Annotated in this window: 33 protein-coding genes; 26 read left to right on the plus strand and 7 right to left on the minus strand. The window is 75.7% G+C overall.

Annotated features, from left to right (window positions below):
• Positions 1 to 119: 119 nt before the first annotated feature.
• Positions 120 to 791 carry a response regulator gene (locus AB6N23_RS04190; protein ID WP_412864843.1) on the minus strand — a complete coding sequence of 224 codons (672 nt, stop codon included), beginning with the start codon at positions 789 to 791 and terminating at the stop codon, positions 120 to 122.
• A gap of 75 nt (positions 792 to 866) precedes the next feature.
• On the opposite strand from AB6N23_RS04190, the gene AB6N23_RS04195 reads away from it, so the two are divergent.
• Positions 867 to 2,075, plus strand: coding sequence for a sensor histidine kinase (locus AB6N23_RS04195; RefSeq protein ID WP_412864844.1), 1,209 nt, complete (start codon positions 867 to 869; stop codon positions 2,073 to 2,075).
• 103 nt (positions 2,076 to 2,178) lie between these two features.
• Here AB6N23_RS04195 and AB6N23_RS04200 read toward each other — a convergent pair whose 3' ends face one another.
• Together AB6N23_RS04200 and AB6N23_RS04205 are read right to left on the minus strand one after the other, a co-directional pair.
• Positions 2,179 to 3,066, minus strand: coding sequence for an SGNH/GDSL hydrolase family protein (locus AB6N23_RS04200; protein WP_412864845.1), 888 nt, complete (start codon positions 3,064 to 3,066; stop codon positions 2,179 to 2,181).
• A gap of 171 nt (positions 3,067 to 3,237) precedes the next feature.
• Complete coding sequence (locus AB6N23_RS04205) at positions 3,238 to 3,915, minus strand: uracil-DNA glycosylase (RefSeq protein ID WP_412864846.1); 678 nt, start codon at positions 3,913 to 3,915, stop codon at positions 3,238 to 3,240.
• A gap of 159 nt (positions 3,916 to 4,074) precedes the next feature.
• Between AB6N23_RS04205 and AB6N23_RS04210 the strand changes: the two genes are divergently transcribed.
• The 4 genes from AB6N23_RS04210 to groL all read left to right on the plus strand — a co-directional run bounded on the left by AB6N23_RS04210 (position 4,075) and on the right by groL (position 7,418).
• Positions 4,075 to 4,389: a DUF3263 domain-containing protein gene (locus tag AB6N23_RS04210; protein ID WP_412864847.1), complete on the plus strand. Its 315-nt coding sequence runs from the start codon at positions 4,075 to 4,077 to the stop codon at positions 4,387 to 4,389.
• Positions 4,390 to 4,506: 117 nt separating this feature from the next.
• The gene (locus AB6N23_RS04215) at positions 4,507 to 5,115 is read left to right on the plus strand and encodes a LytR C-terminal domain-containing protein (RefSeq protein WP_412864848.1); all 609 of its coding nucleotides are present in this window, start codon (positions 4,507 to 4,509) and stop codon (positions 5,113 to 5,115) included.
• A 181-nt stretch (positions 5,116 to 5,296) separates the two neighbouring features.
• On the plus strand, positions 5,297 to 5,500 hold the full coding sequence (locus AB6N23_RS04220) for a cold-shock protein (protein WP_309135464.1): 204 nt from the start codon (positions 5,297 to 5,299) through the stop codon (positions 5,498 to 5,500).
• 292 nt (positions 5,501 to 5,792) lie between these two features.
• Entirely contained in the window at positions 5,793 to 7,418 is a 1,626-nt protein-coding gene (groL, locus tag AB6N23_RS04225; protein WP_378208531.1) for a chaperonin GroEL, read from the plus strand.
• Positions 7,419 to 7,557: 139 nt separating this feature from the next.
• On the opposite strand, the gene AB6N23_RS04230 is transcribed toward groL, so the two are convergent.
• Positions 7,558 to 8,385 carry a hypothetical protein gene (locus AB6N23_RS04230; protein WP_412864849.1) on the minus strand — a complete coding sequence of 276 codons (828 nt, stop codon included), beginning with the start codon at positions 8,383 to 8,385 and terminating at the stop codon, positions 7,558 to 7,560.
• A gap of 142 nt (positions 8,386 to 8,527) precedes the next feature.
• Positions 8,528 to 9,763, minus strand: coding sequence for a pyridoxal phosphate-dependent aminotransferase (locus AB6N23_RS04235; RefSeq protein ID WP_378200192.1), 1,236 nt, complete (start codon positions 9,761 to 9,763; stop codon positions 8,528 to 8,530).
• 263 nt (positions 9,764 to 10,026) lie between these two features.
• On the opposite strand from AB6N23_RS04235, the gene urtA reads away from it, so the two are divergent.
• The 19 genes from urtA (at position 10,027) to AB6N23_RS04330 (ending at position 35,740) form a co-directional block, all read left to right on the plus strand.
• Complete coding sequence (urtA, locus tag AB6N23_RS04240; RefSeq protein WP_412864850.1) at positions 10,027 to 11,310, plus strand: urea ABC transporter substrate-binding protein; 1,284 nt, start codon at positions 10,027 to 10,029, stop codon at positions 11,308 to 11,310.
• 106 nt (positions 11,311 to 11,416) lie between these two features.
• Positions 11,417 to 12,301, plus strand: a complete 885-nt coding sequence (gene urtB / locus AB6N23_RS04245) for an urea ABC transporter permease subunit UrtB (protein ID WP_412864851.1) — start codon at positions 11,417 to 11,419, stop codon at positions 12,299 to 12,301.
• Complete coding sequence (gene urtC, locus AB6N23_RS04250; protein WP_412864852.1) at positions 12,298 to 13,509, plus strand: urea ABC transporter permease subunit UrtC; 1,212 nt, start codon at positions 12,298 to 12,300, stop codon at positions 13,507 to 13,509. Before urtB ends, urtC begins: the two co-directional genes overlap by 4 nt.
• Positions 13,506 to 14,387: an urea ABC transporter ATP-binding protein UrtD gene (gene urtD / locus AB6N23_RS04255; RefSeq protein ID WP_412864853.1), complete on the plus strand. Its 882-nt coding sequence runs from the start codon at positions 13,506 to 13,508 to the stop codon at positions 14,385 to 14,387. Before urtC ends, urtD begins: the two co-directional genes overlap by 4 nt.
• Positions 14,387 to 15,079, plus strand: coding sequence for an urea ABC transporter ATP-binding subunit UrtE (urtE, locus tag AB6N23_RS04260; protein ID WP_412864871.1), 693 nt, complete (start codon positions 14,387 to 14,389; stop codon positions 15,077 to 15,079). The genes urtD and urtE overlap by 1 nt, the downstream gene beginning before the upstream one ends.
• Positions 15,080 to 15,146: 67 nt before the next feature.
• A complete protein-coding gene (locus AB6N23_RS04265) occupies positions 15,147 to 15,824 on the plus strand; it encodes a GntR family transcriptional regulator (RefSeq protein ID WP_412864854.1) in 678 nt (225 codons plus the stop codon).
• Between the two features lie 405 nt (positions 15,825 to 16,229).
• The gene (gene uca, locus AB6N23_RS04270) at positions 16,230 to 19,868 is read left to right on the plus strand and encodes an urea carboxylase (protein ID WP_412864855.1); all 3,639 of its coding nucleotides are present in this window, start codon (positions 16,230 to 16,232) and stop codon (positions 19,866 to 19,868) included.
• Positions 19,865 to 21,007 carry a PH domain-containing protein gene (locus AB6N23_RS04275; RefSeq protein ID WP_412864856.1) on the plus strand — a complete coding sequence of 381 codons (1,143 nt, stop codon included), beginning with the start codon at positions 19,865 to 19,867 and terminating at the stop codon, positions 21,005 to 21,007. The genes uca and AB6N23_RS04275 overlap by 4 nt, the downstream gene beginning before the upstream one ends.
• Positions 21,004 to 22,041: a Rossmann-like and DUF2520 domain-containing protein gene (locus tag AB6N23_RS04280; RefSeq protein WP_412864857.1), complete on the plus strand. Its 1,038-nt coding sequence runs from the start codon at positions 21,004 to 21,006 to the stop codon at positions 22,039 to 22,041. The genes AB6N23_RS04275 and AB6N23_RS04280 overlap by 4 nt, the downstream gene beginning before the upstream one ends.
• Positions 22,038 to 22,970 carry a pantoate--beta-alanine ligase gene (panC, locus tag AB6N23_RS04285; RefSeq protein ID WP_412864858.1) on the plus strand — a complete coding sequence of 311 codons (933 nt, stop codon included), beginning with the start codon at positions 22,038 to 22,040 and terminating at the stop codon, positions 22,968 to 22,970. Before AB6N23_RS04280 ends, panC begins: the two co-directional genes overlap by 4 nt.
• Positions 22,967 to 23,485, plus strand: coding sequence for an aspartate 1-decarboxylase (panD, locus tag AB6N23_RS04290; RefSeq protein WP_412864859.1), 519 nt, complete (start codon positions 22,967 to 22,969; stop codon positions 23,483 to 23,485). Before panC ends, panD begins: the two co-directional genes overlap by 4 nt.
• On the plus strand, positions 23,482 to 25,224 hold the full coding sequence (locus AB6N23_RS04295; protein ID WP_412864860.1) for an L-aspartate oxidase: 1,743 nt from the start codon (positions 23,482 to 23,484) through the stop codon (positions 25,222 to 25,224). The genes panD and AB6N23_RS04295 overlap by 4 nt, the downstream gene beginning before the upstream one ends.
• A gap of 35 nt (positions 25,225 to 25,259) precedes the next feature.
• Entirely contained in the window at positions 25,260 to 26,519 is a 1,260-nt protein-coding gene (locus AB6N23_RS04300; protein ID WP_412864861.1) for a sensor histidine kinase, read from the plus strand.
• The gene (locus AB6N23_RS04305) at positions 26,516 to 27,220 is read left to right on the plus strand and encodes a response regulator (RefSeq protein WP_412864862.1); all 705 of its coding nucleotides are present in this window, start codon (positions 26,516 to 26,518) and stop codon (positions 27,218 to 27,220) included. Before AB6N23_RS04300 ends, AB6N23_RS04305 begins: the two co-directional genes overlap by 4 nt.
• A 165-nt stretch (positions 27,221 to 27,385) precedes the next feature.
• The gene (locus AB6N23_RS04310) at positions 27,386 to 32,245 is read left to right on the plus strand and encodes an endo-1,4-beta-xylanase (RefSeq protein WP_412864863.1); all 4,860 of its coding nucleotides are present in this window, start codon (positions 27,386 to 27,388) and stop codon (positions 32,243 to 32,245) included.
• A 301-nt stretch (positions 32,246 to 32,546) separates the two neighbouring features.
• Entirely contained in the window at positions 32,547 to 33,467 is a 921-nt protein-coding gene (gene nadC, locus AB6N23_RS04315; RefSeq protein ID WP_412864864.1) for a carboxylating nicotinate-nucleotide diphosphorylase, read from the plus strand.
• Between the two features lie 114 nt (positions 33,468 to 33,581).
• Positions 33,582 to 35,102, plus strand: coding sequence for a lysine--tRNA ligase (lysS, locus tag AB6N23_RS04320; RefSeq protein ID WP_412864865.1), 1,521 nt, complete (start codon positions 33,582 to 33,584; stop codon positions 35,100 to 35,102).
• Positions 35,103 to 35,127: 25 nt separating this feature from the next.
• A complete protein-coding gene (locus AB6N23_RS04325; protein WP_412864866.1) occupies positions 35,128 to 35,298 on the plus strand; it encodes a hypothetical protein in 171 nt (56 codons plus the stop codon).
• An 88-nt stretch (positions 35,299 to 35,386) separates the two neighbouring features.
• Positions 35,387 to 35,740, plus strand: coding sequence for a histone-like nucleoid-structuring protein Lsr2 (locus tag AB6N23_RS04330; RefSeq protein ID WP_378209093.1), 354 nt, complete (start codon positions 35,387 to 35,389; stop codon positions 35,738 to 35,740).
• A gap of 92 nt (positions 35,741 to 35,832) precedes the next feature.
• Here AB6N23_RS04330 and AB6N23_RS04335 read toward each other — a convergent pair whose 3' ends face one another.
• Together AB6N23_RS04335 and xylA are read right to left on the minus strand one after the other, a co-directional pair.
• Complete coding sequence (locus tag AB6N23_RS04335; protein WP_412864867.1) at positions 35,833 to 37,263, minus strand: xylulokinase; 1,431 nt, start codon at positions 37,261 to 37,263, stop codon at positions 35,833 to 35,835.
• Positions 37,264 to 37,441: 178 nt separating this feature from the next.
• Positions 37,442 to 38,632, minus strand: a complete 1,191-nt coding sequence (gene xylA, locus AB6N23_RS04340; protein ID WP_412864868.1) for a xylose isomerase — start codon at positions 38,630 to 38,632, stop codon at positions 37,442 to 37,444.
• 101 nt (positions 38,633 to 38,733) lie between these two features.
• On the opposite strand from xylA, the gene AB6N23_RS04345 reads away from it, so the two are divergent.
• Together AB6N23_RS04345 and AB6N23_RS04350 are read left to right on the plus strand one after the other, a co-directional pair.
• Positions 38,734 to 39,990: an ROK family protein gene (locus AB6N23_RS04345; protein ID WP_412864869.1), complete on the plus strand. Its 1,257-nt coding sequence runs from the start codon at positions 38,734 to 38,736 to the stop codon at positions 39,988 to 39,990.
• A gap of 177 nt (positions 39,991 to 40,167) precedes the next feature.
• A complete protein-coding gene (locus AB6N23_RS04350; RefSeq protein WP_412864870.1) occupies positions 40,168 to 41,277 on the plus strand; it encodes a lactonase family protein in 1,110 nt (369 codons plus the stop codon).
• The last annotated feature ends 343 nt before the right edge of the window (positions 41,278 to 41,620 follow it).

The raw sequence follows: 41,620 nt of genomic DNA on the forward strand, positions 1-41,620 counted from the left end.
CGCCCGGACGGTGCCGCGCTGGTCGGTGCACGCGTCGCGGCGCACCCGCGTCGCGGCCGGCCTGCACCCCGACGGCCGGCCCGTGACCCCCGACGACCCGCTCTGACGCGGGGCCGGCGTCAGAGCGCCGGACCCGTCTCCTCCAGCAGCCGCAGGGCCGCGCTGACCCGCGGGTTGCGGGCCGGGTCGGCGTCGATGCCGAGCGTGCCGTAGACGGCGTACACGTGGTTCTGCACCGACTTCTCGGTGATGCCGAGGCGCTCCGCGATACCCGCGTTCGACAGCCCCTGCGCGAGCAGCCGCAGCACCTCGAACTGCCGGTGCGTCAGCTGCGCGACGGCCGAGCCGTGGCGCGGCGTCATCCGCTCGAGCAGCGCCGGGTCCAGCACCGTGCGCCCGGCGGCCGCCGCGCGCACCGCGTCCAGCAGCGTCGCCTCGTCCGTCATGCTCGTCTTCGACAGGTAGCCCCAGCCGTGCGCGACGTCCCGCGGCAGGTCCAGCAGCAGGTCCATCGCGTCGTGCGCGGACAGCAGCAGCACCCCGAGGTCGGGCTGCGCGCGGCGCAGCTGCACGCCCAGCGCGATCCCGTTCCCGTCCGGGAGGTCGATGTCGAGCACGACGACGTCGGCGACGCGGGGGCGCAGGGCCTGCCGTGCCTCGGACACGGAGGCGCACGTGGCGACGACCAGGAGAGCCGGGTCCTCCGCGACCGTGCGCTGCAGCATCGAGCGGAAGAGCGGCTGGTCCTCGACGATCGCGACCCGCAGCGGGCCGTCGGCAGGAGTGCTCATCACGGGCCAGTATCGTCGCCCGGGACGTCGGGCGCGCGGGACGCACGCGTCGACGCGGCGGCAGTGGGGACGGGCATGGCGGGCACGGACGGGGTGACGCCCCTCTCGACGCGCCGTGCCGACGACGCCGCCGACCGCCGCGTGCTGGTGCGGGCGTCCGGGCTGGTGGCGCTCGGCTACGGCGTCGGCGCGTCGTTCCAGACGACCTACATCTACGCCAGCGTCGTGCCCGGCTGGACCGACGTCGCCCTGTGGCAGCGGTTGCTGGCCAACGCCCTCGCGGTCGCCGTGCTCGTCGTCGCGCTCGGGGCGCTGCGCGTGCACCGGGCGCCGACGGGGTGGGGCGTCGCGCTGCGCACGCTCGTCGCGGCGGTCGTCATGGCGGTCGCGCGGACGACCGCGCAGGTGGCCGTCGGGGTGTACGGGCCGGACGAGGGCGCGTCGCTGCGCGCCGAGCTCGTGGCCGCCGCCGTCACGGGCGCCGTGTCCGCGGGCATCGGCGTGTGGGTCATGCTCGACCGGCGGTCCGCCCGACGCCGGGCCCGGGAGGCCGAGCGCGCCGCCGTCGGCGTCGAGCTGGCCGTGCGCGCGCTCGAGGCCGAGGAGATCCGCGTGCGCCGCCAGGTCGCCGAGGGCCTGCACGGCACGCTGCAGCAGCGCCTGGTGCTGGTCGACGCGCGCCTCGCCGACGTCGAGGGCCGGTGGCGCGGCAGCGACCCGTGCCTCGTCGACGAGCTGGTCTGGGTCCGCGGCCAGCTCGCCGAGATCCGGGACGACGACGTCCGCCAGATGAGCCGCCTGCTCTACCCCGACCGCCTCGAGCTCGGCCTGGTGCCCGCCGTCCGGGCGCTGCTCGGCCGGCTGCCCGCGACGATCGCGACGAGCCTGCGCGCGAGCGACGCCGTCCGCACGCTCGACGACCCGACCCGCAGCGACGTCACCGTCGCCGAGCGGCTCCTCGCCCTGCGCGTCGTGGAGGAGGCCGTCACCAACGCGCTGAAGAACGGTCCCGCCTCGCGCGTGGACGTGCGCCTCGACCTCGACGGGGGAGTCCTCGTCATCGTCGTCTCCAACGACGGCGCGCCCTACGCGCCGCGGGCCGTGGACCCCGCGTCGGGGACGTCCCGGCTCGCCGACCGGCTCGCGATCGTCGGCGGCCGGCTGCGCGTCGGGCCCGGCCCCGAGGTGGGTGCGCGGGTCGAGGCGCGGCTGCCGCTGCAGGCCGCGGGCGCGGTGCCGGGTGCGGAGGACGGGGCGCCCGGCGGTGCGCGCGACCCGGGCTGAGTCCCCGCCGGGACGTCCTCGGCTCCGGCCTCGGCGACCGTGGGTGGCGTGCCGGCCGCGGGTGCGGGCGGCGCGGGCGCGGGCGGCTGCAGGCCGGCCGGGCTCAGTCGAGCGGCGCCGGCACCGGGCGCTTCGGCATGCGCGTGTCGCCCGACGAGCGGCCGCGCAGCCGGCGCGTCGCCCACGGGTACGCGTGCTCGCGGAACCAGCGGGCGTCCGCGCGGGCCTTCTCGAGGCGCGGCACGGCCGGCAGCGGCGCGAGCGGGTCGTCCCAGTCCGCCCGCTCCGGCGCCAGCCCGAGCCCGACGAGCGCCGCCTGCGCCACGCGCGTGTGCCCCTCGGTCGTCATGTGGATGCGGTCCGCCGCCCACATGCGCCAGTCGAGCAGGCTGCGCATGCCCCACGTGTCGAGCACGTACGCGCCCTGCCGGCGCGCGATCGACCACACGTGCGCGTTGTAGACGCCCACGCGGGCCCGGGTGGCCTTCACCAGCGGGCTCTCCCGCGAGTCGAAGCCGGTGCCGAGCAGCACGTCGGCGCCCGTGGCCCGCACCCGGGCCACGGCCTCCTCGAGGTCGGCGGCGAGCCGGTCGACGTCCACGGACGGGCGCAGGATGTCGTTGCCGCCGCCGATGACGCTGACGAGGTCGGGCCGCAGTGCGAGGGCCGCGGGGACCTGGTCGTGCAGGATCGGCCGCATGAGCCGGCCGCGGACGGCGAGGTTGGCGTACTCGAGCGGCGGCAGCCCGGCGGCGGTGCGGCGGCGCGACAGGTGCGACGCGAGCTGGTCGGCCCAGCCGCGCTGCGGGGCGTCCTGGCCGTCGGGCGCGTCCCACAGGCCCTCGGTGAACGAGTCCCCGACGGCGACGTACCGTCCCCACCGCGGCGGCGCGGCGTCGGCGGCGCCGGTGCCGGGGGCCTCGGCGGTCGGGGTGTCGGTGCCCGGGGCGTCGGGCGTCGGGGTCGGCTCGGGGCGGTCGTCGGCACGCACGTCCCCACTATGCCCCGTCCGGGGGACCCGACCGCCACGGACGGCCGCTGCGCACGCGAGGCCGGCGTGGCGGTGCGGCTCGCCTGAAGGGGTGCGGACACCTGGCGTCCGCAACGCTTCACGACCACCGAGCGGGCGCCTCACGACCACTGAGCCGGCGCCGCTCCTCGGTCAGGGGAGCGACCAGTCGACCGGCGGGGCGCCCTGCTCGGCCAGGAGCGCGTTCACGCGAGAGAACGGCCGGGAGCCGAAGAAGCCGCGGCTCGCGGACAGCGGGCTCGGGTGCGGGCTCGCGACGACCGGGACGTCGCCGAGCGCGGGACCGAGCTGCTGCGCGTCGCGCCCCCACAGCACCGCGACGAGGGGACCGCCGCGCTCGACCAGCGCCGCGATGGCGCGGTCGGTGAGCTGCTCCCAGCCCTTGCCGCGGTGCGACGCGGGCGCGCCCGGGCGCACCGTCAGCACCCTGTTGAGCAGCATCACGCCCTGGTCGGCCCACGGCGTGAGGTCGCCCGACGACGGCGTCGGGACGCCCACGTCGGCGGCGAGCTCGGTGAAGATGTTGGCGAGCGAGCGCGGGACCGGGCGCACGTCGGGCTGCACCGAGAACGACAGTCCCATCGGGTGCCCGGGCGTCGGGTACGGGTCCTGGCCGACGACGAGCACGCGCACGTCGGCGAGCGGGCGGCGGAACGCGTGCAGGACGGCGTCGGCGGCGGGCAGGTACTCGCGGCCGGCGGCGACCTCGGCGCGCAGGAAGTCGCCCGCGGCGCGCAGCGCGGGCTCCGCCGGGGCGAGGGCGCGCGCCCAGTCGGGCGCGACGAGCTGGTCCAGGGGTGCGGGCGTCACGGCGCCGCACGCTACCGTCGCCGACGCGCGCCCCCGGGCCGGGACGGGGAATGACACCCGTGTTGTTCGCACGTAGCATGGCAGCGCCGTCCGCGAGGGCGGTGCACGACGCCCGGGCCCGCCCCGGCGCGTGCGGAGGACCGACGGACCGGAGGCACCATGGACGCCACGGCGAGCAGCGCGACCGCCACGCTCGAGGAGCCCCGCCCCGCCGACGCCGCGTCGTCGCTGTCGGAGCGGGACCAGGCGGTCCTCGCGTTCGAGCGGCAGTGGTGGAAGTACGCGGGCGCCAAGGAGCAGGCGATCCGCGAGCTGTTCGACATGTCGGCGACGCGGTACTACCAGGTGCTCAACGCGCTGATCGACGACCCCGCGGCCCTCGCGCACGACCCCATGCTCGTCAAGCGCCTGCGCCGCATGCGCTCCTCGCGCCAGCGGGCCCGCACGGCCCGCCGCCTCGGCGCCGACGCCTGAGCCCGCGCGCGCCGACGCCCGCTACGTCCCGTACCGCCGCGTCCGCCGGGCAGGACGGCGCACGGACGGGTGCCGGCGTCCCCGACGCGCCGGGGTGCACCCGTTAGCCTTTCCGCCGTGAGCAAGGCCGACTACCCCTACCCGGACGACGAGTTCGACGCCGTCACGCCCGACGGGCCCCGCGGCGTGCACCGCGCGCCCCGCTCCGCCTGGAGCCGGTGGTGGCCCTTCCTCGTCGTGCTGCTGGTGGTGCCGGTGCTCGCGTACGGCGCCGTGGCGTACCTGTCCCGCACGGGTGACCTGCCCGTCGTCGGGGGCGGCGGGAACCCGCCCGCCGCGGAGGAGCCGGCCGCGCCCGAGGACCCCGCCGGCGAGGAGCCGGCGACCGAGGGCGAGGCCCCCGCGGCGGAGACCACCCCGCCGCCCGAGGCCCCGCCCGCCGCACCCGTGCTCACCACGCCGGTCGAGGTGCTCAACGGCGCCCGGGTGTCCGGCCTCGCCGGCCGCGTCGCCGACGACCTGCGCGCCGCGGGCTTCACCGACGTCACGCCCGACAACGCGACCGAGGACCTGCCGGACGTCTCGACCGTCTTCGTCGCCTCGGAGGACCTGCGGGTGACGGCGGACCTCGTCGGGACGACGACGGGCGTCACGACCGTCGAGGTCGACCCGGACCGTGCGCCCACGGGCATCGTCGTCCTGCTCGTCACCGACCCGGAGGCCTGACGCCCGTCCGGCCGCCCCTCCGGCGGTCCGCGGCGCCGTCGTGGACGCCCGTCCCGACGGCCCCGCGCGGCACGCGTACGTACGGACGAACCCCCTGGTCACCGCTGTTCGGGCGCCACTAGGCTCCACGCACCGGGGCGACGGCGGAGCGTCCCGGGCCCCGGACGGCGAGGAGCACGGCATGGCGCAGGGCACGGTCAAGTGGTTCAACGCGGAGAAGGGGTACGGGTTCATCACGCCCGACGGCGGCGGCCAGGACCTCTTCGTCCACTACAGCGCGATCCAGAGCTCGGGCTACCGCTCCCTCGAGGAGGGCCAGGCGGTGGACTTCGAGGTCGGCCAGGGCAGCAAGGGCCCGCAGGCCGAGCAGGTGCGCCCGCTCTGACGCGGCCGCGGGCCGGGCGCCCGCACCCGAGCACCGCGGGCGTCGCCCGCTCCGACCGGCCCGGTCGCGGAGGTCCGCGCGACCGGGCCGTCGTCGTCCACGGACGGGCCTGCGCTGCTTGCACTCGCAGGGGTCGAGTGCTAACCATTGACTTAGCACTCTCCGGTGGGGAGTGACAGCAGCACCGGCCTAGGTGAGGGTCGTCGCGACGCGGGACGTGACCGCGCGCGCGGCCCGTCCGTCGCGGGCACCGACCGGCCGACCCACGAACCGGAAGAAGGATCACAGCCCCATGGCCAAGATCATCGCCTTCAACGAGGAGGCCCGGCGGAGCATGGAGCGCGGGCTCAACGTCCTCGCCGACACCGTCAAGGTCACCCTCGGCCCGAAGGGCCGCAACGTCGTGCTCGACAAGAAGTGGGGCGCGCCGACGATCACCAACGACGGCGTCTCCATCGCCAAGGAGATCGACCTCGAGGACCCGTACGAGCGCATCGGTGCGGAGCTCGTCAAGGAGGTCGCCAAGAAGACGGACGACGTCGCGGGTGACGGCACCACGACGGCGACCGTCCTGGCCCAGGCGCTGGTCCGCGAGGGCCTGCGCAACGTCGCCGCCGGCGCCAACCCGATCGCCCTGAAGAAGGGCATCGAGAAGGCGGTCGCCGCGGTCACGGAGCAGCTGCTCAACCAGGCCAAGGAGATCGAGACCAAGGAGGAGATCGCCGCCACGGCCGCCATCTCCGCCGCGGACACCCAGATCGGCGAGCTCATCGCCGAGGCCCTCGACAAGGTGGGCAAGGAGGGTGTCATCACCGTCGAGGAGTCGTCGGGTCTCGGCCTCGAGCTCGAGCTCACCGAGGGCATGCGCTTCGACAAGGGCTACCTGTCGGCGTACTTCGTGACGGACCCGGAGCGCCAGGAGGCGGTCCTCGAGGACGCGTACGTCCTGCTCGTCGAGTCGAAGATCTCGAACGTCAAGGACCTGCTGCCGCTGCTGGAGAAGGTCATCCAGGCCGGCAAGCCGCTGTTCGTCGTCTCCGAGGACGTCGAGGGCGAGGCCCTGGCCACGCTCGTCGTCAACAAGATCCGCGGCACGTTCAAGTCGGTCGCCGTCAAGGCCCCCGGCTTCGGCGACCGCCGCAAGGCGATGCTGCAGGACATGGCGGTCCTCACGGGCGGCCAGGTCGTCTCCGAGACCGTCGGCCTCAAGCTCGACACGGTGGGCCTCGAGGTCCTCGGCACGGCGCGCAAGATCGTCGTGACGAAGGACGAGACCACGATCGTCGAGGGTGGCGGCGACGCCGGCCAGATCCAGGGCCGCGTCAACCAGATCCGCGCCGAGATCGAGAACTCGGACTCGGACTACGACCGCGAGAAGCTCCAGGAGCGCCTCGCCAAGCTCGCCGGCGGCGTGGCCGTCATCAAGGCGGGTGCGGCGACCGAGGTCGAGCTCAAGGAGCGCAAGCACCGCATCGAGGACGCCGTGCGCAACGCGAAGGCGGCCGTCGAGGAGGGCATCGTCGCCGGTGGTGGCGTGGCGCTCATCCAGGCCGGCAAGCTCGCGTTCGAGAAGCTCGAGCTCGAGGGCGACGAGGCGACCGGTGCCCAGATCGTGAAGGTCGCGATCGAGGCCCCGCTCAAGCAGATCGCCGTGAACGCGGGCCTCGAGGGCGGCGTCGTGGCGGAGAAGGTCCGCAACCTCCCGTCCGGCCAGGGCCTCAACGCCGCGACCGGCGAGTACGAGGACCTGCTCGCCGCGGGCGTCAACGACCCGGTGAAGGTCACGCGCTCGGCGCTGCAGAACGCCGCGTCGATCGCCGGCCTGTTCCTCACCACCGAGGCCGTCGTGGCCGACAAGCCGGAGAAGGCCCCCGCGGCCCCGGCCGGTGGCGGCGAGGACTTCGGCGGCGGCTTCTGAGCCGCAGCCGGTCCAGCACCAGCTGAACGGACCGAGGGCCGGTCACCCCGTACGGGGTGGCCGGCCCTCGGCGTTCGCGGCCCTCGGCGTTCGCGGCGTGCGGCCGGGGCGCGGGAGGTGCGTGCGGGGACGGTGCGGGTCAGCGCGGCGCCGGCGGGTCCCACGGGGACGTCGGCGGTGCGTCGGTGCCCGGGGGGTGCGGGGCCTGCGGGGCCGCGCCGTCGGCGGCCGGCGGCTCGTCGGGCGTGGGGTCGTAGCCGGGCGTGCCGAAGCCGCCCGTGCCGTAGCCCGGCGTGCCGAAGCCCCCGGTGCCGTAGCCGGGCGTGCCGAAGGCCGGGCCGGGCGTGCCGGGTGCCGGCGGTGCGCCGTACGGCGACGGGGCGGTGCCGGACGCACCGGGTGCGGAGGAGGCCGGGGGTGCCGCCGCGACGCCGGGCGCCCCGGTCGCGACGTCGGGGGCCGGTGCGCCGGTCGCGGCGGTCGTCGCCGGGTCGGCCGGTGCGGCGTACGGGTCCGTGCTGCTGTCCGCGGTGCCCGTGCCGTACCCGGTGCCCGTGCCGTACCCGGGGGCGGCGCCGTGGCCCGGCGCGACGTACCCGCCGTAGCCCGGTGCGACGTACCCGCCGTAGCCGGGTGCGGCGTACCCGCCGTACCCCGCGGCGCCGTACGGGTCGCCGCCGGGCGCGATGCCGAGCCGGGCCTCCGCCTCGCGCAGGCGGCGCTCGATGGGCCACTCCATGAACGCGAACATGATGAGGAAGACGATGTTGGCGAGCGGCACGAGGATGAGCAGGCCGTGCCACGGCGTCCAGCCGGCCTTCTTGGCGACCCGCATGTACAGGTAGATGCCGAAGACGATCATCGCCACGTAGAAGAGCCCGAGGACGACGAGGGCGACCGCGCCCGCGCCCGTCAGGTCGTCGGAGCTCGAGGACTCGTACGAGTAGTCGTACGTGAGGGGCAGCATGGAGCCTCCACGGTGGGACTGGTGACGCGCCAGGCTAGTGGCGCGACCGCCGCTGCCGGGGCGCTCGCCGCTCGTGCGGACGGGCGCCGCGCCCGTCGTCCCCCGACCGGAGCAACGCGGGCCGGCCCCGGTCCGGGCGGTGTCAGCGCCGCGGCACCTGCCGGTACGACGCGAGGAAGTTGCCCATGCGCTCGACGGCCTCGCCGAGCACCCGCGCCTCCGGCAGCGTGACGATCCGCAGGTGGTCGGGCGTGGGCCAGTTGAAGCCGGTGCCCTGCACGAGCAGGATGTGCTCGCTCACCAGCAGGTCGTACACGAGCTGTGCGTCGTCGTGGATCTCGTGCACCTCGGGGTCGAGGCGCGGGAAGAGGTAGAGCGCGCCGTCGGGCTTGACGCAGTCGACGCCGGGGATGGACGTGAGGCCCTCCCACGCGACCTGCCGCTGCTCGTGCAGGCGGCCGCCGGGCGCGACCAGCCCCTCGATGGACTGCACGCCGCCGAGCGCGGCCTGGATGGCGTGCTGCGCGGGCACGTTGGGGCACAGCCGGGTCGACGCGAGCAGCGTCATCCCCTCGAGGAAGCCCTTGGCGTGCCCCTGCGGCCCGGTGACGACGACCCAGCCGGAGCGGTAGCCGGCGACCCGGTACGTCTTCGACAGCCCGTTGAACGTGAGGCACAGCAGGTCGGGCGCGACGGACGCGAGCGGGATGTGCTTCGCGCCGTCGAACAGGATGCGGTCGTAGATCTCGTCGGCGAGCAGCAGGAGGCTGTGCTCGCGCGCGACGTCGGCGATCTGCTCGAGCACCTCGCGGCTGTACACCGCGCCGGTGGGGTTGTTCGGGTTGATGACGACGATCGCCTTGGTGCGCGGCGTGATGCGCGCGCGGATGTCCTCGACGTCGGGCTGCCACCCGGTCGACTCGTCGCACCGGTAGTGCACCGGCTTCCCGTCGGACAGGCTCGTCATCGCCGTCCACAGCGGGTAGTCGGGGGAGGGGATGAGCACCTCGTCGCCCTCGTCGAGCAGGGCCTGGAGCGTCATCGTGATGAGCTCGGAGACGCCGTTGCCGAGGTAGACGTCGTCGACGTCGAACGTCGGGAAGCCGGCGACGGTCTCGTAGCGCGTGACGATGGCGCGGCGCGCGGAGAGGATGCCGCGCGACTCGGTGTACCCGTGCGCGTGGGGGACGGCGGCGATGACGTCGGCGACGATCTGGTGCGGCGCGTCGAAGCCGAACGCCGCCGGGTTGCCGGTGTTGAGCTTGAGGACCCGCCGGCCCTCGGCCTCCAGGCGTGCTGCCTCGTCGAGCGCCTTGCCGCGGATCTCGTAGAGGACGTCCTTGAGCTTCGACGACTGGTCGAGGGGGCGCAGCGGCATGCCGGGAGCGTAACCGGGGCGCGCCGCCGGGGCCGCGACCTTTCCGGCGACGGCCGCCACGTCGCGCGCGCGCACCCGCGCCGGATCCGGGCGAAACGCAGTGTTTACGCCGCGCGTCGGACGCGCGAAACACGGCGTCCCTAGCGTTCCCGGCCATGGGCACCGGGATGTATACGCCGCGGGACACAGCGCGGTGCGACACGGCGTCCGACCGCCCCGACCTCGCCCCGACCGCCCGCTCGTCCCGACGAAAGGCACCTGCGTTGACCAGACACCCCCTCCCCGCCCGGGCGTCCCGCGGCCGCGCGCTCGCGCTGTCGGCCGGCGTCCTCGCCACCGCGCTCGCCCTGTCCGCGTGCGGCGCCCGCGCCGGCGCGTCCGACGACGCGGGAGCCACCCCCTCGGGCGGCGCGTCCTGCGTGGACACCTCCGGCGACACCGTGAAGATCGGCTTCCTCAACTCGCTGTCCGGCACGATGGCGATCTCGGAGCAGACGGTGCGCGACTCGCTCGACCTCGCCGCGGAGGAGATCAACGCGGCCGGCGGCGTGCTCGGCAAGCGGCTCGAGGTCGTCGCCGAGGACGGCGCGTCCGAGCCGACCGTCTTCGCGGAGAAGGCCGAGAAGCTCATCTCGTCCGACTGCGTCGCGGCGGTGTTCGGCGGCTGGACGTCGTCGTCGCGCAAGGCGATGCTGCCGGTCTTCGAGTCCCGCGACTCCCTGCTGTTCTACCCGGTGCAGTACGAGGGCCTCGAGGCGTCGCCGAACGTCTTCTACACGGGTGCGACGACGAACCAGCAGATCATCCCGGGCATGGACTACCTGAAGGAGCAGGGGAAGACGAAGGTCTTCCTCGTCGGCTCCGACTACGTCTTCCCGCGCACGGCGAACAAGATCATCAACGCGTACGCCGAGGCGAACGGCATCGAGATCGTCGGCGAGGAGTACGCCCCGCTCGGGCACACGGACTTCTCGACGATCGTCAACAAGCTGAAGGCGTCGGGCGCCGACGCGGTGTTCAACACCCTGAACGGCGACTCGAACGTCGCGTTCTTCAAGGAGTACAAGAACGTCGGCCTCGCCGCGGACACCGTCCCGGTGGTCTCCGTCTCGATCGCGGAGGAGGAGGTCGGCGGCATCGGCGTCGACAACGTCGTCGGGCAGCTGACGGCGTGGAACTACTACCAGACCGTCGAGTCGGCGGCGAACACCGACTTCGTCGCGGCCTTCAAGGAGGCGTACGGGGACGACCGGCCGACGTCCGACCCGATGGAGGCGGCGTACACGTCGCTGTACCTGTGGAAGGGCATGGTCGAGAAGGCCGGGTCGTTCGACGTGGCCGCGATCCAGGAGGCCGCGGACGGCGTCACCTTCGACGCGCCCGAGGGCACCGTCACCGTGAACGGCGACAACCACCACATCGCCAAGACGGCGTACATCGGCGAGATCCAGGAGGACGGCCTCATCTACCCGGTGTGGCAGTCCGACGGCCCGATCGAGCCGGACCCGTTCCTCGAGGGCTACGACTGGGCCGAGGGCCTGTCCTGACCTGACGCGCGCACCCGCGCACCCCGATCGCGGCGACCCGGCCGGTCCGACCCCTCGGCCGGCCGGGTCGTCGCCCCCGGTGCACCACCCCACAGGAAGGCGGCCCATGGACGCCCTGCTACCCCAGCTGTTCGCGGGGCTGAGCCTCGGCTCGGTCCTGCTGCTCGCGGCGCTCGGCCTCGCCCTGACCTTCGGGCAGATGGGCGTCATCAACATGGCGCACGGCGAGCTCATGATGGCCGGCGCGTACACCGCGTTCGTCGTGCAGCAGGTGCTGCCCGACGCGGGCGTCTCGCTGCTCGTCTCGCTGCCGCTCGGCTTCCTCGTCGGCGGCCTGCTCGGCCTGCTGCTCGAGGTCACGCTCCTCTCCCGCATGTACCGGCGGCCGCTCGACACGCTGCTCGTCACGTTCGGCGTCGCGCTGGTGCTCCAGCAGCTCGCGCGGGACGTGTTCGGCGCGCCGAACGTCGACGTGCGCGCGCCGGCGTGGCTCTCCGGGGCGGTGCCGGTGCTCGGCATGGACCTGCCCCGGACGCGCCTGTTCATCCTCGCGCTCGCGGTCGTGGCCGTCGTGGCGCTGTCGCTCGTGCTCAAGGTGACGCCGCTGGGCAGGCGCATCCGCGCGACCGTGCAGAACCGCGACCTCGCGGAGACCTCCGGCGTCTCGACGCGCGCGACGGACCGGCTCACGTTCTTCGTCGGGTCGGGCATCGCGGGGATCGCGGGCGTCGCGCTGACGCTGCTCGGGTCGATCGGCCCCACGCTCGGCACGAGCTACGTCGTCGACGCGTTCCTCGTGGTCGTCGCCGGCGGGATCGGGCAGCTCAAGGGCGCCGTCATCGCGGCCGTCGGCCTGGGCCTGCTGCAGGCGGCGTTCGAGTTCTCCACGACCGCGAGCCTCGCGAAGGTGCTCGTGTTCGTGGTGGTCGTCGCGTTCCTGCAGCTGCGGCCGCAGGGCATCGTCTCGGTCCGCACGCGGAGCCTCGCGTGAGCGCGGGGGCGGACGTGGCGGCGCGCCCGGTGTGGTGGCGGCGCGCGGGCGTGCGCACGTGGGGCGGGATCGCGCTCGCGGCCGTCCTGCTGCTGGGCGTCGCGCCGGCCGTGCTGTCGGACTTCCGGCTCAACCTGCTCGCGAAGTTCCTGTGCCTCGCGATGGTCGCGGTCGGCATCGGGCTGGCGTGGGGGCGCGGCGGGATGCTCGTGCTCGGGCAGGGCGTGTTCTTCGGGCTCGGCGGCTACCTCATGGCGATGCACATGAAGCTGTCCGACGCCGGCCCGGGCGGCGTCCCGGACTTCATGCTGCTGTACGGCGACGGCGTGGTGCCCGGGTGGTGGGAGCCGCTGCGCTCGCCGGTCGTCACGGTGCTCGCGATCCTGGTGCTGCCGGCGGCGCTCGCGACCGTGCTGGGCCTCGCGGTGTTCCGCCGCCGGGTGCGGGGTGCGTACTTCGCGATCCTGTCGCAGGCGCTCGCCGCGGCGTTCGCGATCCTGCTGGTCGGCCAGCAGAAGGTCACGGGCGGCACCAACGGCCTCAACGGGTTCCGGTCGTTCTTCGGCTACGACCTCGCCGACCCGGTGAACAAGCGGATGCTCTACTACATCGCCGCCGGCGTGCTCATCGCGATGGTCGCCGCCGTGGGGCTGCTCATGCGCTCGCGGTACGGGGAGCTCCTCGTCGCGGTGCGCGACCAGGAGAACCGCGTGCGGTTCCTCGGCTACGACCCGGCGGTCGTCAAGGTCGTCGCGTACGCCGTGGCGGCCGCGTTCGCCGCGGTCGGCGGGGCGCTGTTCGCGCCGGTCGTCGGCATCATCTCGCCCGCAGACGTGGGCGTCGTGCCGTCCATCGGGCTGCTCGTGGGCGTCGCGATCGGCGGGCGGGCGACGCTGCTCGGGCCCGTGCTCGGGTCGATCGCGGTGTCGTGGGCGGAGACGTCGCTGTCCGAGCAGTTCCCGTCGTTCTGGACCTACTTCCAGGGGGCGCTGTTCATCGGCGTCGTCGCGTTCCTGCCGAACGGGCTCGCCTCGCTGGGCGGGGCGGTCCGGCGGCGTCGGGGCGGTGCTGCGGTGCCGGCGGACGGGCCCGGGTCCGACGTCCGTCCCGACGACGGCACCGCGGGCGGCGTGCCCGCCGACCCGCCCGCCGACCCGCCCGCCGCAAGCGCCGCGGACACCGTCGACACCGCCGGGAGGCACGCATGAGCGACCCGACCCCCGCCCCCGCGGCGGACGCGCCGCGCCTGGACACCGAGGCGCTCGAGCAGGTGCTCGCCGCGCCCCCCGCCCGGTTCCGGCACGACTACCTCGAGGTGCGCGGCCTGCGCGTCGAGTTCGACGGCTTCGTCGCCGTCGACGGCGTCGACCTCACCGTCACGCAGGGCGACCTGCGCTTCCTCATCGGGCCGAACGGCGCCGGCAAGACCACGGTCGTCGACGCGGTGACGGGCCTGGTGGCCGGCAGCGGGTCGGTGCGGTTCGGCGGCGTCGAGCTGCTCGGCCGGCCGTCGCACCGGATCGCGCGCGCCGGCGTCGGCCGCACGTTCCAGACCGCGAGCGTGTTCGACGAGCTCACGGTGCTGCAGAACCTCGACATCGCGGCCGGTGCCGGCCGCGGCCCGCTGACGCTGCTGCGCCGCCGGCGCGGCGTGCCGGCGGAGATCGAGGCCGCGCTCGAGACGGTCGGGCTCGCGCACGTGCGCGACCTGCCGGCGGGCGTCCTCGCGCACGGGCAGAAGCAGTGGCTCGAGATCGGGATGCTGCTGGTCCAGGACGCGCGGCTGCTGCTGCTCGACGAGCCCGTCGCCGGCATGAGCCAGGCCGAGCGCGAGGAGACCGGCCTGCTGCTGCAGCGCATCGGCGAGCAGCGGACCGTCGTCGTCGTCGAGCACGACATGGAGTTCCTGCGCGCGTTCGCGTCGTCCGTCACCGTGCTGCACCAGGGGAAGGTGCTCGCGGAGGGCACGGTCGCGCAGGTGCAGGCCGACCCGCGGGTCGTCGAGGTGTACCTGGGCACGGGCACGCACGGGCGCGGGTCGTGCACCGCGGCCGGCGCGCCCGTCACGAGCACGGAGGTGGAGTGATGCTGCAGCTGTGCGGGGTGCACGTCGGGTACGGGCGCACGACGGTCGTGCACGGCGTCGACGTCGAGGTGCCGGACGGGCAGGTCGTCGCCGTCCTCGGCCACAACGGCGCGGGCAAGACGACGCTGCTGCGCGCCGCGGTCGGCCTGCTGCCCGTCCGGTCCGGGGCCGTGCTGGTCGACGGCGACGACGTGACGCGCGCGCGGCCGCACCAGCGGGTGCGGCGCGGGCTCGCGTACGTGCCGCAGGGGCAGCAGTCGTTCGGGCAGCTGACGGCGCGCGAGAACCTGCAGCTCGTCGCGGACGTCGCCGGGTCCGCCGGCGGGCGGCGCGTCGACGAGGCGCTCGACCTGTTCCCCGCGCTGCGGGAGGTGCTCGGGCGGCGCGCGGGGTTGCTGTCCGGCGGGCAGCGGCAGCAGCTCGCGATCGCGCGGGCGCTCGTCACCGGGCCGCGCGTCATGGTGCTCGACGAGCCGACGGAAGGGATCCAGCCGTCGGTCGTCGCGGAGATCGAGGACGCGGTCGTGCAGCTCGCGGCGGACGGCCTCGGGGTGCTCCTCGTGGAGCAGCACGTCGGGTTCGCGCTCGCCGCGGCGTCGCGCTACCACGTGCTCGAGTCGGGGCGCGTGACCGCGACGGGCGCCGGCGGCGCCGAGCAGCAGGACGTCGTGCGCGCGGCGATGGCGCTGTGAGGGACGCGTGAGCGGTGCGGTGCTGCCCGCCGCGGGGGATGTCGGCGCAGGTCTACGCTCCGTGGGTATGGGCACGGGCGGGTCGTTGCGGGAGGCCGTGTACCACCGGCTGCGGGACGAGATCCTCAACGGGCGGGTGTCGCCGCGCGAGCGGCTGACCGAGCCGAAGCTGTCCAAGGCGTTCGAGGTGTCCCGTACCCCGGTGCGCGAGGCGCTGTCGCGGCTGCTGTCCGACGGGCTCGTCGAGCGCACCGACTTCGGGTACGCCGTCGTCGTGCCGTCGCTCGAGACGCTGCGCAACCTCTACGAGCTGCGCATCACGCTCGAGCTGCGCGGCATCGCCCGCGCCATCGAGAACCGGCAGGTCACCCACGACGCGGAGATGCTCCGCGCCGAGCTGGCCCGGTGGGAGGAGATGCGGGACGTCGTCCCGGACCCCGACCCGAGCTTCGTCGTCGTCGACGAGGGGTTCCACCAGGTGCTCTCGCGCGCGTCCGGCAATGCGCAGCTCACCGACGCCCTCGTCACCGTCAACCAGAAGATCCGCGCCGTGCGCATGCACGACTTCGTCGAGGAGGACCGCATCACGGCCACGATCGACGAGCACACGGAGATCCTGCGGCTCGTGCTGGCCGACCGGCTGCCCGAGGCCCTCACGGCGCTGCACAAGCACGTGGGCGAGTCGCTCGAGGTCGTCATGGACCGGGCGTCGGCGGCGATGGCGCGGATGGCGCTCGCGGGCTGACCGGACCCGCCTCCTCGGGCCGGCCACCCCTTCACCCCGCCCCGCCCGCCCACCCACCACCCACCACCTGGTCGCCGAACGGCATACCAGTGGCGTTCTCGGCACCGAGAGCGCCACTGGTACTCCGTTCGGCGCCTGGAGTGTGCGCTGGCGCCGGCTCGCGGTCGCCGCCCGCCGGCCGCCGCTCGCTGTCGCCGAACGGCATACCGGTGCGGTTCTCGGCGCTGGGAGCGGCACCGGTATGCCGGTCGGCGGGTGGGGGCGGCAGGAGGAGGTGCGGCGTAACGCGACGTTTACGGCGGCGCGCGAAAGGGGAAACAGGGCGCTCCTACGGTCCCGGATACCGGGGTGTATACAGCCCCGGTCGTCCTCCGGCCCCGTGCCGGACCGACCCGAGGGGCCGCCGTGTTCGACACCCTGCTCGTGGCCAACCGCGGCGAGATCGCCGTCCGGATCCTGCGCACCGCGTCCGCGCTGGGGCTGCGGACCGTGGCGGTGTACTCCGACGCGGACGCCGCCGCCCCGCACGTCCGGCTCGCCGACACCGCCGTCCGCCTGGGCCCCGCGCCGGCCGCGGAGTCGTACCTGCGGGCCGACGCCGTGTTGGAGGCGGCGCTCGCCACGGGCGCCGGCGCGATCCACCCGGGCTACGGGTTCCTGTCGGAGAACGCGGCGTTCGCGACGGCCGTCGAGGAGGCCGGGCTCGCGTTCGTCGGCCCGACGCCCGCCCACCTGGAGGTCTTCGGCGACAAGCACCGTGCCCGCGAGGCGGCCCGGGCGGCGGGCGTCCCGCTCATCGCGGGCAGCGGCCTGCTCGACGACGTCGACGCGGCCCTCGCGGCGGCCGAGGCGGTCGGCTACCCGGTCATGCTCAAGGCCGTCGGCGGCGGTGGCGGCATCGGCATGCAGGCGTGCGACGGTCCGGACGAGCTGCGCGAGGCGTACGCGCGCGTGCAGCGGCTGGCGGCGGCGAGCTTCGGGTCCGGCGGCGTGTTCCTCGAGCGGTTCGTGCGGCGCGCCCGGCACCTGGAGGTGCAGGTGTTCGGCGACGGCGACGGGCGGGTCGTCAGCCTCGGCGACCGGGACTGCTCGCTGCAGCGGCGCAACCAGAAGGTCGTCGAGGAGGCGCCGGCGCCGGGCCTTCCGGACGCGGTCCGGGCCGAGCTCGCCGCGTCGGCCCGCGCCCTCACTGCCTCGGTCGCGTACCGCTCCGCCGGCACCGTGGAGTACGTCTACGACGTCGACCGCGAGGAGGTGTCGTTCCTCGAGGTGAACACGCGCCTGCAGGTCGAGCACCCCGTCACGGAGGCGATCACGGGCGTCGACCTCGTCGGCTGGATGCTGCGTCTCGCACGCGGCGACGCCGACCTGCGCACCGAGCTCGCCGCCCTCCCCGACGACGGACCCGCCCGGCGGGGCCACGCGGTCGAGGCCCGCGTCTACGCCGAGGACCCGCGCCGCGGCTACCGGCCGAGCGCCGGCCTGCTCACCGAGGTCGTCTACCCGGCCAGCGTCCGCGTCGACGCCTGGGCCGAGACCGGCCAGGAGGTCACGAGCCACTACGACCCGATGCTCGCCAAGGTCGTCGTGCACGGGGCCGACCGCGACGCCGCCCTCGCCGCCGCCGCCGACGCGCTCGCGGGCACCGCGGTCGCCGGCGTCGTCACCAACCTGCCGCTGCTGCGCGCCGCCGTCGCGGACGCCGCGTTCGCCGCCGCTACGCACACGACCGGCACGCTCGCGCACGTCACCGACGACGAGCCGTGGGTCGAGGTGCTGCGGCCCGGCGTCATGACGACCGTGCAGGACTGGCCCGGCCGGCTCGGCCACTGGGACGTCGGCATCAGCCCGTCCGGCCCCATGGACGACCTGTCGTTCCGGCTCGGCAACGTCGCCCTCGGCAACCCCGAGGGCGCGCCCGGCCTCGAGTGCACGCTGCAGGGCCCGCGGCTGCGGTTCAGCCACGCGGCGGTCGTGTGCGTGACGGGGGCCGAGGCGCCCGTCACGGTCGACGGCGTGCCCGTGCCGCAGTGGGAGCCCGTCGACGTGCCGGCCGGCGCGGTCCTCGACGTCGGCGCGCCCGCGGGCACCGGCCTGCGGACGTACGTGCTGGTCCGCGGGGGTCTCGACGTGCCGACGTACCTCGGGTCGGCGTCGACGTTCTCGCTGGGCGGCTTCGGCGGGTACACCGGGCGCGCGCTGGTCACCGGGGACGTGCTGGTCCCCGCCGCGTCGGCCGCCGACGCGCCCGCACCCGTCACCGTGCCGGAGGAGGCCCGCCCGCAGCTCGTGCACGCGTGGGAGCTCGCGGTGCAGGAGGGGCCGCAGCCCGCGCCGACGTACTTCACGCGCGACGACATGGCCATGCTCTACGCCGCCACGTGGCAGGTGCAGACGCACGCCAACCGCACGGGCATCCGCCTGTCCGGCCCGAAGCCGCGGTGGGCACGCCCCGACGGCGGCGAGGCCGGCCTGCACCCGTCCAACCTGCACGACAACCCGTACTCGGTCGGCGCGCTCAACGTCTCGGGGGACACCCCGATCCTGCTCGGCCCGGACGGGCCGTCGCTCGGCGGGTTCGCGTGCCCGGTGACCGTGGTCGCGGGGCACCGCTGGAAGATGGGCCAGATCCGCCCGGGCGACACCGTGCGGCTCGTCCCGGTGCCGGAGGCGACGGCCGACGCGCTGCGCACGTCGACCGTCCGGCGCGCCGCGGCGTCCGTGCCCGCGGACCTCGCCACCGGACCCGACGGCGACGACGGGGTGCTCGCACGCGTCGCCGGCGACCCCGCCGACCCGCTCGGCCGCCCGGACGTCGTCTACCTGCGCGGCGCCGACGACAACGTGCTCGTCGAGTACGGCCCGATGGTGCTCGACCTGGGCCTGCGCATGCGCGTGCACGCGCTCGGCGAGGCGCTGCGGGCGCGCGGGCTGCCGGGCGTCGTCGACATCACGCCCGGTGTGCGGAGCCTGCACGTGCACGTCGACCCCGCGCTGCTCGGCGTCCGGGCGCTCGTCGACGTGCTCGTCGCGCTCGAGGCCGACCTGCCCGCGACCGCCGACCTCGAGGTGCCGTCGCGCCGCATCCACCTGCCGTTCTCGTTCGACGACCCCGTCGTCGCCGACGCGGTCGCCCGGTACACGGTCGGGGTGCGCCCCGAGGCGCCGTGGCTGCCGTCGAACGTCGAGTTCGTGCGGCGGGTCAACGGGCTGCCGTCGGGCGAGGACGTGCTGCGGACGATGACGGAGGCGGAGTACCTCGTCCTCGGGCTCGGCGACGTCTACCTGGGCGCGCCGCTCGCGGTGCCGCTCGACCCGCGGCACCGGCTCATGACGACCAAGTACAACCCCGCGCGCACGTGGACGGCCGCCGACACCGTGGGCCTCGGCGGGCAGTACCTGTGCGTGTACGGCATGGACTCGCCGGGCGGGTACCAGCTGGTCGGGCGGACCGTGCCGATCTGGTCCGGGCACCGCCAGCACGGCGTCTTCGAGCCGGGCACGCCGTGGCTGCTGCGGTTCTTCGACCGGATCGTGTGGCACCCGGTGAGCGCCGACGACCTCGCCGAGCAGCGCGTCGCCTTCGCCGCCGGGCGGCTCGACGTGGAGGTCGAGCACGGCACGTTCTCCTACCGCGAGCACCTGGGGCTGCTGACCGAGCACGCCGACGACATCGCGGCGTTCCGCACGCACCAGGCCGCCGCGTTCGCGGTGGAGCGGGCCGCGTGGGCGGCCGCCGGCGAGCTCGACGCGGCGCCGGAGGAGGACGCGCCGGCGCTCGCGCACGGGTCGGTGGCGGCCGAGATCGAGCTGCTCGACGGGCACGTGCTAGTCGAGGCGCCGATGGTGGGGTCCGTGTGGCGCGTCGAGGCCGCCGCGGGCACCGACGTGCGCGCCGGCGACCTGCTCGTCGCGCTCGAGGCCATGAAGCTCGAGCTCGCCGTGGCCTCGCCGTCCGACGGGCGGGTCGTGCGGGTGCTCGTCGAGCCCGGGCAGCACGTCGGCCCCGGCGCGCCGCTGGCGGTGCTGGCGGTCGAGGCGTGAGTGCGAGCGCGCCGGGTGCGCAGGTGGTGGACGCGGCGGTGCCGCACGGGACGACGGTGGGGGACGCGGTGACGCAGGTGGACGTGGACGCGGACGGCACGGCGGCCGGGGCGACGTCGGTGCCCGCGACCGACGGGACCGGCGCCCCGGCGTCGCAGCCGTTCGCCGCCGCACCCGAGCAGCAGGTGTACGACGTGCCGATGCCGCGCCTCGTCCGCTCCATCCTGCGCTCGACCTCGCCGTGGGTGTTCGTCGTCGTGGTCGTCGCGGCGGTCGTCGCCGTCGTCGTCACGGGCGACGTCGGGCCGCTGTTCGTCGTGGTGCCCGGCGCGCTCGGCGTCGGCGGGTACGTGTGGGGGCGGCTCAACGTCGCGGCGACGTTCCGCGCGGCCACGTCGCCGGACGGCATCCGGCTGCGGCACGGCCTGACGGAGACGCGCACGCAGACCGTGCCCCCGGGGCGCGTGCAGGCGGTGCGCCTGACGCAGGGCCCGCTGTGGCGGCGTCCCGACTGGTGGCGCGTCGAGATGAACGTCGCCGGCTACGGCGCGGAGGCGGCCAACGAGTCGGTGCTGCACCCGGTCGCGACGCGCCAGGAGGCGGCCGTCGCGCTGTGGCTGGTGCTGCCGGACCTCGGCACGGACGACCCGCTCGGCGCCCTCGACGCGGCGTTCGACGGCCAGGGCGACGCGGGCGGCTTCACGCCCGCGCCGGAGCGTGCGCGCTGGCTGGACCCGCTGGGCTGGCGCCGGCACGGCGTGCTCGTCACCCGCACCGCGCTGGTCATGCGGTCGGGGCGCTGGTGGCGGACCGTCGTCGTCGTCCCGCACGAGCGCACGCAGAGCCTCGCGGTGACGCAGGGCCCGGTGCAGCGGCGGCTGGGGGTGGCGACGTTCGTCGCGCACTCGACGCCCGGGCCGGTCACCCCGCAGGTGGCCCATCTCGACGGCGCCGTCGCGGGCGCGCTGCTCGGCGAGCAGGCCGAGCGCGCGCGGCAGGCGCGGGCGGTCGCCGGACCCGAGCTGTGGATGCGTGCGGCGGAGGCGCCCCACGCGCCCGCGTCCCTCGGCGTGGGCGATCCCGCCGCCGGCCGGGTGCCGCCGCCCGACGCACCGGACGCACCCGGGGACGTGCGGTGAGCGCCGACCCCGCCGCCCGCCCGGGGCGCCTCGGGGTCGGCGTCGTCGGGGCGGGCCGCGTGGGCGCCGTGCTGGGCAGCGCGCTGCGCGGCGCCGGGCACCCCGTCGTGGCCGTGAGCGCGGTGTCGCAGGCGTCGCGCGAGCGTGCGTCGACGCTCCTGCCGGGCGTGCCGGTCGTCGACGTGCCGGAGGTGGTGCGCCGCGCCGAGCTCGTCCTGCTGGCCGTGCCCGACGACGCCCTGCCGGGGCTCGTGCGCGGCCTCGCGGGGACGGGCGGCTGGCAGCCCGGGCAGATCGTCGTGCACACGTCCGGGCGCTTCGGCGTGGACGTGCTCGCGCCGGCGCGCGCCGCGGGCGTCATCCCGCTCGCGCTGCACCCGGCCATGACGTTCACCGGGACGTCGCTCGACCTCGCCCGGCTCGTCGGCTGCGCGTTCGCGGTGACCGCGCCGGCCCCGGTGCTGCCGATCGGCCAGGCGCTCGTCGTCGAGGTCGGCGGCGAGCCGGTCGTCGTCGCGGAGGAGGCGCGCGGGCTGTACCACGCGGGGCTCGCGCACGCGGCGAACCACCTCGTCGTGCTGGTCGCGCAGGCCGCGCAGGCGCTGCGCGCGGCCGGGGTCGGCGAGCCCGGGCGCGTGCTGCGGCCCCTGCTGGACGCCGCGCTCGACGGCGCCCTGCGCGCCGAGGACGCCGGCGGCGGCGACGGCCCGGGCGCGATCACCGCGCTGACGGGGCCGGTCCGCCGCGGCGACGCCGGCACCGTGCAGGAGCACGCTGTGACGCTCGCCGCACTGGGGGCCGCGACCGGCGCGGTCGACGTGCCGAGCGGGTACGGTGCCCTGGCTCGCGCGGCCACGTCGCGCGCGCTCGCGGCCGGCCTGCTCGGGCCCGCGGACGCCCAGCGGGTGCTCGACGCGCTCGCGGGCATCATCGCGGCGCCCGGGGCGTTGGACCGTCAGGACGGGCCCGGGGCGACCCCGGGCCGGGACGACCGGCAGGACGACGGCGGCACGTCGCCGCAGGAGGACGCATGACGACCAGTCCCGTGCTGGTGCAGGACCGCGAGGCCCTCGAGGACGCGCTCGACGCGCAGGACGAGGCGGCGCTCGCCGCCGACGACCCGGCGGGCGGGCGCCCGTACCTGCGTGCCGTGGTGATGACGATGGGCGCGCTGCACGACGGCCACCTCGCGCTGGTGCGCCGCGCGCGCGAGCTCGCGGACTCGGTCGTGGTGACGATCTTCGTCAACCCGCTGCAGTTCGGCCCGTCCGAGGACCTCGCGCGCTACCCGCGCGACCTCGACGGCGACCTCGCGCTGCTGACCGGCGAGGGCCTGCTCGGCGCGGGCGACGTCGTGCTCGCGCCGACCGTCGACGTCGTGTATCCCGACGGCGACCCGGTGGTGCGCGTCGGGGCCGGGAGCCTCGGCGACGTGCTCGAGGGCGCGGCGCGCCCGGGGCACCTCGACGGCGTCCTCACGGTGGTGCTCAAGCTGCTGCACCTGACGCGCCCCGACGTCGCGGTGTTCGGCGCCAAGGACGCGCAGCAGCTCGCCGCCGTGCGGCGCATGGTGCGCGACCTCGACGTCCCGGTCGAGGTCGTCGCGGAGCCGACCGTCCGCGAGGCCGACGGCCTGGCCCTCTCGAGCCGCAACGCGTACCTGTCCGCCGCGGAGCGCGCCCGCGCGCTCGGGCTGTCCGCGGCGCTGCGCGCAGGTGCGGCCGCGGCCGACGGCGGGGCCGACGCGGTCCGCACCGCCGCCCGCGCGGCACTCGACGCGGCCCTGACCGCCGACGACGCGGTCGACTACGTCGCCCTCGTCGACCCGGCGACGTTCGCCGACGCCGACGACGCGACGTCCGACGCGCTGCTGCTCGTTGCCGCCCGCGTCGGTGCCACGCGCCTCATCGACAACGTGCCCGTCGCCCTGCGGGCCGCCGCCACGGCCGGGGGTGCCGCATGACGACGCTCCGGCGCACGATGATGACCGGCAAGATCCACCGCGCCACGGTGACGGCGGCCGACCTGCACTACGTCGGCTCCATCACGGTCGACGCGGACCTGCTCGCGGCGGCGGACGTGCTGCCCGGGCAGCAGGTCGACGTCGTCGACGTGACCAACGGGTCGCGCCTCACCACCTACGCGATCGCCGGCGAGGCCGGGTCGGGGCAGGTGTGCGTCAACGGCGCCGCCGCGCACCTCGTGCACCCGGGCGACGTCGTCATCGTCATCGCCTACGGCACGATGTCCGACGCGGAGGCCCGCACGTACACGCCGCACGTCGTGCTGGTCGACGCGGACAACCGGGTCGTCGACACGAACGAGGACCCGGGCCAGGTGCCGCCCGCGTGGACGGCCGAGGCCGGGCTCGTGCCGAGCGGCCTGCCGTTCGGCGAGGGGCGCGCGGCCGTCGCGTCGGCGCCGCACGGCACGCAGCACGGCACGCACACCGACCCGCCCGCCGCCGACCCCCGGTGACGCACCTCGCGACCCGCCTGGCGGCACCCGCCCCGGGCTGGACCGTCCGCGCCGACGCGGTCGTCGTCGGCTCGGGGATCGCCGGGCTCACGGCCGCGCTGGAGCTGCGCACGCGCGTGCGCCGCGTGCTGCTCGTGACGAAGGACGTGCTGTCGTCCGGGTCGACGGTGTGGGCGCAGGGCGGCATCGCGGCGGCGCTCGACCCGGGCGACTCGCCGGCCGCGCACCTGCGCGACACGCTCGTCGCGGGCGCCGGCCTGTGCGACCCGCGCGCGGTCGAGATGCTGGTGACCGAGGGCCCGGCGCGGGTGCACGAGCTCGTCACGCGCGGCGCGGTGTTCGACACGGGCCCCGACGGCGCGATCAGCCTGACCCGGGAGGGCGGCCACCTCGCCGACCGCATCGCGCACGCCGGCGGCGACGCGACGGGGGCGGAGATCTCCCGCGCGCTCGTCGCGCAGATCGAGGCGGTCCGCGACGACCCGGGCATCGAGGTCGTCGAGCACGCGCTCGTGCTGGACGTGCTGACGGGCGCGCCGGGCCCCGACGGCTCCCCGGGGCCGGTGCGCGGCGTCACGCTGCACGTCATCGGCGAGGGGTCCCGCGACGGCGTGGGCGCGGCGCTGGCGCCGGCGGTGGTGCTGGCCACGGGGGGCATCGGGCAGGTGTACCGGTCCTCGACGAACCCGGCGCTCGCGACGGGCGACGGCATCGCCGCCGCCCTGCGCGCGGGCGCGCGGCTCGGCGACCTGGAGTTCGTGCAGTTCCACCCGACGGTGCTGTGGCTCGGCTCCGGGGTGCGGGGGCAGCTGACGCTCGTCTCGGAGGCCGTGCGCGGCGAGGGCGCCTACCTGCTCGACACCGACGGCGTCCGGTTCATGCCGGACGAGCACCCGCTGGCCGAGCTCGCGCCGCGCGACGTCGTCGCGCACGCCATCGTCCGGCGGACCGCCGCCACCGGCGCGGACCACGTCTGGCTCGACGCGCGTCACCTCGGCGCCGACTTCCTGCGCCGCCGCTTCCCGACGATCCACGCGCGGCTGCTCGAGCACGGCATCGACCTGACGACCGACCTGGTGCCGGTCGCGCCGGCGCAGCACTACCACTCGGGCGGCGTCGTCACGGACCTCGACGGACGGGCGTCCGTGCCCGGCCTGTACGCGGTGGGGGAGGTCGCGTGCACCGGTGTGCACGGTGCGAACCGGCTGGCGTCGAACTCGCTGCTCGAGGGCCTGGTGTTCGCGCACCGTGCCGCGCGGGACGTCGTCGCCCGCCTCGAGGGCGGCTTCCTCACCGCCGGTGACCCGGTCGAGCGGCCCGGGGACGCGGCCCTCGTGGCGGCCGCGGCGCGCTCGCGCGTGCAGCGCGCCGCCACCGACGGGCCGGGCGTGCTCCGGTCCGGCGACGGTCTGCGCCGGGCGGCAGACGTGCTCGCGGCCGTCCCGACGGACGCGCACCGCCGGCACGACGACGGCCGCGCGCTCGCGGCGCCGCAGACCGCCGAGTGGGAGACCACGAACGTCCACCAGGTCGCGACCGTGCTCACGCAGGCCGCGCTGACGCGCGAGGAGTCGCGCGGCGGGCACGCCCGGACGGACTTCCCCGTGACGTCGGACGCGTGGCGGGTGCGCGTGGAGGTGGCGCTCGACGCCGACGGGCGCGTGGGCGTCACCCGCGCCCCCGTCCGTGCGGCCGACGGTCTCCTCCCCGCGGGGGAGGCGGCGGTGCCGCGGGGCTGATCCGCCCGCGCGGCGGCGAACCTAGGCTGCCGGGCATGCCCGCTCCCGTCCCCGCGCCCGCGCCGCCCGCGCCCCCGCCCCTCGGCCCGTGGTCGCGCACGTGGCGCTACCTGGTGGCGGCGGCCGTGGGCCTGGTCACCTGGGCCCTGGTCCTCGAGGACGTGTCGTCGTCGGCGGAGGCGTGGTCGCCCGTCGCGGTCCTCGCGCTCCTCCTCGACCTCGTGCTCGGCGCCGTCGCGACCGGCCTGCTCGCGCTGCGCCGGCGGACCCCGCTCGCGACCGCCCTGGTCACCGCGGCGCTCACGACCGTCTCGTCCGCCGCGGTCGGCGCGGCGGTGCTGGCGCTCGTGTCGGTGTCGACGCGGCGCAGGTGGCGCGAGGTGCTGACCGTCGGGGCGGTGTGGCTCGTCGCGATGGCCGGCAGCGAGCTGGTCTTCGCGACGCTGTACGGCGGCGAGCGCACCGACCTCCTGCCCGCGCTGGCGCTGACCGTCCTCCTCGTCGGCCTCTTCGTCGCCGTCGGCTTCTACGTCGGTGCGCGCCGCGACCTCGTGCGGTCCCTCCGCGAGCGTGCCGAGGCCGCGGAGGCGGCACAGGAGTCGCGCGCGGAGCAGGCCCGCGCCGCCGAGCGCACCCGCATCGCCCGCGAGATGCACGACGTGCTCGCGCACCGCATCTCGCTCGTGGCGCTGCAGGCGGGCGGGCTCGCGTACCGCGACGACCTGACGCAGGAGCAGGCGCGCGCGGCGGCGGAGACGATCCGCGACAGCGCCCACCGGGCGCTCGAGGAGCTCCGCGAGGTGCTCGGCGTCCTGCGTGCCGACGACCCGGGGCCCGCGGAGCACGAGCCGCCGCAGCCGACCCTCGACGAGCTGCCCGCGCTGCTGGCCGACCTCGACGAGGCGGGCGCCACGGTGGCGCTCGACGTGTCGGCGCTGCCGGGGGCCGCGCGCGCGTCCCTCGCCGACGTGCCGACGTCCGTGTCGCGCACCGCGTTCCGGCTGCTGCAGGAGGCCCTGACGAACGCGCAGAAGCACGCGCCCGGTGCACCGGTGGACGTGCGGCTCGCCGGGGCGCCCGGCGAGCGGCTCGAGGTGACGGTGACGAACCCGCTGCCGGTGGCCGTCCCCGTGGGAGCCGACGACGGCCCGCGCGTGCCGGGTGCCGGCCTGGGCCTGGTGGGCGCGCACGAGCGCGCCGCCCTCGCCGGGGGCGGGCTGGCGCACGGGCGCGAGCAGGGGCCCGACGGGACGGGCCGGTTCGTCGTGAGAGCGTGGCTGCCGTGGTCGGCGTGACGGGGACGGGTGGGGACGTGCCGGGGACGGACGGCACGGTGGGCGGGGCGACCGTGCGCGTGGTGGTCGTCGACGACGACGCGATGGTCCGCTCGGGCCTGCGCCTGATCCTCGGCGGCGACCGGCGCATCGAGGTCGTCGGCGAGTGCGGGGACGGGCAGGAGGCCGTCGCCGAGGTGCTGCGGCTGCGCCCGGACGTGGTGCTGATGGACGTGCGGATGCCGCGCGTGGACGGCGTCACGGCGCTGCGCACGCTGCGGTCACGCGGCTCGGCCGCGCGCGTCGTCGTGCTGACGACGTTCGACGCGGACGAGCTCGTGCTCCGCGCGCTGCGCGAGGGCGCCGCGGGGTTCCTGCTCAAGGACACGCCGCCGGCGCAGCTGGTCGACGCGGTGCACCGCGTGGCGGCGGGGGAGCCGGCGCTGTCGCCGACGGTGACGGCGCAGCTCATCGCGACGGTGGCGCAGCCGCAGGACGCGGCGCGCCGGGCGGCCGCGCGTCGGCTGCTCGCGGGTCTGACGCCGCGCGAGCGGGACGTCGCGGTGGCCGTCGCGCAAGGCCTGTCGAACACCGAGGTGGCGGCGCGGCTGCACCTGGGCCTGGCGACCGTGAAGACGCACGTGGGGCACCTGTACGCGAAGCTCGGCGCGGCGAACCGGGTGCAGGTCGCCCGCGTGGTGCACGACGCCGGCGAGGCCTGAGGTCGCGAAGTCCCGCGGGCCGTCACCCGGGAGTCTGAACCACCGATATTTTCGATCACGATCACGCAACGCCGTCCGGGCGAACCTTCCGTCGGACGCTGGTTCAGGTTGATGATGCTCGCGTAGTTTGCAGCCACATTGCCGTCGTTGCGCAAGGGAGCGTCGATGCGTCGGACCCGGAGGCCCAGAAAGGGCCTCGAAAGTATCGGAATCGGAGCGGTCGTCCTCGGCCTGGTCGCCGCTCCTCTCATCGGGACGCAGGCGCTCGCCGCCGGCACCGAGCCCGTCGTCGTCCTGGAGGCGGACTTCGACGACGGCACCCTGGGCGACCTCCAGCAGAGCGGGAGCCCGACCTTCGGCTACGTCGACGAGGGCACGGGCAAGGCCCTCAGCATCACGAACCGCGCCAACTCGTGGGACTCGGTCGCCTCCGCGGCCGGCGTCATGGAGGCGGGCGTCGAGTACACGCTGTCCGCCCGGGTGCGCCTGGTCGACGACGTCGCGGGCGCCACGGCGCGCTTCACGATGTTCGACGGCAAGGAAGCCTACGACTGGCTGTCCAACACGCCCGTGACGGCGTCCGGCTGGACGACGATCGAGGGCACGTGGACGCTGCCGGCCACGGCCGACCCGGCCGCCGCGAAGTTCACGTTCGAGGCCGGCGCGGGCAGCACCCACGTGTCCGTCCTGCTCGACGACGTGCTCGTCACGCGCCCCGCCGCCGAGCCGACGGTCACCGAGGTCCTCTCGGCGACCTTCGACGACGGCACGCTCGGCCCGCTGCAGCAGAGCGGCAGCCCGACGTTCGGCTACGTCGACGAGGGCACGGGCAAGGCGCTGAGCATCACCGGCCGCGCCAACTCGTGGGACTCGGTCGCCTCCGCGGCCGGCGTCATGGAGGCGGGCGTCGAGTACACGCTGTCCGCCCGGGTGCGCCTGGTCGACGACGTCGCGGGCGCCACGGCGCGCTTCACGATGTTCGACGGCAAGGAAGCCTACGACTGGCTGTCCAACACGCCCGTGACGGCGTCCGGCTGGACGACGATCGAGGGCACGTGGACGCTGCCGGCCACGGCCGACCCGGCCGCCGCGAAGTTCACGTTCGAGGCCGGCGCGGGCAGCACCCACGTGTCCGTCCTGCTCGACGACGTCCTCGTCACGCGTCCCGGCGCGGGCGGCGGCGAGCAGCCCGAGCCCGTCGTCCCCGGCGGCGCGCTGAACCCGACGACCACCCCGGTCACCGCCGCGCGCGGCACGGGCGACGTCGCGGCGCTCACGTTCGACGACGGCCCCAACGGCGCCGACACCACCCGTCTCCTCGACTTCCTCGCGGAGAACGACCTGCCGGCGACGTTCTGCGTCATCGGCCAGAACATCCAGGCGCCGGGCGGCGCGGACCTGCTCAAGCGGATCGTCCGCGAGGGCCACACCCTCTGCAACCACTCCACCGGCTACGCCGACATGGGCAGCTGGTCGGCCGACCGCGTCCGCGCGGACCTCGTCGAGAACCTCGACATCATCCGCACGGCCCTCGGTGACCCGCAGGCGCAGGTGCCCTACTTCCGCGCGCCCAACGGCTCGTGGGGGAGCACCCGGCCGGTCGCCGTCGAGCTCGGCATGCAGCCGCTCGGCGTCGTCAACACCATCGCCGACTGGGAGACGCAGGACGAGGCCACGCTCACGGCCAACCTCCGGCGCAGCATGAAGCCGGGCGAGGTCGTGCTCGTGCACGACGGCGGCGGCGCCCGTGCCGGCTCCGTCGCGGCGACGCGCACGGTCGTCACCGAGCGTCTGGCCGAGGGCTGGACGTTCACGCTGCCCGCGGGCGGCGCCCCCGAGAACCCCGCCGGCGGCACCGTCGTCAGCGACTTCGAGGACGGCACCCTGCAGGGCTGGTCGCCGCGGGACGACGGCAACGGCGCACCGACCGTCGAGGTCGTCGAGCCGGGCCACGACAGCGACCACGCCGCCCGCGTCAGCGGCCGCGTGTCGCAGGGCCAGGGCATGCAGTACCCCGTCGCGGGCGTCCTCGTGCCCGGCACGACGTACGACCTCGACGCGTGGATCCGCTTCGACGGCACGCCGGGCGACATGACGCTCAGCGCGCACACCCGCACCGGCGAGACGGACGGCTACAGCAACCTCGTCCAGATCACCGGCGTCACCGGCGAGTGGACGCACGTCACCGGCCGGTTCGCCGTGCCGGCGGGCGTCCAGGAGATCTACTTCGAGACGGAGTGGGCGAGCGGCGAGGCGGGCAACACCTCGACGTTCCTCGTCGACGACGTCGCGATCACGCCGACGCCCCCGGGCACGGTGCAGGACCTGCCGCCGCTCCAGGGCACGGTCGACTTCCCGCTCGGCGTGGCGATCGACAGCCGCGAGACGACCGGCTCGGCCGCGCAGCTCACCGAGCTGCACTTCGGCCAGCTCACGCCCGAGAACCACATGAAGCCCGAGGCCTGGTACACGGGGCGGACGTTCACGCCGCACCCCGAGGCGGACGCCATCATGCGGTACGCGCAGGAGAACGACCTGCGCGTGTACGGGCACGTGCTCGCGTGGCACAGCCAGACGCCGGCCTGGTTCTTCCAGGACGACGCCGGCAACCCGCTGCCCGCCGACGAGGCCGGCAAGCAGGTCCTGCGCGACCGGCTCCGCACGCACGTGTTCGACATCGCCGAGTACCTGGCGTCGGAGTACGGCCTGTTCGGGTCGGACACCAACCCGCTGGTCGCCTGGGACGTCGTCAACGAGGTCATCTCCGACGGCTCCGAGTTCGCGGACGGCATGCGCCGCAGCGAGTGGTACCGGATCCTCGGCGAGGAGTTCGTCGACCTCACGTTCGCGTACGCCGAGGAGGCGTTCAACGACGAGTACGCGGCGCCCGGCACCGACCGCCCGGTGACGCTGTTCATCAACGACTACAACACCGAGCAGGCCGGCAAGCAGCAGCGGTACTTCGACCTGGTCCAGCGCCTGCTGGCCCGGGGCGTGCCGATCGACGGCGTGGGCCACCAGTTCCACGTCAGCCTCGCGATGCCGGTCTCCGCGCTCGAGGGTGCCCTCGAGAGGTTCTCCGGGCTCCGCCTCACGCAGGCCGTCACGGAGCTCGACGTCACCACCGGCACGCCGGAGAGCCAGGCCAAGTTCATCGAGCAGGGCTACTACTACCGCGACGCGTTCCGGGTCTTCCGCGAGCACGCCGACGAGCTGTACTCGGTGACGGTGTGGGGCCTGACGGACGGGCGCAGCTGGCGCGACTCGTCCGGCGGTCCGCTGCTGTTCGACGACGACCTGTCGGCCAAGCCCGCCTACTACGGCGCGGCCGACGGCGAGCTGCCGGCGCGCCTGCGCACGGCGGACGTCTTCGCCGGTGACGTCCCGCTCGACGACGACGCCACGTCGGCCGCCGACTGGGACCGCCTGCGGCTGCACGCGATCGACGACGTGGCCGGCTTCCAGCTCCGCTGGGCGCCCGACCACCTCACCGCCTACGTCACGGTGGCCGACGCCACCGAGCAGGACGCCGACGCGGTGACGTTCGTCGCGGGTGACCGGACGTACACGTTCGGGCGGGACGGCGAGGGCGACGTCGACGGCGTCGTCACCGAGTCCGAGGACGGCTGGTCGGCCGTCGTCCACCTGCCGCTGGCGGGTGCCGCCGAGGGCGACACGCTCGACTTCGACGTGCGCGTCACCGACGGCTCCACGACGACGGGCTGGAACACGCCGGGCGTGCTCGGCACCCTCTCGCTCGTCGAGGCCCTGTCCTTCCTCGAGGTCGTCGAGACCGGCACCGCGCCGGCCGTCGACGGCGAGGTGGACGAGGCGTGGTCCGCGGCGGACGTGGTCACCACGGACAAGCAGGTCGAGGGCACCACCGGCGCGACCGCCGAGGTGCGCACCCTGTGGCGCGGCAACCTCCTCTACGTCCTCGCGGACGTGGCGGACCCGGTCGTCGACGTCACGGGCTCCGACCCGTGGATCCAGGACTCGGTCGAGCTGTACGTCGACGCGGGGAACTTCAAGAGCAACGCCTACCGGTACGACGACACGCAGATCCGCATCAGCGCGGACAACGTGGTGTCGTTCGGCACGGGTGACACCGCGTTCCAGCAGGCGCGCCTCGTGTCGGCCGTGGTCCGCACGGACGGCGGCTACCGGGTCGAGGCGGCCATCAGCCTCCTCGACGAGGCCGGGCTCGGCACGTTCCACGGCCTGGACTTCCAGGTCAACGACGCGACCGCCGGTGCGCGCACGTCGATCCGCAACTGGGCGGACCCGACGGGCGCCGGCTACCAGACCCCCGCCCGCTGGGGCGTGGGCCAGCTGGTGGCGGCCGAGGAGGAGCCGGAGCCGACGCCGACCCCGACGGTGACGCCGACGCCGGAGCCGACGGAGGAGCCCACCGAGGAGCCGACGCCGACCCCGACCGTCGACCCGACGGACGAGCCGACGCCGACCCCGACCGTCGACCCGACGGACGAGCCGACGCCGACCCCGACGGGTGAGCCGACGGCCGGTCCGACGACGGCCCCGACGACGTCGCCGACGGCCCCGGCCGACGGCAAGCCGTCGATCACGCTCGACTCGGCGCAGATCCGCGCCGGCGGGCAGGTCCAGGTCCGCCTGGCCGGCTTCGACGCCGGGCAGCGGGTCGCCGTCTCCCTCGGTGCCGGGGCCACGGCCCGCGGCGGTGCGGGCGTCGGTGCGGCGGCTGCCGCCACGGCGCCGGCGGGCAGCACGCTGCTCGGCACGGTGACCGTCGCGGCGGACGGCACGGCCACCCTGCGGGTGACGGTGCCGGCACGCACGACGGCGGGCGTGTACGTCCTGCAGGCCTCCAGCGACGGCACGGTGCTCGCGAGCACCACGCTGACGGTGCTGGCCGCGCAGGCGGCGACCGGGGGCCTCGCGGTCACCGGTACGGGGATCGGCATCGGCGTGGTCGCCCTGCTGGTCCTGGCGGCGGGCGTCGCGCTCGTCGCCGCCCGTCGGCGGGGGCTGCTCACGCGGTCCTGACGCAGACGTGACCCGGCCGGGATGCTGACCCCGGCCGGGTCACGGTGCGGGTCGCCTGCGCACGGCGGCCCCACCACGACGAGCCCCACGGGCCGGTCCCCCCCGGCGGCCCGTGGGGCTCCGTCGTGCCCGCCCCGCCCTCACCCGCGCCGGGCGACGAACCGGCCCTTGCGCAGCGCTCCGCGACCGGGATGCTGCACGACGGCCGGTCCGGCGGCTCGCGCGGGGCAGGGGAGGCGGCCGGTCGGACGCGGACGGACGCCGCGGCCGGGTGACCGGGCGGCGCGCTAGCGTGCCGCCCGTGACGACGTCGACGGACCCCCGCCTGCCCGGTGACCCCGGACCCGACGCCGCCGCGGTCGCCCGCCTGGTCGCCTCCGCCCTCGACGAGGACCTCGGCACAGCGCCCGGGCGGGACGTCACGACGCAGGCGACGGTCGACGCGGCCGCGCGCGGCACCGCCGACGTCGCGGCCCGCGCCGACGGCGTCGTCGCCGGGCTGGTCGTCGTGGCGGAGGTGCTCGCCCAGGTCGCCGACCGTCTCGGCCTGCCGGTGCCGGAGGCGACGTGGCACGTCCCCGACGGCACGCGCGTGCGCGCCGGCGACGTCGTCGGGCGCCTCACCGGGCCGGTGCAGGTGCTGCTCGTCGCGGAGCGCACCCTGCTCAACCTCGTCAGCCGCGCGTCCGGCGTCGCGACGCACACGCGCCGCTGGGCCGACGCGCTCGCGGGCACCGGCGCGCGGGTCCTCGACACCCGCAAGACCACGCCGGGCCTGCGCGCGCTCGAGAAGTACGCGGTGCGCTGCGGCGGCGGCACGAACAAGCGCATGGGCCTGCACGACGTCGCGATGGTCAAGGACAACCACGTGGTCGCCGCCGGCTCGGTGGCGGGCGCGGTCGCGGCCGTCCGCGCTGCGTTCCCCGACGTCGCCGTGCAGGTCGAGGTCGACCGCCCCGAGCAGGCCGACGAGGCGCTCGACGCGGGCGCCGACTTCCTCCTGCTCGACAACATGGACGACGCCACGCTGCGCGACACCGTCGCCCGGGTCCGCGACCGCGCGGGGGCCACCGGGCACGTCGACCTCGAGGCGACGGGCAACCTGACGCTCGACCGCGCCGCCGCCGTCGCGGCGACGGGCGTCGACTACCTCTCCGTCGGCGCGCTGACGCACTCGTCGCCGATCCTCGACGTGGCACTGGACCTGCGCGCGGAGCCGTGAGCCGGCCGGCACCGGCCGGAGACGGGCCGGTTCGCCGCCGCGCGGCGCCGTGACGTCCCGCACGTGCACCGCCCGGCGCCCGGGCGGCGGCCCCCGCGCCCGTACGATTGGCCGGTGACCGCCACGCCCGCCGACCCCACGGCGCCCGCCGACGACGTCCCCGAGCAGATCCAGGTGCGCCGCGCCAAGCGCGAGCGCCTCCTGGCCGCCGGCGTCGAGCCGTACCCGGTCGGCGTGCCCCGCACGCACACGATCGCGGACGTCCGCGCGGCGTACCCGGACCTCGAGCCGGGCACCGAGACCGACGACGTCGTCGGCCTCGCGGGGCGCGTCGTGTTCCTGCGCGTGACGGGCCGCCTGGCGTTCGCGACGCTGCAGGACGGCGCCGGCCACCGCCTGCAGGCGATGCTCAGCGAGAAGGAGGTCGGTGCCGAGGCGCTCGCCGCCTTCAAGACCGACGTCGACCTGGGCGACCACGTGTACGTGCACGGCCGCGTGATCGCGTCGCGCCGCGGCGAGCTGAGCGTCATGGCGGACGAGTGGCGCATGGCCGCGAAGGCGATCCGGCCGCTGCCGAACCTGTACGAGGGTGCGGAGCTGTCGGAGGAGGCGCGCGTCCGCCAGCGCTACGTCGACCTGATCGTGCGGCCGGGCGCGCGGGACATGGTGCGCCTGCGCGCGGCCGTCGTGCGTTCCGTGCGCGAGAACTTCTGGCGGCGGGGATATCTCGAGGTGGAGACCCCGATGCTGCAGGTGCGCCCCGAGGGGGCCGCGGCGCGCCAGTTCGAGACGCACATGAACGCGTTCGACATCGACCTGTACCTGCGCATCGCGCCGGAGCTGTTCCTCAAGCGGGCGGCCGTCGGCGGCGTCGAGAAGGTCTTCGAGATCAACCGCAACTTCCGCAACGAGGGCGTCGACGCGACGCATTCCCCGGAGTTCGCGATGCTCGAGGCGTACGAGTCGTACGGCGACTACGACACCATGGCGGCGCTCACGCAGGACCTCGTGCAGACGGCGGCGCGGGACGCCCTCGGGACGACCGTCGTCACGCTCGCGGACGGTTCCGAGTACGACCTCGGCGGCGAGTGGACGGCGCTGACGATGTACGGCTCGCTGTCCGAGGCGCTCGGCGAGGAGATCACGCACGACACCGCCGACGAGCACCTGCTCGCGCTGCTCGAGAAGGCGGAGATCGAGCTGGCCCCCGCCCGGCGCAACCACGGCAAGATGGTCGAGGAGCTGTGGGAGCACCACGTCGGCTCGACGCTGTGGGCGCCGACGTTCGTGCGCGACTTCCCGGTCGAGACGTCGCCGCTCACGCGTGACCACCGCACGGAGCGCGGCCTGGTCGAGAAGTGGGACCTGTACGTGCGCGGCATGGAGCTGGCCACGGCGTACTCCGAGCTCGTGGACCCGGTGGTGCAGCGCCGGCGGTTCGAGGCGCAGGCGCTGCTGGCCGCGAAGGGCGACGACGAGGCCATGCGGATCGACGAGGACTTCCTCGCCGCGATGGAGCACGCGATGCCCCCGTCGGGCGGCATGGGCATGGGTATCGACCGGCTGCTCATCGCGATGACCGGTCACGGCATCCGTGACACCATCCTTTTCCCGCTCGTGAAGCCGCAGGTATGACGCTGTCATTGCGAGGAAGGTGACCATGGACGACTGGGGTGGCGTTCTCGCCGCATTGCTGCCGTCGATCGGCGTCGGTCTGATCTTCTGGTTCGCGATGCGCGCCATCGTCAACGCCGACCGTTCGGAACGGCAGGCGCTCGCGCGCATGGAGAACGAGGCGGCGACCGGGTCGGGTGCGGCCGAGGAATCCTGAGAATGGTCGGGTGAGCGTTTGACGCGCCGGAATAGTCGGTGACACGCTGAGCGCGTCAGCACGTCCGTTCATTGCCTGGGAGAACTCAATGGCGCAGAAGGTTCAGGTCCTGCTGGTCGACGACGTCGACGGCGGCACGGCCGACGAGACCGTCACGTTCGGTCTCGACGGCGTGACCTACGAGATCGACCTGACGACCGAGAACGCCGCCAAGCTCCGTGACGCCCTGGGCACGTGGGTCGGCCACGCGCGCCGCGTCGGCGGGCGCTCCTCCTCCGGCCGCTCGTCGGGCCGGTCCTCGTCGGGCTCCTCGTCGTCGCGCTCGGCGCGCGCCAACGAGGCGCAGGAGATCCGCGAGTGGGCCAAGGAGAACGGCTACCAGGTCTCCGAGCGCGGTCGCATCTCGGCGGAGGTCAAGCAGGCGTACGACGACGCGCACTGAGCGCCGCACGACGCGACGAGGGCCCGGCACCGTGGAGGTGCCGGGCCCTCGGCCGTCCCGGTGCGCCGCGGCGGACGGCCCACCGGGACGGGTCAGGACGCGCGGTCGACCGTGAGGTCGCGCGCGGCGGCGTACTGCGCCCGCACCTGCGGCTCGGCCGGGGCGCTGACGACCTCGGCGTCGGACGCGGCGGACCACGACGGCGCGGCCGGCGCGCCGGACAGGACCCAGGCCGCCTGCCGGGCGGCGCCGTCGGCGACGTACTCGCCGGGCGTCGGCACGTGCACGTCGAGGCCGAAGACGGTGGGCGCGAGGCGGCGGACCGCCTCGGACTGCGCGCCGCCGCCGATGAGGAACAGGCGCTCGACGGGCACGCCGACCTCGCGCAGCGCGTCGATGCCGTCCGCGAGGGAGCAGAGCATGCCCTCGACGGCCGCGCGGGCGAGGTGGGCGGGCGTCGTGTTGCCCAGGCGCATGCCGTGCAGCGCGCCGGTGGCGTCGGGCTTGTTCGGCGTGCGCTCGCCCTCCAGGTAGGGGACGTGCACGAGGCCGTCCGCGCCGGCCGGGGCGGACAGCGCGAGCTCGGAGAGCCCGGCGTGGTCGACGCCGAGGATGCGCCGGGCGGCGTCGAGCACGCGCGAGGCGTTCAGGGTGCACGCGAGCGGCAGGTAGGCGCCGGTCGCGTCGGCGAAGCCGGTGACGAGGCCGGAGCCGTCGGCCGTCGGCGCCGTCGCGACGGCCGACACGACGCCGGACGTCCCGATGGACACCGCCACGTCGCCGGGCTGGAGCCCGAGCGCGAGGGCGGCGCCCGCGTTGTCGCCCGCGCCGGGGCCGAGCAGCGCCCCGCCGGCGAGCGTGGGACCGGTCTGGCGCGGGCCGAGCACGCGCGGGAGGCGGGGCGTCGCGCCGAGCGCGCGCTCGAGCAGGTCGAGGCGGTAGTCCTCCGTGAACGGGGACCAGTAGCCGGTGCCCGACGCGTCGGACCGGTCGGTGACGAGGCCGTCCCAGCCGACGGCGGCGAGGCCGCCCGCGAGCTTCCAGGTCAGCCAGTCGTGGGGGAGCGCGACGGCGGCGACGCGCGCGGCGTTCTCCGGCTCCGCGTCGCGCAGCCAGCGCAGCTTCGTGACGGTGAGGGACGCGACGGGCACGGAGCCGATCGCCGACGCCCACGCCTGCGCACCCGCGGCGACGTCCCCGTCGCCGAGCTCGGTGACGAGGTCGCGCGCGGCACCGGCCGAGCGCGTGTCGTTCCACAGCAGCGCGTCGCGGACGACCTCGCCGTCCGCGTCGAGCGCGACCATGCCGTGCTGCTGCCCGCCGACGGCCACCGCGGCGACGTCGTCGAGGCCGCCGGCCTGGGCCACGGCCTCCTGCAGCGCGTCCCACCAGGCCGCGGGCGCGACCTCGGTGCCGTCCGGGTGCGACGCGCGGCCCTGCCGCACGAGCGCGCCGGTCTCCGCGTCGCGCACCACCACCTTGCACGACTGCGTGGACGAGTCCACACCTGCCACGAGCGTCATCGCCTGTGCTCCTTCAGCGAGCGGGTCCGCGGGCGTCGGCCGCGGGTGGGGTGTCCGGGCGGGGGAGGGGCCGTGCCGCGTCGCCCGGACGGGACGCAGGGGCCGGGACGGCGGACGCCCGCCGGGCGCCCCGGTTCTCACCAGGGCGTCCCGGCGGGCGCGCCGGACGTGCGGTCGGTCAGCCGCGCGCGCCGAGCGCGTGCTCGAGCGCGAGCTGGTTGAGGCGCACGAAGCCGAAGCCGTGGGCGCCCACCTCGTCGGCGTCGAAGTCCTCGAACGCGGAGCGGTCGGCGAGCAGGTCCGCGACCGTCTCGCCCTCGGCGAGCGTCGGCTCGGCGAGGGAGAAGACGCCGGCGGCCTCGAGGGCCTCCTGGACCTCCGGGTCGGCGCGGAACGCCTGCGCCCGCTCCTTCAGGAGGATGTACGTCGACATGTTCGCCGCGGCCGAGTCCCACACGCCCTGGAAGTCCTCGGTGCGCGAGGGCTTGTAGTCGAAGTGGATCGGGCCCTCGTACCGCGGGCCGCCGCTCGGGAAGCCGTTCTCGAGCAGGTCGACCGTGGCGAACGCCGAGAACAGGTCGCCGTGGCCGAACACGAGGTCCTGGTCGTACTTGATGGACCGCTGGCCGTTGAGGTCGATGTGGAAGAGCTTGCCCTGCCACAGCGCCTGCGCGATGCCGGTGGTGAAGTTCAGGCCGGCCATCTGCTCGTGCCCGACCTCGGGGTTGAGGCCGACGATGTCGCCGTTCTCCAGCGTGGAGATGAGGCCGAGCGCGTGCCCGATCGTCGGCAGGAGGATGTCGCCGCGGGGCTCGTTCGGCTTGGGCTCGAGCGCGATGCGCAGGCCGTAGCCCTTCTCCTTGATGTACGCGGCGACGGTGTCGATGCCCTCGGCGTAGCGGTCGTGCGCGGCCTTGAGGTCCTTGGCCGAGTCGTACTCGGCGCCCTCGCGGCCGCCCCACATGACGAACGTGTCGGCGCCGAGGTCGGCGGCCAGGTCGACGTTGCGCAGGATCTTGCGCAGGCCGAAGCGGCGCACCCGGCGGTCGTTCGACGTGAAGCCGCCGTCCTTGAAGACCGGGTGGCTGAACGTGTTGGTGGTGACCATCTCGACCGTGATGCCGGTCTCGGCCAGGGCGCCCTTGAAGCGCTCGAGGATCTTATCGCGCTCGGCGTCCGAGGAGCCGAACGGCACGACGTCGTCGTCGTGGAAGGTCACGTGCGCGGCGCCGAGCTCGGCGAGCTTGTGGACCGACTCGACCGGGTCGAGCCACGGCCGCGTGTTCGAGCCGAACTGGTCCTGGGCGTTCCATCCGACGGTCCAGAGACCGAAGGAGAACTTGTCTTCCGGGGTGGGCTTGCGAACCATGGCACATCTCCACGTCGAGCGGGCGGGGGCACCGGGCAGGACCGCCCGGCGGATTTGTTCTCGGCATGAATTTATCCACGGAACTCGGCTAGGGTCAACCCATGGCCGCGGCACCCGACGACGCCGACGCCGGACCCCGCACGCGCAACGGCCGCGCCGCCGAGCGCGTGCCGGACCCCGTCCGCGCGCGCCGGCAGGAGCACCTGCGCGAGCACAACCTCTCGGTCGCGCTCGGGTGCGTCGTCGACGCCACCGCGCCCCCGTCCCGCGCGCAGATCGCCGCCGCGACCGGGCTCGCGCGCGGCACGGTCACGGGCCTCGTGGACGTCCTCATCGAGGCGGGGCTCGTGCGCGAGCTCGACCCGGTGGCGGCGCCGCGCGCCGGTCGTCCCGCCGTGCCGCTCGTCCCCGTGCCGGGCCGCATCGCCGGCGTCGGCATGGAGGTCAACGTCGACTACCTGGGCGTGCGCGCCGTCGACCTCGCGGGCGGCGTCGTCGTCGAGCGCGTCGAGCAGGACGACCTGCGCGGCGCCGACGCGGGCGAGGTGCTCGACCGGCTGTCGGCCCTCGCGGGGCCGGTGCTCGCGGGGCTGCAGGCCGACGGCGTCCGCGTCGCCGGCACCGCGCTCGCCCTGCCGGGCCTCGTCGACCGCGTCACCGGCCCGCTGCGCGTCGCGCCGAACCTCGGCTGGCGGGACGTCGACGTCGTCGCGCGCCTCGCCGCCGACCCCGTGCTGGCGTCCTTCCCGCCGCGCCTCGCGAACGAGGCCAACCTGGCCGCCCGGGCCGAGGCGCACGCCCGCCGCGGCGCCGGCGCGCCGTCGTTCCTGTACGTGTCCGGCGAGGTCGGCGTCGGTGGCGCGCTCGTGCTCGACGGCGAGATCTTCCTCGGCCGGCACGGCTGGAGCGGCGAGATCGGCCACGTCGTCGTCGACGGGTGCGCGCCCGGCGGGCCGGCGACGCTCGAGCGGCTCGCCGGGCAGGACGCCATCGCCGCGGCCGCGGGGCTGCCCGCGGGCAGCCGGTTCGCAGACCTGCTCGCCGCAGTGGGCGCCGACGACCCGGCGGCGGTCGCGGCCGTGCACGAGGCCGCCCGGTGGCTCGGCCTGGCGCTGGCCACGGTCGCGAACGTCGTCGACGTCGGCGCCGTCGTGCTGGGCGGCACGTTCGGGCAGCTGTACCCGCACGTCGAGGCGGCCGTGCGCGACGCCCTCGACGCGCACGTCATCTTCGCGCCGTGGTCCTCGCTCGAGGTCTCCCGGGCCCGCGCCGGCGACTACCCGGCGATGACGGGCGGCGCCCTCGCGGTCCTCCGCCAGGTCGTGGCGGAGCCGTCCCTCTGGCTGACCCCGTCCTGACCCCACCCGCCCGCCCCGCCCGCCGAGGTCGCCGGTCCGGTGGCGAGGTCGCCTGCCCGCACCGCCGATCTCGCCGCCGAGCAGGCGACCGCGCGGCGGAGGCGCGGTCGGGGGGGGCTGCGGGCGGGGGTGGACGTGCGGGGGCGGGGGTGGGCGCGCGTCCGTAGGGTCTGCCCCGTGGACGACCTGACGACGCTGCCCGAGCCCGCGACCGACGCCGAGACCCTCGCGCACGGCACCGTCCCCCTGTGGGTCGGCACGTACCCGCACGCGGGCATCGGCACGCCGTCGGGGCTCGGCGAGGGCGTCTGGTGCGTCGACCTCGACCCGGCCACGGGCCTGCTCGACCGGCCGCGGCTCGTCGTCGAGGCGCCCGCGCCGTCGTTCGTCGCCGCCCACCCGTCGGGCCGGGTCGTGTACGCGGTCGCGGAGGACGACCCCGGCACGGTGACGGCGTTCGCGGTCGGGGACGACGGCGGGCTGACCGCGGCGGCCACCGTGGCGGTGGGCGGCGCGCACCCGTGCCACCTGCTCGTCGCCGACGACGCCCTGTACGCGGCCTGCTACTCCGACGGCGTCCTCGCGGTGCTGCCGCTCGCGCCGGACGGCACGTTCGCCCCCGAGGTGCTCGCCGCCGGCGCGCCCGCGCAGACGTTCGGCCACACGGGCTCCGGCCCCGTGACCGACCGGCAGGAGGGCTCGCACGCGCACTTCGTCGCGCTGACGCCCGACGGGCGCCACGTCCTCGTGTCCGACCTGGGCACGGACGAGCTGCGCCGGTACGCGCGCGCGGCCGACGGCACGCTCACCGCCGACGGGGTCGCCGCGACCCTCCCGGCCGGCACGGGGCCCCGGCACGTGGCGTTCGCGCCCGACGCCCGGCACCTGTACGTCGTCGGCGAGCTCGACGCGGCCGTGCACGTGCTCGCCTGGGACGCCGCGTCGGCGTCCGGCACCCCCGTCGCGTCGGTCCCCGCCGTCGACGCCGCGCGCGCAGGGGACGCCACCCCGTCGCCCTCGCACGTCGTGCTCGAGGGCGACCGCCTCGTGCTCGGCGTGCGCGGCGTCGACGTCGTGACGACCTACCCGGTGGCCGCCGACGGCAGCCTCGGCGCCCCGGTGTCCGCGCCGCTCGGCGGCCGCACGCCGCGGCACCTCGACGTCGTCGCCGACTGGACCGTCGTCGCGCTGCAGGAGTCGCACGCGGTCGTCGTCCTCGACCACGACGGCACGGAGGTGGGCCGCGCCGGGATCCCGTCGCCGGCGTGCGTCGTGCGCGTCCGCTGACCGGCGGGCGGGCCGCGGGCCCGGACGGCTGTCCGGTTCGTCGTTCGTGACGGAATCGTGACGATCGGTCACTGACAGCTCGGTAAGTGAATGTGGTGCACTGCTGGGGTCGCAGGGCGACGTGACCGCGCATCGTGGCGCGGCCCGGACGTCGCCGTGCAGCGCGGCCGGGCGGGCAGCCCGGTCGTCCCCGGCCGTCACGAAGGAGTGACCGGTGCACCGACCGTCGACCCGTCCCGCCCGCACGTCCGCCCGCACACCCACCGGCCGGCGCACCGGCCCGCCCGGGCGCCGCGCCGCGACGTTCTCCGCCACCACGGGCACCTGCTTGCGCAGCGCACCG

The organism is Cellulomonas pasadenensis, from assembly GCF_047229365.1.
In the GTDB taxonomy this organism is placed as follows: domain Bacteria; phylum Actinomycetota; class Actinomycetes; order Actinomycetales; family Cellulomonadaceae; genus Cellulomonas.

What these genes read in the sequence shown, in the direction of transcription:
- AB6N23_RS04190 (WP_412864843.1), bottom strand. Translation starts at nt 791, where the DNA reads ATGAGCACTCCTGCCGACGGCCCGCTGCGGGTCGCGATCGTCGAGGAC.
- AB6N23_RS04195 (WP_412864844.1), top strand. Translation starts at nt 867, where the DNA reads ATGGCGGGCACGGACGGGGTGACGCCCCTCTCGACGCGCCGTGCCGAC.
- AB6N23_RS04210 (WP_412864847.1), top strand. Translation starts at nt 4,075, where the DNA reads ATGGACGCCACGGCGAGCAGCGCGACCGCCACGCTCGAGGAGCCCCGC.
- AB6N23_RS04220 (WP_309135464.1), top strand. Translation starts at nt 5,297, where the DNA reads ATGGCGCAGGGCACGGTCAAGTGGTTCAACGCGGAGAAGGGGTACGGG.
- groL (WP_378208531.1), top strand. Translation starts at nt 5,793, where the DNA reads ATGGCCAAGATCATCGCCTTCAACGAGGAGGCCCGGCGGAGCATGGAG.
- AB6N23_RS04230 (WP_412864849.1), bottom strand. Translation starts at nt 8,385, where the DNA reads ATGCTGCCCCTCACGTACGACTACTCGTACGAGTCCTCGAGCTCCGAC.
- AB6N23_RS04235 (WP_378200192.1), bottom strand. Translation starts at nt 9,763, where the DNA reads ATGCCGCTGCGCCCCCTCGACCAGTCGTCGAAGCTCAAGGACGTCCTC.
- urtB (WP_412864851.1), top strand. Translation starts at nt 11,417, where the DNA reads ATGGACGCCCTGCTACCCCAGCTGTTCGCGGGGCTGAGCCTCGGCTCG.
- urtD (WP_412864853.1), top strand. Translation starts at nt 13,506, where the DNA reads ATGAGCGACCCGACCCCCGCCCCCGCGGCGGACGCGCCGCGCCTGGAC.
- urtE (WP_412864871.1), top strand. Translation starts at nt 14,387, where the DNA reads ATGCTGCAGCTGTGCGGGGTGCACGTCGGGTACGGGCGCACGACGGTC.
- AB6N23_RS04265 (WP_412864854.1), top strand. Translation starts at nt 15,147, where the DNA reads ATGGGCACGGGCGGGTCGTTGCGGGAGGCCGTGTACCACCGGCTGCGG.
- panC (WP_412864858.1), top strand. Translation starts at nt 22,038, where the DNA reads ATGACGACCAGTCCCGTGCTGGTGCAGGACCGCGAGGCCCTCGAGGAC.
- panD (WP_412864859.1), top strand. Translation starts at nt 22,967, where the DNA reads ATGACGACGCTCCGGCGCACGATGATGACCGGCAAGATCCACCGCGCC.
- AB6N23_RS04300 (WP_412864861.1), top strand. Translation starts at nt 25,260, where the DNA reads ATGCCCGCTCCCGTCCCCGCGCCCGCGCCGCCCGCGCCCCCGCCCCTC.
- AB6N23_RS04310 (WP_412864863.1), top strand. Translation starts at nt 27,386, where the DNA reads ATGCGTCGGACCCGGAGGCCCAGAAAGGGCCTCGAAAGTATCGGAATC.
- AB6N23_RS04325 (WP_412864866.1), top strand. Translation starts at nt 35,128, where the DNA reads ATGGACGACTGGGGTGGCGTTCTCGCCGCATTGCTGCCGTCGATCGGC.
- AB6N23_RS04330 (WP_378209093.1), top strand. Translation starts at nt 35,387, where the DNA reads ATGGCGCAGAAGGTTCAGGTCCTGCTGGTCGACGACGTCGACGGCGGC.
- AB6N23_RS04335 (WP_412864867.1), bottom strand. Translation starts at nt 37,263, where the DNA reads ATGACGCTCGTGGCAGGTGTGGACTCGTCCACGCAGTCGTGCAAGGTG.
- xylA (WP_412864868.1), bottom strand. Translation starts at nt 38,632, where the DNA reads ATGGTTCGCAAGCCCACCCCGGAAGACAAGTTCTCCTTCGGTCTCTGG.
- AB6N23_RS04345 (WP_412864869.1), top strand. Translation starts at nt 38,734, where the DNA reads ATGGCCGCGGCACCCGACGACGCCGACGCCGGACCCCGCACGCGCAAC.